The organism is uncultured Jannaschia sp. (assembly GCF_947503795.1).
Lineage (GTDB): Bacteria > Pseudomonadota > Alphaproteobacteria > Rhodobacterales > Rhodobacteraceae > Jannaschia.
On record NZ_CANNEZ010000001.1, the window covers coordinates 1,997,326 to 2,051,761 of the forward strand.

A 54,436-nucleotide genomic window follows, 5' to 3' on the forward strand; every position below is an offset into this window, starting at 1 on the left:
CGGCATCCGCGACAGCGCCGGATCGGCCCAGGGCGTATGCGGCAGCGCGGATTGGGTGATCTCCAAAGCGACATTCCCGGCGTCGGTTGCAGGCGCGACGGGCGCGGTCACGCGGCCCGACGCTGCGCAGCATGAAGGACCACTATCGCGACAGTCGCAAGATCGACCCGTCCCGCGGCACGACGCTGGGCGACGGCACCCCCAACGATCAGAACCGGGTCGAGATCGGGCCGACCCCGCTGGCCTTCGCCGAATGGGCGGCGGCGGGGCTCGCGCTGCCGCATCTGCCGACGATGCGGCGCTATCGACTGGATCGTCTGACCGCCGCCTGTGCGGCGCGGGGCTATGGCGGCCTTCTGCTCTTCGATCCGCTCAACATCCGCTACGCGACCGACTCGACCAACATGCAGCTCTGGAACGCGCATAATCCGTTCCGCGCGGTGCTGGTCCGGGCCGACGGTCACATGGTCATCTGGGACTACCGCCCGGCGATGTTCCTGTCGGAGTTCAACCCGCTCGTGGCCGAGCAGCGGACCGGCGCGGATCTCTTCTATTTCGACCGGGGCGACGGGCTGCCCCGCGCCGCCGCGACCTTCGCCGCCGAAGTGCGGGACCTTCTGACCGAAGGCGGCGCGCCACTTCGGATCGGGGCGGACAAGCCGATGATCCATGCGCTCCGCGCGCTGGAGGCCGCCGAGATCGAGGTCCATCCCGGCGAGGAGGCGACCGAGAAAGCCCGCAGCGTGAAGGGCCCCGACGAGATCGCAGCCATGCGCTGCGCCCTCCATGCCTGCGAGGCCGCGATGGCCGAGATGGAGGCCTTCGCCCGCGCGGAGGTGCCCCGCGGCGGCGTCACCGAGGCCGATATCTGGGCCGAGATGCACGCCGCAAACATCCGGCGTGGCGGCGAATGGATCGAGACGCGGCTCCTGACATCCGGGCCGCGCACCAACCCGTGGTTCCAGGAATGCGGCGGCCGCGTCGTGTCCGAGGGCGAGATCCTCGCCTTCGACACCGATCTCGTGGGGCCCTACGGGATGTGCGCCGATCTCAGCCGGACGTGGTGGCTGGGCGACATGTCGGCCCGCGGCGACATGATCGACGCGATGCGCCACGCGCTGGATCATATCCGCGAGAACGAGGCGATGCTGGGCCCCGGCGTGCCGCTGCGCGACCTGACCTTCGGGACCCATGTCCTCAGGCCCGCGTTCCAGGCGCAAAAATACGGCTGCCTGATCCACGGCGTCGGGCTTTGCGACGAGTGGCCGCTGATCGTCTATCCCGACCACCATGTCGACGGCGCCTTCGACGCCTACGCGCTGGAGCCGGGGATGACGCTCTGCGTGGAGGCGCTGGTCTCGCCCGAGGGCGGCGATTTCTCGATCAAGCTCGAGGACCAGGTGCTGATCACCGAAGACGGGGTCGAGAACCTGACGCGCTACCCGTTCGATCCGCGCCTGATGTGAGGCCGGGCCGGGGGACGCCCCCCGGACCCCCAATCTCGACGCCTATTCCTCGGGGGCCGCGTGGGTCAGCAGGTCGTCCTCGACCGCGCGCCGCTCCTGATGGACCATCTTCTCTATGCTGCGATCGACGGACACGTCCTCGGGGGTGGGCGGCGGCGCGGGCGCGTCGGGTTCGGCCTCGGAGACCACGATCTCGCCGCCCCGGCCCTTCTGGTCGGGAAGGTCCAGCACTGGCAGTCCGCCGCCGGTGAGATTGAGGCGGTAGGTCGGCTCGGGCAGACCGATATCGGCTTGGGTCAGCGCGGCCATGACAAGGCGCAGCGCCTCTCCGCGGGCGACATTGAAGTTCGATTGCGCCTGGTCGATCCAGCCGTAGAATTCCATCGTGATCGTGCTGTCACCGGACTCCGCGATCCAGACCTGCGGCGGCGGGTCGGCCAGCACGAAGTCCAGCCCGCCCAACGTCTCCATCCCGATCCGCTTGGCCTCGGCCAGGTCGTCGTTCGGGTCGATCCCCAGCGCAAAGCCGAAGCGCCGTTCGGCGTTGCGGGTGTAGTTGATGATCTTGGCCTTGAAGACAAACGAGTTCGGAAGCCGCAGGTGGTTGCCATCCGGGTCGAGCAGAATGGTGGCGCGGCTGGTCAGGCGGATGACCGACCCCAGCGAGCCCTCGATATCGACCACGTCGTTGGGCCGGAACGGCTGGCGAAGGGACAGCATGACCGAGGCGATGAAGTTCTCGACCGTGTCGCGGACCGCGAAGCCGACAGCGAGGCCGACGATGCCCGCCGCACCCAGAAGGCCCGTCAACACGGCCGTCGCGTTCAGGATGTCGAGTGCGACTACCACGCCCGCCAGCACGAAGGCGAGCCGCAGGATCAGGCGGTAGATGTCCCCGATGAAGGCATTGGGCGCAAGCCGCCGCCAGGGTGCGTCCCAGCGGGCCAGCGCGAAGCCCAGCGCGATGACAATCAGCCCCGCCGTGATCGCCACGAGGAGGAGCGGCAGGTAGGCCACGAACTGCGCGATCCGGTCGCCGAAGCGGTCGAGCACGGGATCGAGCCGGGTGGCGACCTCGGTGTTCTCGGTCACCTCGTTCTCGATCGCGACGACGCCGTCGACCCGCGCAGCCAACTCGTCCAGCCGGTCGATGGAGTCCGCGTCGAGCACCTCGCCAGAGAAGGTCACGATGCCCTCGCTTACCGTTACGGTGACGTCGCCGAAGCCGTCGAGCTCGGCGATGATGCCCTCGATGCGGCGGTCGATCGCCGCGTCCGAGGCCCCGTCCTGCGCAGTGGAGATCGTGCCGGACGGCTGCGCGGGAGCCTCCTGCGCGGCGGCGGGACCGCCGTGGAGGAGTGCGGCGGTGAGGATCAGCGCGCGGAGCACGGGCGCTTCAGAACGTTTGATCGTAGTCGCCGACATTCGGCTCCTCGCGGATGATGGCGTCGAGATCGGCGAAGATGGCCCGCAGCTCGACCTCGCTGTCGGGGCTTTCGCAGACCACGACGAGGTTCGGTGTGTTCGACGAGGCGCGCACGAGGCCCCAGGCCCCGTTCTCCAGCATCACCCGCGCGCCGTTCACCGTCACAACATCGACGATCCGGCGTCCGCCCAACGTCCCCTCGCCCGTCATCGGAACGATCCGGTCCACGATCCGCTGCAGCGTGTCGTATTTCTCGGTATCGGGGCAATGGGGCGAGAGCGTCGGCGTGTTCCAGACCTTCGGAAGCGCCTTTCGCAGATCGGACATGGCCTGGTCGGGGTTACGGTCCAGAAGCTTGCAGATCTCGACCGCGACGCGCGCCCCGCAGTCGTAGCCCCGCCCGATCGGTTCGGCGAGGAAGTAGTGCCCCGACTTCTCGAACCCGGCCAGCGCGCCGATCTCGTGGACGCGGCGTTTCATGTGGCTGTGCCCGGTCTTCCAGTAATCGGCCTTGGCGCCGTTGGCCTGAAGCACCGGGTCGGAGGCGAAGAGGCCCGTGGACTTCACATCCGCCACGAAGGTCGCGTTCGGGTGCAGACCGCTCAGGTCGCGCGCCATGATGACACCGACGATATCGGCGAAGATCTCCTCGCCTTCGTCGTCGACCACGCCGCAGCGGTCGCCGTCGCCATCGAACCCGAGCGCAAGATCCGCGCCCGACGCCTTCACCGACGCCGCCATGTCGTGCAGCATCTCCATTGCCTCGGGGTTGGGGTTGTAGTGCGGGAAGGTGTAGTCGAGCTCGTTGTGGTTGGGCACGACCTCGACCCCGATCCGCCGCAGCACCTCGGGCGCGAAGGCCGAGGCCGTGCCGTTGCCCGTCGCACAGACCACCTTGAGTGCGCGCGACATGCGAAAATCGCCCACGAGGTCGTCGATATAGGCCTCCATCACGCCGTCCACCCGTTCCCAGCGGCCGCCGTCGCGGGCCTCGCCCCGACCCTCCAGCACGATGCCCTTCAGCTCGTCCATCTCGTCTGGGCCATGGGTCAGTGGGCGCTCGAACCCCATCTTCACGCCGGTCCAGCCGTTCGGGTTGTGGCTCGCCGTCACCATGGCGACAGCGGGCGCGTCGAGGTGGAATTGCGCGAAATAGGCCATCGGAGACACGGCGGGGCCGATATCCTGCACGTGGATGCCGGCCTGCGTCAGCCCGAGGATCAGCGCCTGCTTGATGGCCAGCGAGTAGTCCCGGTAGTCGTTCGCCACGGCGATCCGCGGCTCGATCCCGCGGGCGTGCATCTGGGTGCCCAGCCCGAGGCCCAGCGCGGTCACGCCGGGCAGGTTGATCTCCTCGGGGTATTTCCAGCGCGCGTCGTATTCGCGAAAGCCCGTGGGCGCGATCATCGGGTCGCGCAGGAAGGCCCAGGTGTTCGGAGTGACGGTGGTATGGGGTTTCATCGGGACCTCGGCGTGCTTGTCCCGGCAGACCTAGCGGTGCGGCGGCGGGTTGCAAACAGGGCCGGGACCTTTGCGCGCCAAATGGCCCGGAGGCTGCGCGAGGGGGCCCGCCCCCTCGCCCAGACCAGAGCCGTGCGGCCGCGTGCGGCCGCGCCGCCGGATCAGCCGGTGACCTGCTCGCGCAGGATGGCGGCGGTCAGCGTCATCATCAGGTAGATGCCCGAGAAGATCAGGAACGCGAGGATCGTGCTCTCGAAGGCGCGGGGATAGGTCGGCTCGTCGGGCTGGACGGGCGGCACGGGCGTCGAAAGATAGCGCACCTGCCGGTTGGCGGCGATGCGGCTGACCTCGAGCTGCTGGGCGGCCTGCTGCAGGAGAAGCTGCCGCGTCACCAGATCCTGCTGCGCCACGGCCAGCTCGGCCGTTACCCGTGCCAAGCTGACGTCATCGGCGGCGCCATCGGTCAGGCTGGACCGTAGCGTATCCAGTTCCTGCTGAAGGCGCGCGATATTGGCCGTGGCCACCTGAACGCGCGTCGCATTGGGCCGCGCATTGGCATTGAGCTGGTCGAGGCGCAGGCGTTCGGCCCGAAGCTCGGTCTCGATCACGCCGATCTGGCTGTAGCTGTTGGAAACCTCGGCCTCGGCCGAGACGACGCCCAGCTGTTCCTGCAGGTCGACGACGCGGGTCTGCGCCTCGAGCATCCGGCCCTCGGCCGAGGCGAAGCTCTGCTCGGCGCCGGCCATCTGGTCGTCGCGCAGCCGCGAGGTGAGGTTGTCGACCTGCTCCTCGGCATAGCCGATCAGGGCGCGGCTGAAGGCGGCCGAGACGTCAGGATCGGCGGCAATCACTTCCATCTTCAGGACGCCCTCGGTCGGATCGTATCCGATCTCGACCATCCGTTCGTAAAGCTTGTAGGCATCCTCGGAGCTTGCATCCGGCTCCAGCCGCTGAAGCGCGTCGATCTCGGGTTGTGCGAAATGCGCCCGGAAGCCGAGATCGCGGTCGAGCCGCTGGAACGCGTCGCGCGACAGAAGGTAGCCCTGCACCGAGATGCTGTCCTGCTGCGTGGCCAGCCCTGTCCCCGAGAAGAGCCCGCCCAGCCCAGAGGCGCCCGCGGATGCGGTATCGGCCTGCTGGATGATGAATTCGGACTTGGTCGCGTACATCGGCGTCGCGAGGACGTAGTAGTAGAACCCCGCGATGAAGGTCGGCAGGGCCACGAAGAAGCCCAGCCGCGTCAGCAGAAGCGCCAGCTTCCGGCGGCGGCGGCGCATGATGTCGCGCTGGATCTCCATAATCTCGCCTGCGCGGGCGCGGTCGTCGAGAACCTGGGCCGACGGCTCGGCCGGCAGCGGCGCGGGCCGCGCGATGGCCGGGACGGCAGCGTCGCCCGAGGTCTCGCCCGGCACAAGTTCCAGCATGTTGGACCGCTCGAACGGGTCGATTCCGCGCGCACGCAGTGCTGCGACGGCCTCGTGGTCCGAGGCGACCTTGATGCCGTGCTTTTGCGCGATACGTCGCGCCATCCGGAGCTGGCGGCCCGTCGGCTCGGCACCCTCGGCGGGATTGGCGTCATTGGCGGCCGGTGCGATCACGGTCATGCCCGTCTCGGGCAAGCCGCCCTCGGGCACCTTGACGCCAGGGCGATTGAAGCCCGCGTCGGGGCGAATGCGGAATTTGCGGGCCTTAGGCATCGTATTCGTACAGCCTCCGCGCCTCGTCCAGCGTGTCGAACTGGTGCAGCTTGCCGTCGCGCAGGACGGCGGCCGAACTCGCGAACCGCTCCAGCACCTTGGGCTGGTGGCTGACGATCACGACCGTCGCCTTCTGCAGCCGGTCCTTCAGGATCGACCCGGCCTTGCGGTTGAACTCGGCATCGGTGGTCGCGGGCATCCCCTCGTCGATGAGGTAGATGTCGAAATCGAGCGCCAGCAGCAGCGCGAAGCTGAACCGCGCGCGCATCCCCTGGCTATAGGTGCCGACGGGCATGTCGAAATATTCCTCCAGCCCGCAGACATAGCGGCAGAAGGCTTCGACGTAATCCGCGTCCAGCCCGTAGAGCTGCGCGATGTAGCGCGCGTTCTCGGTCGCGGTGTTTCGGTTGACGATGCCGCCCATGAAGCCCAGCGGAAAGGACACGCGGGCGCGGCGGCGCACTTCGCCCTCGTCCGGCTTCTCAAGGCCCGCCATCATGTTGATGATCGTCGTCTTGCCGGTGCCGTTGGGCGCGAGGATGCCCACCGACCGTCCCATATCCACGCGGAACGACGCGCGATCGAGGATCACCTTGCGCTGTTCGCCGGTCCAGAAGGACTTGGATACGTTGTCGAATTCGATCATCGGGATCCCGAATCATTCATTAACACGACGTCCCCGGCACGGGTCCGCCCTGACCCATGTGGTAACCATGCTTTCCGTCAACAATGCGATAACACCGTGCGAAACGTGATCGCCGGGCGCAGAAAGCGGGGCGTTTCCGGGGCGGTCCCGCGGGCCCGCCCCGCCCGTTTGATCACCCGTGCTGCTTTTGGACCTTCGTCAGCTTGCCGACAACGATGCTGATCGCCGCGGCCGCGAAGCTGAGGAGCGCGCCCATCTTGGCCGCATCCTGCACCGGCCCCGGATCGAAGGCCACCGAGGCCACGAAGAGCGAGACGGTAAAGCCGATCGCCGCCACGCAGCCGATGACGAAGAGATCGACCGTCCGCATTCCCTGCGGCAGCCCGAACTTGAGCGTATGCGCCCCGATATACCCGAAGAGCAGCACGCCGAACGGCTTGCCGATGATCAGACCCGCCAGCACGAGCCATGTCGGCGCCGAGATGGCGGAGAACTCGACGCCCGCATTCATCAGACCGAAGAGGAAGAGCACGATCTCGACCGGGTGCTTGAGGAGGTGCTCGGTGTGGTTGAGAAGGTCGGTCAGGTACTGCTCGGCCTCGGCGAAGATGCCGAAGGCGCGGTCCGCATGGGGCAGCGTCGGCACGATCGGCAGAAGACCCAGCGCCGGGTGCAGACCGGCCTGCGCGAAGCCGAACCAGCTCAGCGCGCCCGCGATCAGGTAGGGCCACCATGACAGCTTCTGGCGCACCCAGGTCGATCGGGGGCGCAGTTGGTCGCCGCGATCCAGCCGCCGCGGCAGCCGGTTGAAGAGGTAGAACACGCCCAGCGCCGAGACGAGCGACAGGAGCAACCAGATCGGCGCCAGCTCGCCCTCGGGGTAGAAGATCGCGAGGATGATGAGCCCCGCCGCGTCGTCCGCGATCGCCAGCAGAAGCAGGAACCGCACCGCCGGATGGCCCGCGCCGAACACGATCCGGCCCACGAGATATGAGAAGGCGATGTCGGTCGCCGTCGGGATCGCCCAGCCGTTCGCCACAGCGTCGAAGGTGGTCGAGCCGAGGATCGCGGCCAGTCCAAGATAGACCGCGATGGGGCCGATCATGCCGCCGAGCGTCGCGAAGAGCGGGGTCGCCGCCTTCTTGCCGCGCAAGGAGCCATTGTCGAGGATCACGGCCTCCCAGACCTCCTTGCCCGCGATGGCGAAGAAGAAGGCCATGAGGATGTCGTTGACGAGGTAGTGGACCGTCAGGACCTTCGCCGTCTCGGCATGGCCGAACAACTCGGCATCCTCGCCCATGGCGACTTCCCAATGGTGCAGGTCGTAGCCGATCAGGTCGTTGAACCACAGCGGCCACTCGACCATCAGGTGATACGAATGGGCGTCGGTATTGGCCCAGACCAGAGCGATCAGCGCGCCGAAGATCAGCAGCAGCGAATAGTTCGTCAGGAAGTTCCAGACCCGGTACATGAGCGCCCCTCTCGTGTCGTTGCGGAGCGTGGTAGCGAGTGGCGCCCTGAGCGGCAAGCGCGGCGCCGGTATCGGGGGCAAATAGGGGAGCGGCGGCCACGCCGCCGGGCACGGTCCGGCCGCGCGCTATTCGCTGGCCCCGGTCGACAGGAAAATCGGCCCGAGATTGGTGTTGCGCAGCCGGTCACGATGCAGAAGTTCGCCATCCGCGATGTAGAGACGGTCGAGCAAGTAGTCGCGTGGGCCGTCCTCTGTCTCGAGCCGGAGCGCGTCGCCGTCTCCGGTCGCGACGATGGCGGCCGTTGGGTCGTTGGCCGCGACGCTCTCGAGGATGCCGCGCACATCGGCCGGATCGGTAATCCGCTCGACCTGGAAGAAGCACACCGCCTCGTAGGCGCTGCCGCCCACCAGCGCCGTCCCTCCCACCACGAGCGTCGCGGGGGCCATCAGGATCGAACCTATCGTGCCCAATGTGCCGCCAGCCCCGGCCACGATACCGGCGGCGGTCGACGCGCCAGCGGTCGCCGCGCCGATCATCGTCAGGCCCGAGCCCTCGTGGACCAGCGTGTAGTAGCTCGCCGTCGTCCGCGCGGCCTCGACCCCCGCCGCGGCCCCGCCTGCGATGGCGCCCGCCGCGATCGCGCCGAGACGCGACGGCTTGTAGTCGCAGGCGGCGGCCTGCGCGGCCTGCCCCGTCAGCGCGACCAGCATCGCGGCGGCGCAAATCTGCATGGATCGGGGCATCGCATCCCTCCCTCGGGCTCGGGTCGTCCCCGAGAGATGGGGTCCACCCCCGGACAGAAAAAGGGCGCCCCGAAGGACGCCCTTTTCCGTTCCGTTCGCGGAGGCTTACATCATGCCGCCCATGCCACCCATGTCGGGCATGCCGCCACCGCCGCCCGCGCCGCCGTCCTTCGACGGCTTGTCGGCGACCATGGCTTCCGTCGTGATCAGCAGACCGGCGACCGAGGCCGCGTCCTGCAGCGCGTGACGCACCACCTTGGCCGGGTCGATAACGCCGAACTTGAACATGTCGCCATATTCCTCGGTCTGCGCATTGAAGCCGAACTTCGGATCGGTGCTCTCGCGGACCTTGCCGGCCACGACCGAGCCGTCGACGCCCGAGTTCTCGGCGATCTGGCGAAGCGGGGCTTCCAGCGCCTTGCGGACGATGGTGATGCCGACGTTCTGGTCGGAGTTGTCACCGGTCAGGCCTTCGAGGACCTTGCCCGCCTGCACGAGGGCCACGCCGCCACCGACGACGATACCTTCCTGGACGGCCGCACGGGTCGCGTTGAGCGCGTCATCGACGCGGTCCTTGCGCTCCTTGACCTCGACCTCGGTCATGCCGCCGACGCGGATGACGGCGACGCCACCGGCCAGCTTGGCCACGCGCTCCTGCAGCTTCTCACGGTCGTAGTCCGAGGTGGTCTCCTCGATCTGGCCGCGGATCTGGGCGACGCGCGCCTCGATCTCGGCCTTGTCGCCCGCACCGTCCACGAGGGTCGTGTTGTCCTTCGTGATCGAGACGCGCTTGGCAGAGCCCAGCATGTCCATCGTGACGTTCTCGAGCTTCATGCCGAGATCGTCCGAGATCACCTGGCCACCCGTCAGGATCGCGATGTCCTGCAGCATGGCCTTGCGGCGGTCGCCGAAGCCCGGTGCCTTGACGGCGGCGATCTTGAGGCCACCGCGCAGCTTGTTGACGACGAGCGTGGCCAGGGCCTCGCCCTCGACATCCTCGGCGATGATCAGGAGCGGCTTCTGCGACTGGATGACCTGCTCGAGGAGCGGGACCATCGGCTGCAGCGACGAGAGCTTCTTCTCGTGCAGCAGGACGATCACGTCCTCCAGCTCGGTGGTCATCTTGTCGGGGTTGGTCACGAAGTAGGGGCTCAGGTAGCCGCGGTCGAACTGCATGCCCTCGACCACGTCGGTCTCGGTCTCGAGGCCCTTGTTCTCCTCGACGGTGATGACACCCTCGTTGCCGACCTTCTGCATCGCGTCGGCGATCTGGCGACCGATTTCCGCTTCGCCGTTTGCCGAAATGGTGCCGACCTGCGCGACTTCGTCGCTGTCGGTGACGTCGCGGGCCATGGCACGGATCTGCTCGACGACCTTCGAGGTCGCGAGGTCGATGCCGCGCTTGAGGTCCATCGGGTTCATGCCGGCGGCGACCGACTTCATGCCTTCGACCACGATGGCCTGGGCCAGCACGGTCGCGGTGGTGGTGCCGTCACCGGCCTCGTCGTTGGTGCGGGAAGCGACTTCCTTCACCATCTGCGCGCCCATGTTCTCGAACTTGTCCTCGAGTTCGATCTCCTTGGCGACGGAAACGCCGTCCTTGGTGATGCGCGGGGCGCCGAACGACTTGTCGAGGACCACGTTGCGGCCCTTGGGGCCCAGCGTCACCTTGACGGCGTTGGCGAGGGTGTTGACGCCCTTGAGCATGCGGTTGCGGGCGTCGGTATCGAATTTCACGTCCTTGGCGGCCATGAGAATCTCCTAGAATTGAATGGGGGGATCGGTCTTCGGCTGGTGCAACGGGCGCGGCGGCCCGGTCGCTCACATGATGCCGAGGATGTCCGATTCCTTCATGATCAGCAGCTCTTCGCCATCGAGGGTGACCTCGGTGCCGGACCACTTGCCGAAGAGGATCTTGTCGCCGGCCTTGACCGACGGCGCGATCAGCTCGCCGCTATCCTTGCGGGCGCCTTCGCCGACGGAGACGATCTCACCCTCGGCGGGCTTCTCCTTGGCGGTGTCGGGGATGATCAGACCGCCCTTGGTCTTCTCGTCGGATTCGACGCGGCGGACCAGAACGCGGTCGTGCAGCGGTTTGAAAGCCATGTGAGCCTCGTAAGCTTGATGTTTCTCCCGTTGTCACTCACCCGGGGGGAGTGCCAACGAGCGGTAGGTATGAAGCGTCGAGGGCGGAGTCAACCGAGGCGTGCGACTATTCGCTCAGGCCACGCCGCCGTCGTTGGGCGGCGGTCCCGCGGGCCCGTCCGGCGCATATTCCAGAAGGTCGCCGGGCTGGCAATCCAGTTCCCGGCAGATCGCGTCCAGCGTCCCGAAGCGCACCCCCCGCGCCCGCCCGGAGCGCAGCACCGAAAGGTTCTGCTCCGAGAGACCGATCCGCGCCGCGAGATCGCGCGACGTCATCTTGCGCCTCGCCAGCGCCACGTCGAGCCGCACCACGATCCCCATCAGATCATGCCCCGGTTGTCGCGCCAGAGATCCGCCCCGAGCGAGAACGCCCGCGCCATGAATGCCGCGAGCAGGGCCGCCAGCGCCGTCGACACCTGCGACGATCCGAGGCTGATCCCCAGCATCCGCTCGCCTTCGGGGTAGTGCCACGTCGCGATCCCGGTGGCGGCCATATGCGCCAGCACCCCGACGATGAGCACCGACCAGAGCCAGCGCGCCGCCCGCCGCGCCGCCAGCGACGCTCCCGCGGGGTCCAGCCAGCCCAGCGCCGCGAAGGTCTGCCGCATCGCGCCCGCAGCCCCCAGCCAGAGCCCGAGCTGGCCCGCGACCAACAGCGCGAGCGCCATCGCCTGCCAGGTTGCCATGCCTTCCGGATTCGCCCCCGCGAGGCCCGCAAGCCAATGACCCAGCACCATCGGCGTGTTGGCCGCCGCGGCCACCAGCACGAAGATGCCGGCCACAAGGAACGCCTGAACCCCCGTCAGGACAAGGGTCAGCGTCCGCGCCGAACGCTGCAAACCGGTCGTGTCGATCATATTCCGTCTCCCAAATCGAATATGAATGTTTTACATTCAATATCCAATGATTCGCAATGTATGATCGGATGATATCATGAAGACAATCCTGCCGCTCCTGTTTCTGGCCGCCCTCGGGGGGTGCGACGCGCTCACGCCGTCGGGCCTCGTGGCAGCCGCCCGGCTCGATCCGCTGACCACCTCGCCCGACCAGGTCGCGCTGGCCGTGACGGTCCCTGACACGGTCCGCCTCCGATCCGGCGACGCGGTCCTGTCGCTCGCCTTCCGGGCGGACGGCGCGGACATGCCCGCCGTTTCCGAAACCGTGCCCCTGATGATCGCGCCCGCAACCACCGCGTCCCCCGGCACCCGCCGCTACGTCGCCCGCATCGCCCCCGCCGACGCACCCCGGCTGGCCGCAGCGCAGAGCGCCATCCGGGCGCTTCGTGCCTCCGGTACCGAGGGTGCGGGCAGCCTCGGCGTCTCGGTCGAACGCGGCTGCACCACTGCCCCCTTGGGCGACACGCTTCCGATCTCGACCGCGATCCGCACCGATCCCGATGCGCCCTTCGTGCCGCTCACGCGGTCCGTGGATGCCTTCGAGCGTCTCCCGCCTGCCGAGGCCGCGGCCCTGCGCGCCCGCTTCGCCCCCTGCGACGCGCTCTGAGCCTGCGACGCGCGGGGCACCAGTCCGCGCGCCGAACTCCGCCAGCGGCCGCGCCCCCTTGGCCCGCCGCCGCTCGCACCTACCTGCCCCGGATGCCCGTCACCGACGACATCGCCGCCTGCCGCCACTGCGCCGACCGCTTCGCCGCGACCGCCAGTGGACACCGTCCCCGGCCGGTCGTCTGGTTCCGCCCCGGCGCGCGCATCCTGATCGCAAGCCAGGCCCCCGGCATGCGGGCGCATCTTTCGGGAAAGCCCTTCGACGACCCTTCGGGCGTGCGCCTGCGCGATTGGATGGGCGTCGATGGCGACACCTTCTGGGACCGCGACAACGTGGCCGTCGTGCCGATGGGCTTCTGCTTTCCGGGCTACGACGCCAAGGGCGGCGACATCCCGCCCCCGAAAGTCTGCGCGGCGAAATGGCGGATAGCGGCGCTCGATCACGCGGGCGACCCGCCCGTGACGCTGCTGATCGGCGGCTATGCGCAGGACTGGCACCTGGGTCGCGGGCGCGTCACCGACCGGGTGCGCGACTGGCGCGCCCTCGCCCCGCGCACATGGTGCCTGCCCCATCCGTCCTGGCGGAACACCGCATGGCTGAAGAAGCACCCCTGGTTCGAGGCCGAGACCCTGCCCGCGCTCCGCGCCGCCATCGCCGACACGCTCGCGTGACGCCGCGCGAACGATCCGCTAGGGGGCGGGACCGACCAGAGCCGACGGATCCCGCATGACCGACCCCACGCCCCTCGACCGCGCCCACCTCCAGGCCGAGGCGACCGGCGCCGATACCGACCGGCTCGCCTTCTGGAACGCGCTGGCCGAGGCCGAGCTGCATCTCCTGCTCGACGCGGCCACGGACGACGCCGTCACCCCGCGCCTCGTCGAGATCGAAGGCGCGCGCTATGCCCTTGCGTTCGACCTGCCCGAGCGGCTCGAGGCCTTCGCCGGCGCCGCGCCCACCGCCACGCTCTCGGGCCGCCGCCTCGCCGCGATGCTGGCCGCCGAGGCGCTGGGCCTCGCGCTCAATCTCGACGACGCGCCCTCGGCCCAGCTTCTCCCGCCCGATGCCATCGGCTGGCTTGCCGACACGCTCGCCCAGGCCCCCGAGGAAGCCGAGCGCCGTATCGCCGAAGTCGCCCCCCCCGGCGGCCTGCCCGATGCGCTTCTGACGGCGCTCGACGGCAAGCTGACCCTCGCCGCGGGCCTCGCGCGTATGGCCTATCTTGCGGGTGTGACCTACGAGGATGGCGCACGCGGCCACATCCTCGGGATCGTCGACCCCGTCCCCGGTGCCGAGCCCGACCTTGCCCGCGCCGTCTCGGAGGCGCTCGTCTTCTCGGGCCTCGACGCGGGCCAGATCGACGTGACGTTCCTGCGCGCCGCCCAGCCCCTGGCCGCCAGCCTCGCCCGTCACGGCCTCCGTATCGACCTGCCCCGCCCCGAGCCCACCGGCCCCGCACGCGACGCCGGCGCTCCGCCACGCCTGCGCTAGCCCGCCGCGCCGTCGGGGTCGCCCGGGCCTGCACCGATCGGCCAAATCGCCGCCCCGCGACCTGAGCCGCGACCGCGGTCCATCTCCCCTCGGTGCAAACCGCCGCCCCATCGATGTTCCAGAAATATGCTGCCGCCCCCACGACCGGTTCTGCGCCATCCGTGCGGGGGTCATGGGTTCGGCGGCGAGAAGGCATCGCGGACAGCGGGCGATCTGCCCCCAGCGAAGCGCGGCACCACATCCATAACCGCGGCGTGACACCGACCCGAGGCGCGGCGGAATTTTCTTCCGGAAGAAAATTCGCCCCGCGGCGCCGTTACGCGTATCGGCCGGGCATCGGCGCGAGCGTCACGCCCTCGGCCTCCAGCGCCGCGCGTACCGCCCGCGCGATCGCGACGGCCTCCGGCCCGTCGCCATGCAGGCAGATCGAGTCGCATGCGGCCGGGATCGTCCGGCCCGATGCGGCGCGGATCGCACCGTCGCGGACGAAGCGCACCATCCGTGCGGCCGCGACCTCGGGGTCGTGGATCATCGCGCCGGGCATGCCCCGGGCGATCAGCGTGGCGTCGTCCGCGTAGCCCCTGTCGGCGAAGATCTCGCCCGCCCAGAGGCCGCCCATCTCGCGCGCGACCCGTTCCTGCGCGGTTCCCGCCAGCACCAGAAGGATCACTTCCGGGTCGATCCGTCGGGCCGCGCCGTAGGCCGCACGGGACAGATCAGCGTCCTCGGACGCCATGTTCGCCAGCGCCCCGTGCAGCTTGAAATGCCGGACGTCCGCACCAACCGTCGCCGCAACACCCCGCGCGGCCCCGAACTGCCAGGCCACGAGATTGGCCACGCTCTCGGGCGGCATCGCGACACGCCTTCGCCCGAAGCCCTGCAGGTCTGCAAATCCCGGATGCGCGCCGATGCCGACGCCCCGCTCGGCGGCGCGCGCCATCGTCGCGGCCATCACGTCCCAATCGCCCGCATGGGCGCCGCAGGCGATGTTGGCCGAGGTCACGATATCGAGGAGCGCCGCATCGTCGCCCATCGTCCAATCGCCGTAACCTTCGCCCATATCGGCGTTGAGATCGACCTGCATGCCCCGGCTCCCGTTCCGCGAACCGGGGGCCAGCCCCCGGACCCCCGAGGTATTTCCGGCCAGAGGAGGACGGGTCAAGCGTCCCGTGCCGAGACCACGCCCCCGATCAACTGCTGTCCGTTGAGGTCGAGCGCGCGTGGGTCGCGGACCAGCGGCCCGGTCTTGGGGCGGTCCCAGCGGGCGGCGCGCGCGGCCTCGCGCGTCACGAAGCGCAGCGTCAGAGGCGCGCCGAGCGGCGCCTGCAGCGCGCGCGGCAGGTCGGCGGCAATGACCGTGCCGATACGGGGATAGCCACCGGTCGTCTGGCATTCCGGCCCGAGAATGTAGGGCACGCCGTCGCCGGTCATCTGCACGTCGCCGGGGCGGATGAAATCCGACAGGAGGCCGAGCTGTCCCGCGGTTTCAAACCCCGCGCCCACCATGGCAAGCCGGACCCCCTGCCGGTTGCCGCGGGGGTCGCGTGTGAAGGCGGTGGTGGTAAACCGCTCCCGCACCTCGGGCGGAAAAAGCGCGGTCTGCGGGCCGGGCACAATCCGCAGGACGCCCCCGCCCAGCCGGTCCATGGCCGCGACCCGGCGCGCCGACCCGTTGCTTGGCTCAAAGGGCAGGACGTCGCCGGGGATGAGCGGCCGACCGATCCGCGCGATCAGATGCGCCGCGCGGCTGCCCAGCACCGGCGCGGTCGCGAACCCGCCCGCGACGTGGAGATAGGAATAGACGCCCGCCCCCGTGGGTTTGAGCTCGAGCCGCGTCCCCGCCGGCAGCGTCGTCACGCTGTTCCATTCGAGCGGGGTGCCATCGGCGACGGCCTGCATCGGCGCACCGGTCAGCGCCACATGCGCCGACGCCCCCAGCCGGACCGCGAGCGGCGCGCCCGGCGTCTCGATCCCGGCCCCCGCATCCCCCAGCAGCGCATCCGCCTCGTCGAGCGCCGCCCGGTCCGCCGCGCCACCCTGCGCCAATCCCTGCGACAGCCAGCCCGGACGACCGCGATCCTGCACCGTCACGAGCGGTCCGCAGGCGATGATCTCGAGCCCGGTCACGGCGCGCCCTGTCGGGACGTCCGGCGCGAGGATATGACCCCGCCGCCGTTCAGGTCTGCCATCCGCGCGGTCTGCACGACTGCGTTGGTTCGGGCCGGTCCCGGAGACGGCCATCCGGCACGACCGCGATTCGGCACCGCGACGGGCGGTCCGCCGGGGACGACGGCGCGCGAGGTCATGGCGCATCGCGCCCGGCCAAGGCGCGTGCGAACCCGAAGCGCCTGTGCCCGCGACGTGATCGCCGCGCGATCCGCTTGGCCAGTCGCATGCGGCAAACGCCAGGGTGGCTGCGCGTCCGGCCCGCCGCACCGCTCCTCTGGATCCCGCCTCCGACCCGATCCGATCCCCATTCGGACCAAGCTGCACCGGCGCGCGCAGGTCAAGACAATCGCTCCCATGTCGCGCCGCCATGGCGATCGGGATCTGCGGCGGCCCGGTCCTCCAGCTCGGCGGGCGAGACCGCCGGGAACGTCATCTCGTCGCCCGGCGCCAGCGCGATGGGGCGCGCACGACCCGGCTCGAAACAGGGGAATGCCGTGCGCCCGACCTGTCGCCAGCCGGTCGGGGCCTCCGTCCCGAAGAGCACCAGTTGCCGGACGGCGACGACCAGCGCGCCCTCGGGCACCTTCGGGGTCAAATCGGTCTGGCGTGGCAGGTCCCATTGCGGCGGCAAGATCCCGAGATAGGGCATCCCCGGCGCGAAACCGAGCGCCAGCACCCGGAGCCGCGCCCCCGACAGCGCCGCGACCGCCGCGTCCTTGTCCAGCCCCGCCATCGCCGACGCCTCGGCCAGCTGCGGCCCGTCGGCGCCCCCATAGGCGCAAGGCACCCGCCAGAGGCGGCGCGGCGGTGGCGACACGGCGGCCCAGTCCTGGGCGGCCAGACGTGCCCCCAGATCGGCTTCGAGCCCGTCGCCGCCCCCTCGGACCAGAACCGACCCGAGCGAGGAGGCCGTCTCCTCCACCCCCTCCGGAGGGTCGGCGTCGAGCGCCGCGCGGAACGCCACGGCGGCCCGGTTCGCCTCGTCGTTCAGAACGTCCGTAAATCGAACGAGCAGCGCGTCTTCGCCGAGGGGGTCGATGCGGGGAAAGCGGTCGGCCATGGCCCAGCCGTGACGCGCCCACCCGTGCCGGTCAAGCCCGGCCCTTGCGCCCCCGCGTCCGCCCTGCGATCCCTCGCCCCATGCGGCTCGCCTACACCATGACCGACGGCAAACGCGCCCTCGACCCGCTTCTGCACGGGGCGGCGCGGCGCGCGATCGCGGCCGGTCTCCGGGTCGCGGGGGTGGTGCAGGTGAACCACGACCGCCCGGGCGGCGAGCGCTGCGACATGGACGCGATCGTGCTGCCGGATGGGCCGACCGTTCGGATCAGCCAGTCACTCGGCCCCGCGGCGCGCGGCTGCCGGCTCGACCCCGAGGCGCTCGAAACCGCCGTCGCCGCCGCCGAGGCGGCGCTGGCGCGGGGCGCGGACCTCCTCGTCGTCAACAAGTTCGGCAAGCACGAAGCCGCGGGCCGCGGCTTCCGCCCTGTAATCGCGCGGGCGCTCGAGGCCGGGACGGACGTGCTGGTCGGGGTGAACCCGATGAACCGTGCCGCGCTCGACGCCTTCACGGACGGCGCCGCCGAGGCCGTGGCCCCCGAAGACGCCGCCCTCGACGCCTGGATCGCCGCCCACCGCCCGGACCGTCCGCGCCGCGCGCCACGCTGACGCACAGGGCGCACGAGTTGTCCGCCGCGCGCGGCTCGGAGCGACGATCGGCGCTCCGTGGGTCGCGGAGGTCCGCATTCTCCACGGCAACGCCCACGTAACGCGGATGGCCGGTCGCGCTATCGTCGACTTGTCGCCGGCTCAAGACCGAATGCCACCTTCACCGGCCAAATCGACGCGCATCTTCGAGCAGCCGAGGACCGCGACCTGACGCTCGCCCCTAGCCGGGCATCATCCCGCCGCGCCCACGTCGGTAAAGCATCCTAGCTGCGCACCCTATCTGTCGGCTCTGACGACATGGTCGAGGCACCGGCGAGCGCGGCCCAATCGGGCCTCGCTTCGATCGCCGCGAACAGCATCGTCTCCCCTCCGGGCCTTGGCTCTCCACCGCCAAGCACCGGCACCGGGTGCATCACGTCACCCGCCAGTCCCACGCCATCACCCCTGCCTTCTCATCCGTGAGCCCACGCCACGCCTCCCTCTCCCAAGCCGGTGATCGCCTCTCACGAAACAACCTCTCGCTGGCGTCCAGCCTCCATCGCCCGCCAATACCGAAGGCCGCCGGTTTGACCGTCGCGGCAACCGCCACCCACCGCGGATGGTCGCCACCATTCGCAGTGAGCCGCCACCCCTTGCACCCAGCGAGCCGGCCGCCCATCCGCACCGACACCGGTCTGCCGTCGGGGGCGATGCGCTCTCCGCCACGTCTGGGTCCGGTTGCGCCGGCATTGCAACCGCCCTGCACAGGGGCCAAGGAAGGCGCGTGACCGATCCCCCCACCCCCGATCCGGTCCCGGCCTGGCAAGTCTGGATCTGGCCCATCGCGCTCGTCGCGATCGGCGGCGTGCTGTGGCTGCTACCTTGGCGCGACCAAGTGCCGGATCTCAAGGCCTGGGTCGAGGCGCGCGGGGCGCCCGCGTGGCTGGCCTTCCTGATCGTCTATATCGTCGTGGTGATCCTCCCCCTTCCGGCGGCGGCGATGTCTGTGGTGGGCGGGCTGGTATTCGGCTGGTGGGGCTATCCGCTTTCGATGGCCGGGAGCCTCTTGGGCTGCCTGCCGCCCTACCTGATCGGCCGTCACTGGCTGCGCGGTCCGGTGATGCGGCGCTTCGACGGGCCGCGGGTCGCGGCGGCCGACCGCGCGGTGGCACGCCGTCCGCTTGTCTTCGTGGCGCTGCTGCGGCTGACCCCGATTCTGCCCTTCACGCTCCAGAACTGGCTTCTGGGGCTGACCTCCGTGCGGACGATGCCCTATGTCGTCGCGACTGTGCTGGGGCTCGCGCCGGGGACGCTCGGCATGGTCTGGCTCGGCGTGCTCGGCGGGCTCGCCGTGGCGCGGACCGACCCCGCGTCGCTTGCCGTCGGGGCGGTGGCGCTGGCGGCGTTCGGGGCCGTGATCCTCTGGCTCGGGCGCATCGCGACCGACGCACTGCGGGCCGAGGGCTTCCAGATCGGCACGCCGCGCCGCTAAGTCGTGGGGAACCTTCCGGCCCCGAGCGGATTGGGGCCAGTAACAGGCCCCGAACATCCTGCACGACATGAATTGCATGACACAGATCACGCCCCTGCCCGACCGCGCCCCCCGGCGCGCGAGCGCGCGTGCGTGACCGACCGACCGGAGACGACACCATGGACCTCGACATCAAGGGCCGCACCGCGGTCATCTCCGGCGCGGCGGGCGATATGGCGCTCGAGACCGCGAAAATCCTCCAGGGTGACGGCGCGAACCTCGTCCTGACGGATATCGACGAGGACGAACTGGCCGAAGCCGCCTCCAAGCTGGGCGACGGCGTGGTGACCGTGGTCGCGGACCTGACCTCGCAGGACGGCGCGGATGCGGTGGCCAAGGCCGTGGCCGACGCGGGCTGGCAGGCCGACATCCTCGTCCATGCCGCGGGGGTGACGGGTGCCAAGGGCGACCCGTTGGCCGACATCACGGAAGAGGACTGGGAACACGCCTGGAACACCGATTTCATGACCGCCGTACGCATGTCGAAGGCGTTCATTCCCGGCATGAACGAGCGTGGTTGGGGCCGCGTCGTCTTCGTGACCTCCGAGAACGTGGCCCAGCCCTATCCCGACGAGGTCGTCTACAACGCGTCGAAGGCCGCCGTCCTCAGCTTCGCCAAGGGCATGAGCCAGGTCTACGCGCAAAAGGGCACGCTGATTAACTGCGTCGCACCCGCCTTCATCGAAACCGACATGACCGACGGGATGATGGAGAAGCGCGCCGAAGAGAAGGGCGTGTCCTTCGAGGAGGCGATTGACAGCTTTCTCGAGGAGGAACGCCCGCATCTCGTTCTGAAGCGGCGCGGCAAACCCGAGGAGGTGGCCTTCGTCATCGCCTGCCTCTGCTCGAACCGCGCCTCCTTCGTGAACGGCTCGAACTGGCGCGTGGATGGTGGAGCCGTCCAGGCGATCAACGTCTGATGCCGTTCGAGGCCCCCGTCACCCGCGAGCGCCTGCTCCGCCGCATCCGCGCCTATCCATTGGGCGACACGCCCGAGGAAATGCGCCGGGCCTTCCACGATCTCGTCGTCGGACCCGAGACGGGGCGGATGCGGCGTCAGGTCTCGGTCTCCGAGGATCCCGGCGGGCTGACCGTCCGGTCGGTCGACGCAAGCGGCTTCACCGCGATGCCCCGGATCGTCTGGTTCCACGGCGGCGGCTATGTCTTCGGATCGCCCGAGACCCATATCCGCCCCGCGATCCGTCTGGCCGAACATCACCGCTTCACGGTACGCCTGCCCCGCTACCGGCTGGCGCCCGAGCATCCCTGGCCCGCCCAGCGCGACGATGCCGTGGCCGAGGCCGAGGCAGCACCCGCGCCCGTCATTCTTGCGGGCGATAGCGCGGGCGGCCATCTGGCTCTGGTGACCGCGCTGCGCATGGCGAAGGCCGGGAACGCGCCGCTGGCCCTCCTCCTCTTCTCGCCCAACACCGATCGCAGCGGGCTCAACACCGAGCGCGCCCGGATGGACGCGCTCGACCCGATGGTCGACGACGAAGGCGACAGGCGGCTGGCGCGCATGTGCTTCGGCGACATGGCCGACGATCACCCGGAGGTCTCGCCCGTGCTCGACGACCTGTCGCTCCTGCCGCCGACCTGGATCGAGGTCGGCACGCCCGAGGTGCTGCATGGCGATGCGGTTGCGCTGCACAGGCGCGCGACCGAACAGGGCGCCGAGGTCCATTTGCAAGAGACACCGGGCCTTCTGCATATGGGCCAGCTCTGGCAGCCGTGGTGGGACGAGGCGACCGCCTCGATCGACCGAGCCGCCGCCTTCGCTCTCACCAAGGCCGCCGAACGGCGCAACGCCTCCGCCGCCTGACGTCGGAGCGGCGGGACCTGTCCATTCGGTGGGCGTGGTCTCGGTAACCCGGACACGATCGTCCGTCCGGCATGGGTCGGGCTGGCGAAACTGCCGCAACAAATCTGATCTGCGCGGATTGCGATGCGTAGCCGCGACCGCAGGCACGGCATCTCGATGTAATGCCTCCGGACCTACGCCGGCACCGCATTTGGGCATGGCGCGCGCGGCGGCACCGACATCGCCTCGGTCCAATTCTCGGAAAACCGCATGGCGAGCGTCTAGCGCCGCATCCGACGGGCCATCTTGGCCACCCGGTCGACCTGACGAATATTACGCGCGGCCTTGCCGCCCAGCAGCTTTGCGATCCCGCTGAACAGGACCAGACGGAGGATCTGCTTCATCATGGCCGGTCTCCTCGATGGCGTGCCACCGGGCCAACGCACGCGGCGCCGTGCGGGTTCAGTCGTCGTCCGGCGGCGGCGGCGTGAAGAGCTCGTCCTGCCCGTCCTCCTCGGGGAGATCGGGGTCGCCGCCGGGCGGCGGCGCGCTGTCCAGCAGGCCCGCCGCGCGAAGCTCCTTCAGACCCGGCAGATCGCGCGGGCTTTCCAGTCCGAACTGGTCGAGGAAGTTGCGCGTCACCACGAAGGTCACCGGGCGGCCCGGCGTGTCGCGCCGCCGCCCCAGCTTGATCCAGTCCAATTCCAGGAGCTGTTCGACCGTGCCGCGCGACACCGATACGCCCCGGATCTCCTCGATCTCGGCGCGCGTGACGGGCTGGTGATAGGCGACGATGGCCAGCGTCTCGATCGCCGCGCGGCTGAGCTTGCGGGTCTCGACCGTCTCTCGGGTCATCAGGAAGGCGAGGTCCGGCGCGGTGCGGATCGCATAGGCATCCCCGACCCGCACCAGTCGCACGCCCCGCCCCTCGTAGCGGCGGCGCAGCAGGTCGAGTGCCGCGGGCGCATCGCATCCGTGGGGCAATCGTGCGTGCAAGTCGGCCACGGTCACGGGGGCCGCGGTCGCGAAGAGGATGGCCTCGACCATCCGCTCCTGCTCGGCCAGCGGCGGCGCCTCGAAGAGCGGATCGGTCTGCGCGTCGCTCATGCCCGCCCCCTGACGCGGATCGGGCCGAACATCGCCTCCTGCCGAAGCTCGATCCGGCCGTCCTTGGCCAGCTCCAGCGTCGCCGCGAAGGTCGAGGCGGTGGCCGAGCGGCGGCGGGCGGGATCGCCGTCCCAGCCCTCGGGCAGAAAGGATAGAAGATCGGTCCATTCGACGGCGTGCCCGATCAGCGGGCGCATCCGGTCCAGCGCCTCCTCCATCGTCCAGACGCCGTCGCGATCCATCGTGAAGGGACGGAAATCGTCGCGGGTCCGCAGCCGGGCATAGCCCTGCATCAGGTCGAGCAGCGTCGCAGTATAGGTGACCCGCCGCGAGCGCGCCACTTCCTGCGGCTCACCGCGTGGAAAGACGTCGCGGCCCAGCCGGTCGCGGGCCATCAGCCGGGCGGCGGCCTTGCGCATCGCCTCGAGCCGTTCAAGCTGGAAGGCCAGATGCGCGGCCAGATCCTCGGCCGAAACCTCCTCGCCCGGCTCTGGCGGCAGGAGGAGCTTCGATTTCAGGAAGGCCAGCCACGCCGCCATCACGAGGTAGTCGGCGGCCAGTTCGATCCGCAACTCGCGCGCCTTCTCGACGAAGGCCAGGTATTGCCGGGCGAGATGCAGCACCGAGATCGTGCGCAGGTCCACCTTCTGCGTCCGCGCCAGCGTCAAGAGCAGGTCGAGCGGTCCCTCGAACCCGTCGACATCCACGATCAGCGCCTCGGCGGCGCGGCGGGCGTCGACATCGGTCGCGTCGCGGGGTGGTCCTTCGGTGAAGGGCAGGTCGGTCAATCGGCCCCCGTGGGATGCGGCTCAGGCGGTCAGTGCGCCAAGTTCCGCATGGGCCGCCTCGATGTCAAGTTCGACCGGCAGCGCGCGGTCGGCCAACGCGCGATCCGCGCGCTCCAGCGCGGGGCCAGCAAGCGCGGGACAGATCGCGGCCACCTCCTGCATCTCGTCCCAAAGGCCGTTGCAGTGGAGGATCACGTCGCAGCCCGCGGCGAGGCTGGCGGTGCACCGTTCGGACACCGTGCCGCCCAGCGCGCCCATTCCGATATCGTCCGTCATCAGCAGGCCGTCGAAGCCGATGCCGTCCCGGATCTCCTCGATGACGGGGGCGGAGACGGTGCCGGGCGCGTCGTCAATCGCCTCGTAGACGACATGGGCCGACATGCCCATCGGCAGGTCGGCGAGGCGTCGGAAGACCTCGAAATCGGTCCTGCGCAGGACCTCCAGCGGCGTGTCGACATGGGGCAGCCGGTGATGGCTGTCGGCCGGGGCACGGCCATGGCCGGGGATGTGCTTCATCACCGGCAGCACGCCGCCCTGCAGGCAGCCGTCGGCATTGGCACGGGCGCGGGCGGCGACCGTCTCGACGTTATCGCCGTAAAGGCGCGACAGCAGGAAGGGATGCGTGTCCTCGCCCGCGATATCGGCGGTCGGCGTGCAGTTCACGTCGATACCGACGTCCCGCAACTCGCGCGCGATCAGCGTGGCGCGCAGGAACATCGCGCGGACCGGATCGGCGGCGCGGCTCATCTGCGTTAGCGGGCGCGGCCAGCGGGTCCAGAAGGGCGGACCAAGCCTCTGCACGCGCCCGCCCTCCTGGTCGATCAGGACGGGCGCGTTGCGGCCGACGGCCTCGCGCAGAGCCGCCGTCAGGGCGCGCAGCCGGTCGGGCGTCTCGACGTTGCGGGCGAACAGGATGAAGCCCCAGGGATCCGCCTCGCGGAAGAAGGCCGTCTCGCGCGGGGTCAGGTCGGGGCCTTCGCACCCGGCGATGAAGGCCCCGGCCATGTCAGCGGACCGTGACCGGGATGCAGGCGGCATCCTTGGCCAGAAGCGCCGAGCAGAAGCGGCGCGCGTCGGCACCGTCTTCGAAGCCGACGACGCGCAGGCGCCAGAAGTCGCGCCCGCCGGAGGTGGCCTTCTGGATCATGCGGCTCTTGCCCGCGAGATAGTCGCCGAAGCGGCCATCGAGACGATCCCATTCCGAGCGGGCGACGGCCTCGCTGTCGAAGGCGCCAAGCTGGACGACGCGGGTGCCCGGCGCGATCGTTGCGGGGTCGATGTCACGGCTGGCCGAGGCAACCTGCGTGCCCGAGGCGGCAGCAGGTGCGTCGGTCGGTACGGCAGCCAGCGCGGCCGAGACGGCCGATGCGACCGGGTCGGCGGAGGCTGCGGCGGCAGCGGCGCGGCGCGCGGGCCGGGCGGAGGGCCGGGCCGAGCGCGCAACGCCCGCGACCACCGGTGCGGCGGGGGCGGCGGCGACCTCGGGCTCGGACGGGGTCAGCACGGCGAGGTTCGAGGCGACGATCTCGGCGGCGGGCGCCGAGGCGTTGATGGCCTCGGCCACGTCATCATCCCGAAGGACGGCGGCGACCGCGACCGGCGCCGCCGGAAGGAGCTTGGCGGCAAGGTCGGTCTCGGGCAGCGCGACCGGCGCGGCGGCGGTTATGGCAGCGGGCTCGGGCGCAGCGAGCGCCTCGGCAACCGGATCGACCCCGGCGGCGGCCAGCCGCGCGCCCAGCGCAGGCGCGTCGAGCGCGAGCGGCGCGGGTGCGAGGACGATCTGGTCGGGCGCGGGCGCCGCGGCCCCGCCCGAGGTGATGTCCGACAGCGCCATGCCCTGGAAGGGCGCGACCGTGCCGCCGGGATTGTCCGGCTTGACCCGCATCGGACCTTCGAGGGCCGCGATCACCGGCACACCCGACACGTCGCGGAAGGTCAGGTCCACGGCCCAGGTCGCCATCGCGGCGGTCAGACCCAGCGAGGTCAGCGCCCCGGCCCAGTTGACCCAGCCGAAATTGCGCGCCGCATCCGCAAGACGCGACGGCGCCTCGGCCCCATAGTCCGCACCGAAATAATCCAGATCCGCCATGTGCCTGCCCTCCACCGATCAGGGCGGCGTTGCCCCGTCGGTTGCCCGTATCACTGCCCAAGGACGCCCCGTTCCGGGTGTCGTCCGCCGTTTGCCTCGTCCCGTCTGACGCGTGTGCCCCTCAGGGGGTCTTCAACGCATCTCGTCAGCGGGTGCGACGCCAAGGATACCCAAACCGGCCGCGATTACAATGGATACGGCGCGCGGCAGGGCGATCTTGGCGGGGGAGTGTGACTTGTCGTCCTGCAGGAACCGAAGCTGCGTCTCGCTGTTGCCGAGGTTCCAGAGGCCGTGGAGCCCCGCCGCCAGCTCGTAGAGGTAGAACGCGATCCGGTGCGGCTCGTGGGTGCGGGCCGCGATCTCGACCAGCCGGGGCCATTCGGCGAGCTTGGCGGCCAGCGCCTGCTCGGCGGGATGGTCGAGGCCTGAAAGGTCCGCGCGCGCCAGCGCCGCGTCCGAGGCGTCGATCCCCTGCTCGGCCGCGCGCCGCAGCACGGATTGCACGCGGGCATGGGCGTATTGCACGTAATAAACCGGGTTGTCCTTCGACTGCTCGAGCACCTTCGAGACATCGAAATCGAGCGGCGCGTCGTTCTTCCGGGTCAGCATCACGAAGCGGGTCACGTCCGCGCCGACCATCTCGATCACGTCGGCCAGCGTGACGAAGGTGCCGGCCCGCTTGGACATCTTCAGGGGCTCGCCATCGCGGGTCAGCCGGACGAGCTGCGTCAGCTTGATGTCGAGCGGCACGCGGTCGTCGGTCAGTGCTGCGACGGCCGCCTTCATGCGCTTGACATAGCCGCCGTGATCGGCGCCGAAGACGTTGATCAGCGCGTCGAAGCCGCGCTCCACCTTGTCGAAGTGATAGGCGATGTCGGGCGCGAAATAGGTCCACGCCCCGTCGGATTTCTGGATCGGGCGGTCGACATCGTCGCCATAGGCGGTCGAGCGGAACAGCGTCTGCTCCCGCGCCTCCCAATCCTCGGGGAGCTTGCCCTTGGGCGGCGCCAGCGTGCCGCGATAGATCAGGCCCTTGGCGTCGAGCGCCGCGATCGCCGCCTCGATCCGGCCGGTGCCGTAGAGCGACTTCTCGCTGAAGAACACGTCCATCTCGACGCCAAGCCGCTTCAGGTCGGCGCGGATCAGGTCCATCATCGCGTCCGTGGCGAAATCGCGGATCGGGTCGAGCCAGACCTCCTCGGGCTGGTCGAGATAGGCGTCGCCGACCTTGTCCTTCAGGGACGCGCCCACGGGCACGAGATAGTCGCCGGGATAGACGCCCTCGGGAAAGGACACGTCGCGGCCATGCGCCTCGAGGTAGCGCAGGTAGACCGACCGCGCGAGCGTGTCGATCTGCGCGCCACCGTCGTTGATGACGTATTCGCGCGTCACGTCGTGACCGGCATATTCCAAGAGAGCGGCCAGCGCGTCGCCGAAGACCGCGCCACGCGTGTGTCCGACATGGAGCGGCCCGGTCGGGTTGGCCGAGACGTATTCGACGTTGACCTTGGTCCCCGCCCCCATCTGCGAGCGGCCGAATGCGGGCCCCTCCGCCAGCACGGCGGCCACAGTGTCGCGCCAGACCTGCGGGGCCAGCCGGATGTTGAGAAAGCCGGGACCGGCCACCTCGGCCGAAGCGATGCGCGCATCGGCCTCGAGCCGGGGAGCCAGCGCCTCGGCGATATCGCGGGGCTTCATCCCGGCGGGCTTGGCCAGCACCATCGCCGCATTGGTCGCCATGTCGCCATGTGCCGCGTCGCGCGGCGGCTCGACCGTGACATTGCTTGTCTCCAGCCCCTCGGGCAGCGCGCCGTCCGCCGCCATGGCGGTCAGCGCGTCGATGACGAGGGCGCGGATATCGGCAAAGAGGTGCATGGGGCGCGGGTCCGTGGCTTGGGGTCAGGCCGCGCATCTACCCGCGGCGCGGCGCGGGTTCAATCCACCGCGCCCGCGCGGCATCGGCCCCTCGCCCGCGTCAGCAAGTCCCGCAAAACGAGCTGGCCCGCGCGCCCGTCGCCTCATCCGGCATATTCCATCGTCATCTCGATCGCCAGCGTGCATCCCGCCATGCCGGGCATCACCTCGCCCTCGGCCTTCATGAGCGCTTCGATATCCATGAAGACGCGACTTTCGACGAGGACCGGCGACAGGGCGGCCATCGTCACCTCGAAGGCGCCAGCAGGCATGCCCGGCACGGCGGCGACCCAGCTGCCGTCGGGCTGGCGCGTCCAGTCGAGGCTGTCGCTGTCATCCTTGGCGATCGACATCAAGTTCGGATCGAAGCGGCCGTTCCACGCGAGCTCCATCGGCTGGTCGGCGTCGAAGCCCGCGGCCATCATCTCGGCCATGCCCGCGGCGAAGGGCGGACAGGTCGGCGCAAGCTCGGTCTCGCGCGATTTCGGCTGCCAGGTGCCGTCGCGGGGCACGATCTCGGACAGGGCGGGCGTCGCGGCGAGGATCAGGAGGATGGGGGCGAAGCGGATCATCGGGGTCTCCGGGGTTGGGTCGCCGCAAACCTCACTGATCGGGGCGCGCGGGCCAAGTCCGGAAAACCCGGCCTCGGGCGCGTCCGGGCCTAGGGGGCGGGCGGCACGAACTGCGCGTGGCATTGCAGCGCGAAGCGGTCGGTCATCCCCGCGATGTAGTCCGACACAATGCGCGCGCGGTCGGTCTCGGTCTCGGCGGCGGCGACATCCGGCTGCCACCGGGCGGGCAGGTCCTGCGGATGGGCCATGAAATGCGGGAACAGGTCGTCGACCACGCGGGTGACCTCCTCGCGCATCTCGACCACCGAGGGCGCGCGATACATCCGGTCGAAGAGGAAGGCGCGGATCACCTTGAGATCGGCCCAGAGCGCGGGCGAGAACCGGGCCATCATGCGCCCGGCCTGCCGTACGTCGTCGGCCGAGGCGGGGCCCAGCCGCGCGAGGTTCGTCTCGGTGGTGCGGATCACGTCCTCGACCAGCACGCCGAAGAAGCGGCGGAGCGCCTCATGGCGGCGGCGATACGGGGCGAGATCGGGCCAGGCCGCATCGACCTCGGCGAAGCAGTCGCGGAGGATCGGCAGGTCGACGACTTCGGCGGCGGTGAACAGCCCGGCGCGCAGCCCGTCCATCAGGTCGTGGTTGTTGTAGGCGATGTCGTCGGCGATCGCGGCCACCTGCGCCTCGGCCCCCGCATGGGTGTGGAGTTCGAGGTCGTGGACAGCGTCGTATTCCGCCAGCGCATCAGGAATGTCCCCGGTGACCGGGCCATTATGCTTGGCGATGCCCTCCAGCGTCTCCCAGGTCAGGTTCAGCCCGTCCCAGTCGGCATAGTGCCGCTCCAACCGCGTAACGATGCGGATCGCCTGCGCGTTGTGGTCGAAGCCGCCATGGGGCGCCATCAGCCGGTCGAGCGCCTCCTCGCCGGTATGGCCGAACGGCGTGTGCCCGAGGTCGTGGGCCAGCGCCACGGCCTCGGTCAGATCAAGATTCAGGCCCAGATGCCCCGCGATGGTGCGCGCGACCTGCGCCACCTCGATCGAATGGGTCAGGCGGGTGCGGAAGTAGTCGCCCTCATGCTCGACGAAGACCTGCGTCTTGTGCTTGAGCCGCCGAAACGCGCTGGCATGGATGATCCGGTCGCGGTCACGCTGGAAGGGCGAGCGGAAGGCGCTCTCCTCCTCGGGGAAGAGTCGGCCCCGCGTGGCATCCGGGTCGCAGGCATAGGGGGCGGTCACGGCGGGCGGCTCACTTGTGCAGGGGCACGTCCCGCCCATATATCGGAGGGACCGGCAATTCCCACCCCCGGAGCCTGCTGCCATGGATCTCGCCCTGCCCCCCCGCGTCACCCCCCGCGCCTTCGAGCGTCTCTCCGAGATCGGCGCCGCCGATCAGGGCAAGGCGCTGCGCGTGGCGGTCGAGGGCGGCGGATGTTCAGGGTTCCAGTACCAGATCGAGCTGGGCGAGCCTGAAGCGGGCGACCTGAAGCTCGAAGGCGCGGGCGAGACGGTGGTCGTGGACGAGGTGTCCCTGCCCTTCCTGTCGAACGCGGTGATCGACTTCACCGAGGAGTTGGTGGGCGCGCGCTTCACCATCGACAATCCGAACGCGGCCTCGAGCTGCGGCTGCGGGGTCTCCTTCTCGATGTGATCGGGCGGGCCAAGGCTTTTCGGCGAAAAGCCTTTCTCAAATCCTTGGGGAAGGATTTGACGCGCTCCGGATCGGCTCAGGCCGCCGCCAGCCCGACGTCCCGCGTCATCCGCGCGAAGCGCACACCCAGCATCGCGCTGACCGCCGCCAGCCCGACGACGAGGCCCAGCCAGATGCCCGACGGTCCGAGCCCGAGCGGGAAGCCCAAGACGTAGCTCGCCGGGATGCCCAGCGCCCAGTAGGAGCCGATCGCGTAGATCATCGGGCGGCGCGTGTCCTGCATCCCGCGCAGATACCCCAGGAGCATGACCTGCGCGGCATCGACGCTCTGGAAGAGCGCCGCGAGCAGGAGAAGGTGGACGCCAAGTTCCAGGATCGCCGGTGCCTGCGGGTCGGTGCCGTCGAGGAACGCGCCGATCAGGAGGGGGCCCAGCCCCAGATACATCGCCGTCGCCGCCGCCACCGCCGCCGCCGACAGAACGGCCGCCGCCAGGGCGGCGCGACGGATGCCGGCCCGGTCGCCGCGCGACCACGCCTGCCCCACCCGCACCGTCGCCGCCGATGACAGGCCAAGATGCACCATGAAGGTGAGCGCCGCGATCTGGATCGCGATGCCATGGGCGGCCAGCGGGATCGTCCCGAGCCATCCCATCATCAGCGCCGAGGCGGCGAAGAGCCCGCTTTCCGACAGATGCGTCAACCCGATGGGCCAGCCCAGCGTGGCGATCTGGCGGAAGGCGGGCCAGTCTGGGCGGTGTGGATTGCGCCAGATATCGAACCGCGCCATGCCCGGCCCCCGCGCGGCATAGAGCGCCAGCAGCACGGCCGCGACCGCCTGCACCGCGACGGACGCGATGGCCGCGCCGCGCAGGCCCAGTTCGGGCGCGCCGAGATTGCCGAAGATCAAAAGCCAGTTGAGCACGATGTTGACCGCGACCGCCGCCAGCGTCGCCCAGAGGACGATGCGGGTCCGTTCCAGCGCGCTGAGATGGCTGCGGAGCGTCGACATCACGAGAAACGGCAGGATGCCGATCCCTGCAACCCGCAGATACCCTTGGGCATCTGTCGCGATCTGCGGCTGTTGGCCGAGAGCGAGGAGGATCGGTTCGGAGAATACGAAGAGCGGCAGCGAGGCCACCGCGTAGAGGATCGAGAGCCAGAGGCCCATACGCGCGACGCGGCGGGCCTGTTGCTCGTCGCCGGTTTCGACTGCGGCGGCCGACATCGGCATCACCGCGTAGGCGAAGCCCGAGCCGAGGATCGCGATCGAAAAGAAATAGCTCGACGCAAGGGTCACGGCGGCCAGCGCGTCGACCGAATACCAGCCGAGCATGATCGAATCGGTGACGCCGATCAGGACCTGCGCCACCTGGCTCCCCACGAGGGGCAGCCCTAGGACCAGCGTTCTCCGGATGTGATGCGTCAAGGTATCGGCCATGGCCCGGCGCTACGCCCCGGCGCACGACCTGTCCACACCCGTCAGGGGTCGATCCGCTCCTGCGTGCGGTTGGCGAGCGCCACGAGTTCGGCGCGGTGACGGTCGAACATGCCGCGATGTTCCGGATCGGCCCGGCCGGTGTCGGTATAGAGATCGAGGATCGCATTCTCGGCTCGTAGGAGGCGCGTGAACGTCGAATGCCGCAGGCCTGTCAGAGCCGCGCCGATCCCTGCGACCTCGCCGCCGATGCCTGCGCCCGCGGCACTCTCGGGCTCGACCCGGAGACCGACCAGTGCCGCCGAAAGCTCGTCCCGGTGGCCCAGATGCGCCGCGCGCCAATCGTCGACCAGCGCGCCCAGATCGTCACCCGACGCACCGTCGAGCGCGCTCCAGCGGGCCTCGGCCTCCTCGACCGCGTGAAGCAGCGTCTGAAGGCGCTCGGCCGCGCCGGCATCGGGGGTGGCGGGCTCGGCAACGGCATCGCTCGCGGCCTTGGTGTTCGCGGCGAGTTGCGGCGGCGTCGCGGGTTGGTTGTCGTCCATATCCATGTCCGGCCAACCCCCGCCCCGTCAGGACGGTTCCGCCAGCGCGTCGAGACCGGCGGCCATCTCGGCGGCGAGGGCCGGGCCGTCGATATCCGGACGCTCGACCGTGGCGCGCAGCCCGGTGACGTCGGATTGGTGCCGGCGGGCCAGGCGGGCGGGGTCGTGGTGGGGCGCGATCTCGCCTGCCTCCTGCGCTGCGCGGAACAACGCCTCGAACCGCGCTTCCATCGCGGTCAGGGCGGCGGCGGCATGGTCCGAGAGCGGGCCCTCGGGCGCCTCGAGCAGTGTCTTGACCAGCATGCAGGCGCGCGCCGGGGCCGGGTCGGAGGCAAGGGCATGGAGATGTGCCTTGAGCGCCCCGAGCGGGCCGTGCCGCGCGCGAAGATCCTCGAGCCGGGCGGCCCCGTCGGCGGCATATCGGTCGAGCGCCAGCGCGTAGAGCCGGTCCTTCGAGCCGAAGGCCGCGTAGAAGCTGCCCGGCCGCATGTCTAGCGCACGTTCGAGATCCTTCAGCGACGTGCCCGCCCAGCCCTGCCGCCAGAAGAGATCGCGCGCCGTGGCGACGAGCGTTTCGCGGTCGTGACGGGCGGGTCGGGCCATTCGCTTCACCTTAACTTGATCGAACACTCAATAATTAACGTTGAGCGATCGCTCAAACAAGCCCAGATGGGATGCAACCAACCCAACGGAGATAGAACATGACCGATTTCACCGCCCACGACCTCGACACCGCGCCCGATGCCGCCAAGCCGCTTCTGGAGAAATCCAAGGCCGCCTTCGGACGCATCCCCGGCCTCCACGCCGTCATGGCCGAGAGCCCGCAGCTGCTCGAAGGCTACCAGGTGCTGCACCGGCTCTTCACCGAGAGCGATTTCGACGCCGACGAGATGACGGTCGTCTGGCAGGCGATCAATGTCGAGCATGCGTGCCACTACTGCGTGCCCGCCCATACCGGCATCGCCAAGATGATGGGCGTGGACGATGCGATCTCGGACGCCTTGCGCAACGAGACCGTCCTGCCCTCGCCGAAGCTGGAGGCGCTCCGGAATTTCACGCTGGCGATGCTGCGCGGGCGCGGCCATGTGGACGACGCGGAGATGGCAGCGTTCTTCGACGCCGGCTACGACCAGCGCGCCGTGCTGAACGTGATCCTGGCGCTCGCCCAGAAGGTGATGTCGAACTACACCAACCACGTGGCCGAGACGCCGGTGGATCAGGTCATGCAGAAATTCGCGTGGTCCAAGGCCGCCTGAGCGCCGCCATGGACGAAAGAAGGGCGCCCCGCGGGGCGCCCTTCCTGCGTCGGATGGAACGGGATCAGCCGACCAGTTCGAGACCCGAGAAGAAATACGCGATCTCTTCCTTGGCGGTGTCCGGGCCGTCGGAGCCGTGGACCGAATTCTCGCCGATGGACAGGGCGTAATCCTTGCGGATCGTGCCGGGCGCGGCCTCGGCGGGGTTCGTGGCACCCATGACTTCGCGGTTCTTGGCGATGGCGTCCTCGCCCTCGAGGACCTGCACGACGATCGGCTCGGAGGTCATGAATTCGGTCAGCTCGCCGAAGAAGGGGCGGTCCTTGTGGACGCCGTAGAATTCCTGCGCCTGGGCCAGCGTCATCTGGATGCGCTTGGAGGCGACGACGCGCAGGCCGGCCTCCTCGAGCTTGGCGGTGATGGCGCCGGTCAGGTTGCGCTTGGTGGCGTCGGGCTTGATGATCGAGAAGGTGCGTTCGAGGGCCATGGGATGCTCCGTGGGGTTTGCGTTTGGGCGCGCCCTAGCACGGGGTCTTCCGGGGGTGAAGCGGATGTGCGCCCGCCCGCCGCACCGTCGCGCGACGTCGCGCGCACCACCTTGCCGTCCGCGCCGGAATGCGCGAAGGCGACGCCCATGCTGCAGATCACAGACCTCACCTATTCCGTCGCGGGCCGCACGTTGCTGGAAGGCGCCTCCGCCACCATTCCCGATGGCCACAAGGTCGGGCTGGTCGGGCGCAACGGCACCGGGAAGACGACGCTGTTCCGGATCATCCGGGGCGAGATCCCACTGGATGCGGCCGAGATCGCGCTGCCGTCGCGGGCGCGGATCGGGGGCGTGGCACAGGAGGTGCCGTCCTCGGGCGTCAGCGTCATCGAGACGGTGCTCGCCGCCGACGAGGAGCGCGCGGCGCTCATGGCCGATACCAGCCAAGACCCCGCCCGCATTGCCGAGGTGCAGGCGCGGCTCGTCGATATCGACGCGTGGTCGGGCGAGGCGCGGGCCGCGTCGATCCTGAAAGGGCTGGGCTTTGACACCGCGATGCAGCGCCGGCCCTGTTCGGATTATTCGGGCGGTTGGCGTATGCGCGTGGCGCTGGCTGGCGTGCTCTTTGCGCAGCCCGACCTTCTGCTGCTGGACGAGCCGACCAACTATCTCGACCTCGAAGGCGCGCTCTGGCTCGAGAACTATCTCGCCAGGTATCCGCATACGGTCATCATCATTAGCCACGATCGCGGCCTTCTGAACCGGGCCGTGGGCGGCATCCTTCATCTCGAGGACAAGGGGCTGACCTACTACACCGGCCCCTATGATAGCTTCGTCAAGATGCGGGCCGAAAAGCGTGCCGGCCAGGCGGCGGCGGCGGCCAAGCAGGCGGCGCACCGGGCCCACCTGCAAGCCTTCGTGGACCGCTTCAAGGCGAAGGCGTCGAAGGCAAAGCAGGCCCAGAGCCGCGTCAAGATGCTGGAGCGGATGGAGACGATCACCGCACCCGAGGACGCCGCGCGCGTGGTCTTCACCTTCCCGAAGCCCGAGGAGCTGTCGCCGCCGATCATCCGGCTGGAGGGTGCCGCGGTCGGCTACGGAGGCGATCCGGTCCTGAAGCGCCTGAACGTAAGGATCGACCAAGATGACAGGATTGCGCTACTGGGCCGCAATGGAGAAGGCAAATCGACCTTCTCGAAGTTGATATCAGACAAGCTCAAGACCTGCGACGGCACCAAGATCACCTCCTCCAAGTTACGGATCGGGTACTTCGCACAGCATCAGGTGGACGAGCTGCATATCGACGAGACCCCGCTCGAGCATATCCGGCGCGAGCGGCCCGACGAGGCGCCGCCGAAACTGCGCGCGCGACTGGCGGGGTTCGGGTTGGGCGTGGATCAGGCCGACACGGTCGTGGCCAAGCTCTCGGGCGGGCAGAAAGCGCGGCTATCGCTGTTGCTGGCGACGCTGGACGCGCCGCATATCCTGATCCTCGATGAGCCGACCAACCACCTCGACATCCAGAGCCGCGAGGCGCTGGTCGAAGCGCTGACACGCTATTCGGGGGCGGTCGTCCTCGTCAGCCACGACATGCATCTGCTGAGCCTTGTGGCGGACCGGCTGTGGCTGGTCGGTGGCGGCACGGTCGAGCCCTATGACGGCGATCTGGAGCAATACAGAAAAATGCTCCTGCAAGGTGAAGAACGCGCCGCAGGAGGCGGAAAGAAAAAGGAAAAAGCCAAACCCGTGCCCGTCAGCCGCGAGCGGATCAGCGCGCTGCGCAAGGATGCGCGCGCCGCCGAGGAGCGGGTGAAGAAGATCGAGGGGATGCGCGACAAGTTGGCCAAGAAGCTGGCCGACCCCGCCCTCTACGAAGACGGACGGGTGGGCGAGCTGGAGACCTGGAACAAGAAATACGCTGAGGTGATGGAAGCCACTGACCGGGCCGAGGCGCTCTGGATGCAGGCGATGGAAAAACTCGAGGCGGCCGAGGCATGACGACGCTTGAAGCAATCGCGGCCTTCACGGCGCTTTTCGTCATCATCGACCCGATCGGGCTGGCGCCGATCTTCGTCGCGCTGACCCGCGGCATGACGCCCGCACAGCGCCGGATCATCGGGCTGCGCGCCTGCGCTCTGGCGGCCGTCCTTCTGATCGTCTTCGCATTGGTGGGCGAGGCGCTTCTGAACTTCCTCGGGATCTCGATGCCTGCCTTCCGCATCGCGGGCGGCATCCTTCTGTTCCTGACCGCGCTCGAGATGCTGTTCGAGAAGCGCACCCCCCGACGCGAGGGCCAGGCCGAGGCGCATGTCGCCGACCCGTCGGTCTTCCCACTGGCGCTGCCCCTGATCGCGGGGCCGGGGGCGATCACGACGATGATCCTGCTGACCGACGGGGCGGAGCCCTTGGGTGCGGCGCAGGCGATCGGCGTCATGCTGGCGGTGATCGCCGTGGTGCTGGCGCTGTTCCTCGCCGCCTCTCCGATGGAGCGGCTGCTGGGGCCGACCGGCATCAATGTGGTCACGCGGCTTCTGGGGATGCTGTTGGCGGCGCTTTCGGTGCAGTTCGTGCTGGACGGCCTCATGGCGATGCCGTGGTAGGGCTGGCATCGCGGCCCCCCGCGCCTATCTGACAGCCATGACCGGCGACGAGACCGCACGTCTGATCTATCTGGGGCTGTTCGGCGTCGTCATCGCGGGCAGCTACCTGGTGGCGAACCGGTCGCGGATGGGCCAGACGATGCAGATGGCCGCGATCTGGGGCTTCATCTTCGTTGGCGTGGTCCTGGTCTACGGCATCTGGGACGATCTTCAGCGCACCTTGATCCCCAGCCAGGTCGTCGCCGTCGATGGCGATACGGTGATGGTCGACGTGCCGCGATCCGCCGACGGGCATTATCACCTGACGCTGGACGTCAACGGCGAGGCGATCCGCTTCGTGGTCGATACCGGCGCAAGCGACCTCGTCTTGACGCGCGCGGATGCGGCGCGGGCCGGGATCGACGTGGACGCGCTGCGGTTTCTCGGTCGCGCCTTCACGGCGAACGGCACCGTCGAGACGGCGGATATCCGGCTCGACGCCGTGTCGCTGGGCGAGATCGCGGACACGAACGTGCGCGCGGTCGTCAACGGGGGCGAGATGAGCCAGAGCCTGCTCGGCATGTCTTATCTGCAGAGCTTCGGGCGGATCGAGATCGAAGGCGACCGGCTGCGGCTGATCCGCTGAGGGCGGCGTTCAGGCTGCGCGCTGGCAGAGCGGACCGGGTTCGCAGGCGGCGGGACCGGGTATGGCGGGCCCGATGATCGGTAGACCCGGCAGGATCGGCGGCGGGGCCATCGGCGAGGCGAGGGCCGGGCCCGCGGTCAGGATAAGGGCGAGAAGGATGCGCATACGTGGCGCAACCCCTGTGCGCCCCAAAGGGTTCCCGCGTCAGACGTTTTTCGTCGCCTTCTCGTCCCACTTGCCCGATTCCTCGGACCAGTAGCGCGCACCGATGCCTGCGTCGGTCAGGGTCTTCCACTGGACGCGGGCGTGGGCCACGGCCTCTCCGTCGAGCCCGTCGAACAGGACGCAGCACCGCTTGGCGGCCGTCACCTCGGAGGGGTCGAGATCGGCGCCATCCACCGCCATCAGGCAATCGGGCTCGTTGGTCGCTGCACCGGTCGTCAGGAGGATCGGTTGCCGCGCGTCGTGATCTCCGCCGGCGATGCCATGAGGCAGGAAGCTGTCGGACGGACCCTGCCAGAGCGCGGCGTCGAGCCCGTCGAGCCGGGACGGATCGCCGCCCCGGACCGCGACGCGCCAGCCCTGCGCCAGCGACCGGGTCAGGAGCGGGATCAGCGTGTCGGGGACCGAGCGTCGCGTCAGGTGGTAGAAATAGACCTCGCCCAATCAGTCGGCCTCGTAGGTGTCCCGCACCAGCCGGTCGAGCGCGCGCACGCCCCAGCCGGTGGCTCCCGCGGGCGCGAGGTCGGTGCCCGACGACACGCTGGCCACGCCCGCGATGTCGAGATGGATCCAGGGCGTGTCGTCCTTGACGAAGCGCTGCAGGAATTGCGCCGCGGTGATCGACCCCGCGGGCCGTCCGCCGACGTTCTTCATGTCGGCCACGCGCGACTTGATCTGCTTGTCATACGCCTTGCCCAGCGGCATCCGCCACGCACCCTCGCCCTCGGCGGCGGCGGCCTTGAGGAAGGCATTCGCCAGCGTGTCGTCATTGCCGAAGACGCCCGCGTTGTGATGCCCCAGCCCGATGATGATCGCACCCGTCAGGGTCGCCAGATCGACCATGCCCACGGGCACGAAGCGCTCCTGCGCGTACCACATGATGTCGCAAAGCACGAGGCGGCCCTCGGCGTCGGTGTTGATGATCTCGACCGTGTCGCCCTTCATCGAGCGTACCACATCGCCGGGCCGCGCGGCGCGGCCGTCGGGCATGTTCTCGACGAGGCCGACGATGCCGACGACATTGGCGCGGGCCTTGCGGGTGGCGATGGTGTGCATGGCACCGGCGACCGTGCCCGCGCCGCCCATGTCCATCGTCATGTCCTCCATCCCGGCGGCGGGTTTGATCGAGATGCCGCCGGTGTCGAAGACGACGCCCTTGCCGATCAGCGCGAGAGGCTTCTCGTCGCCGCCGCCGTTCCACTGCATGACGACGACCTTGGAGGGGCTTTCGGAGCCCTGCCCCACGGCCAGAAGCGTCCGCATCCCAAGCTTCTCGAGATCGGCCTCCTCGAGCACCTCGACCTCGACGCCGAGATCGCGGAGCGCTTCGAGACGGGTCGCGAACTCGGTCGTGGTCAGGACGTTGGCGGGCTCGTTGACGAGGTCGCGGGTCAGGAACACGCCCTCGGCCTGCGCGCGGAGGTCGGCGAACCCGGCCTCGGACAGGTCGGTATCCTTGACCATTACGGCGATGTCGGCGGCGGGTTCGGCCGCGTCGCCGGTCTTGTGGTCCGCGAAGTCGTAGCCGCGGAGTGCCGCGCCCAGCACGACCTGCGAGAGCATCTTCTGCGATCCGCCCAGCACCGTCAGCGGCCGCGCGCCGCGCATCTTGGCCAAGGCCGCCCCGGCGCGCATGGCGTCCTCGGCGGCGGGCTTCTTGTCGAGCCGCATCAGCGCGACGGCCGAGGCCGCGAGACCGGCGGGGAACCCCAGCTCCATCACGTCGCCCGAGGACAGCTTCTCCCATGCGGGCGATTCGACGGCCCGCTTCACCGCGCCCTTGGTCAGCCGGTTGAGGCGGCGCGCCTCGGCCCCCATCGCGCCGCCTTCGGCGACGAAGCAGGCGATGACGCCCTCGGTGCCGGCGACGGCGTCGAGATCGGTGGCGACGAAGGAAACGGCGGCGGGACGGGTCATCGGGCACTCCGGCAGAGGGGTTGGGTCGGGCCGGACCCTAGTGCGGGGCGCGCGGGGATGCCAGCGGCCCCGATCGGGGGTTCCGACGCATCGCGCGGGCGGCTAGACAGATCGCATCGGGGACCGCCGGGGGACGGCTTGGGACTATTCGACAGATACCTCGCGGGGCAGTTGCTGATCTATTTCGGCTTCTTCAGCCTTGTGCTCGTCGCGGTCTATTGGGTGAACCGCGCGATCGGGCTGTTCGACCGGCTGATCGCGGGCGGCTCGTCGGTGGTGACCTTCCTCGAGTTCACCGCGCTGGCGTTGCCGAACGTGATCTATGCCGTGTTGCCGGTCTCGGCCTTGGTGGCGACGCTCTACGGCATCAACCGGCTCTCGGGCGACAGCGAGATGGTGGTGGCGCAGACCACGGGCCTGTCGCCCTGGCGGCTGGCGCGCCCGGTCCTGATCTTCGGGGCGGCCGCAGCAATCATGATCTCGGTGCTGGGGCACCTTCTGGTGCCCGCCGCTCGCACGGCGCTGTCCGAGCGCGGCGAGGCGCTGAGCCAGGACGTCACCGCGCGGTTCCTGACCGAGGGCGAATTCCTGCACCCCGGCGACGGCGTGACCGTCTACGTCCGCGAGATCACCGAGGCGGGCGAGCTTCTGGGCCTGTTCCTGCAGGACCGACGCAGCCCCGATGCGCGCACGTCCTATACCGCCGAGCGCGCGCTCCTGGTCCGCGCCGACGGGGCGACGCGGCTGGTGATGTTCGACGGCATGGCCCAGACGCTCGAGGTGCCGACGCGCAGCCTCGTCACGACGACCTTCGACGATTTCGCTTATGACCTGGCGGGTCTTGCCGGGGGCGAGGTCGATCGTGTTCTCGATCCGCGCGAGCTGTCGACGGCCGCGCTCCTGCGCGCGGATGCCGAGGCGCAGCGGATCACCGGCGCCGATGTCGCCAAGCTGCGATATGAGGGGCATGCGCGCTTTGCGGATGCGGCCTTCGCGCTGGTGCTGCCGGTGATGGCCCTGGGGTTCCTGATGCTGGGCGGCTATTCGCGGCTGGGACTCTGGCGGCAGATCCTCGGCGCGGTGTTGGCCGCCATCGTGCTGGAGATGCTCGGCAACGTGGCCGAGAACACCGTTCGGCGCGACGCCGACCTCTGGCCGCTGGTCTATCTCCCGGCGCTTCTGACGGCGGCGCTGGCGGCGGCTCTGATCTGGCGGGATACGCGCGGGCCGTATCTGATCGGACGGCCGGCGTGATCCTCGCGACCTATATCGCGCGGCGCTTCGCCTGGCTGGTGCTGATGGTGACGCTGGTCTTCACGGGACTTCTACTGCCCATCGACCTGATGGAGCAGCTCCGCCGGCTCGACGGGCAGGAGGCGGGCTTCGGCGACGGGCTGCGGCTGGCGGCGCTGAACCTGCCGGCGGCGCTCTACCAGATCCTGCCGCTCATCGTGATCCTGTCGACGCTGGCGCTGTTCCTCGCCCTCGCCCGATCGTCGGAACTGGTGGTGATCCGGGCCGCCGGGCGCTCGGCGCTGCGCGCGCTGCTGGCCCCGGTCGCGGCGGCTCTGGTGTTGGGCCTCGCCGCGCTGATCGTGGTGAACCCGATCGTGGCGGCCACCCAGGGCGTCTACGAGCGGGAGATCGCGGGGTTCCGCACCGGTCTCTCGAGCGTGCTGTCGATCAGCGAGGAGGGCGTCTGGCTGCGTCAAGGCGACGCCAGCGGCCAGACGGTGATCCGCGCCGCACGCTCGTCGCTCGACGGCACGATCCTGTTCGAGGCGACCTTCATCGCCTTCGACGCGGGCGGCACGCCGGTCGAGCGGATCGACGCCGCACGGGCCGAACTCTCAGAAGGGCAATGGCTCCTGGAGGACGCCAAGCGCTGGCCGCTGGGCAGTTCGGACAACCCCGAGCGCGACGCGCAGGCCGTGCCCTTCGCCACGGTCCCGTCGAGCCTGACGCGCGAGGGCATCCGCGACAGCTTCGGCGTCCCCTCCTCGATCCCGATCTTCCAGCTTCCCGGCTTCATCCGGCAGCTCGATGCGGCGGGCTTCTCGGGGCGGACGCACCGGGTCTGGCTGCATATGGAACTGGCGAACCCCTTCATGCTGGCCGCGATGGTGCTGATCGGAGCAGCCTTCTCGATGCGACACTCGCGCGCGGGAAAGTCCGGCATCATGGTGCTCTCGGCGCTGCTTTTGGGGTTCGGCGTGTTCTTCCTGCGCAACTTCGCGCAGGTGCTGGGCGAGAACGGACAGCTTCCCGTGATGCTCGCCGCCTGGGCGCCGCCGCTGGCCGCGATCCTTCTGTCGCTGGGCGTCATCCTTCGGCTGGAGGACGGCTGATGCGGCTGGTCCTCGCCCTCGTGCTCGCGCTTCTCGCGGCTCCCGCATCGGCCCAGCAAGGTCCCGCAACGCTGGTGGCCGACAGGATCGATTTCGACGCGACCCGGCTGATCGCCTCGGGCGGGGTCGAGATCTTCTCGGACGGGCGTATCCTGCGGGCCAGCCGCATCACCTATTTGCGGGCCGAGGACCGGCTGGTGGTCGAAGGGCCGCTCGTGCTGCTCGACGGCGAGGGCAGCATCGCCGTGGCCGATTTCGCGTCGCTCTCGGCGGATCTGCGGTCGTCTGTCCTTCAGGGTGCGCGGCTGGTGCTGAACGAACAGCTCCAGATCGCCGCGACCGAGATCGCGACCGGGGCCGAGGGGCGTTACACCCAACTCTACCAAGCCGTCGCCTCGTCCTGCGAGGTCTGTGCCGCGAACCCGGTCCCGCTTTGGCAGATCCGCGCCAAGCGCATCGTCCACGATACCGAGGCGCGGCAACTCTATTTCGAGAATGCCCGCTTCGAGGTGCTGGGCGTGCCGGTCGCGTGGTTGCCGCTCCTGCGGCTGCCGGACCCGTCGCTCGAGCGGTCGCGAGGCGTGCTGGCCCCGCGTTTCTCCTCGGACGATCTGCTGGGCACCGGCGTCACGGTGCCGTATTTTATCCCGCTCGGGCCGTCGCGTGACATCACGCTCCTGCCCTACGTCACCAATACCGAGACGCGAAGCCTGGGCTTTCGCTACCGGCAGGCCTTCGACAACGGCGCGATCGAGATCAACGGCGCGGTCTCGGACGACACGGTCACCAATGACGACCTGCGCGGCTATCTCTTCGCCGAAGGCGCGTTCCTTCTGCGCGGCGACTGGCGGCTGGAATTCGACGTCGAGACCGTCAGCGACGATACCTACCTTCTGAACTACGACATCAGCGAGAAGGATCGCCTCGACAGCCGCATCGCGGTCACCCGGATCGACCGCGACGACCGGGTGCTGGCCGAGGCCATCGTGTTCGACAGCCTCAGGGCAGGCGACGACAACCGGTTCCTTCCGACGCGCGTCGTCACCGTCGAGAGCCAGCGCCGGGTGCCGCGCAGCGTGCTCGGCGGACAGGCGATCTGGACGCTCCAGGCCCATGCGCGCGAACGGACGGCAAGCGAGGTGCCGCTCGGCTTTCCGACCAATTCCGCGCGCGACGTGGCCCGCGCCTCGGCGGCGTTCGACTGGCGGCGGACCGAGATCCTCGGCAACGGGCTGGTGCTGACCGGGATCGCCGGGCTGCATCTCGATGCCTACAGTGTGCAGCAGGATCCGACCTTCGCCGACACGACCTTCGCGCGGGCGGTGCCCTATGGCGGGTTCGAGGCGCGGCTGCCGCTGGCGCGGGCGGGCGCGGGCGGTGTGCGCCACCTGATCGAGCCGGTCGTGCAGGTGATCTTCTCGCCCGACAACCGCGCCCGTACGCCCAACGAGGACAGCCTGACGCCGGAGTTCGACGAGGGAAATCTCTTCTCCGAGCAGCGCTTCGCCGGTCGCGACACGCGCGAGCTGGGCAACCGGGTCAATATCGGCATCGGCTACAGCCGGTTCTCGCCCACGGGCTGGACGCTGGGCGCGACGGTGGGCCGTGTGCTGCGCGATGACGACCTGGGGCAGTTCCGGCCGGGCACCGGGCTCGACGGGCGAAGCTCGGACTGGCTCGTCTCGGCCAGCGCGGAATATCGCGACCGCTTCCACCTGATGCAGCGGTCGATCTTCGACGACCAGTTCGACTTCGCCCGCTCCGAGACGATCCTGCGCTGGACCGGCCCGCGCCATTCGCTCCAGACGCGCTACACCTGGCTCGAGGCCGATGTCGCGGCGGGGCGTCCGATCGACACGTCGGAATGGGCGCTGGACGCATCGCGCGACCTTGGCGGCGACTGGACGGGGCGGGTGAACTGGCGATATGACTTCGTCACGAACGATGCCAGCCGCGCGGGCGCGGGCCTGACCTACCGGTCGGATTGCGTGACGGTGGATTTCGACGTGGAGCGGCGCTTCACCTCGAACACCACGCTGCGCCCCTCGACCCGGTTCGGGCTGGGGGTGGAGCTGGCGGGCTTCGGAGCGGACGACAGGCGCACGCGAAAGAGGCGCTGCGGAATATGAGGGGCTGGGGCATGACGAGATTTCTAGGCGCGCTGATGATCGCCGCGATGGTGCTCTGGGCACCCGCGGGGGCGATGGCGCAGAACCTCTTCGCCGCCGCCGCGCGCGTGAACGGGGCCGCCATCACCGAATACCAGGTGCAGCAGCGAGCCCTCTTCCTGTCGCTCCTGCGCGCGCCCGACGCCACCTACGAGGGGGCCCGCGAGAAGCTGATCGAGGAGACGCTGCAGGTCGAGGCGGCGCGCGCCGCAGGTCTGCAACTCACCGCCGAGGAGCTGGACGCGGGCATGGTCGAGTTCGCCTCGCGTGCCAACCTGAGCCCCGACGAGTTCATCGCCGCGCTCGAGGGCGCGGGTGTCGCCGGCGAGACGTTCCGCGACTTCGTGCGCAACGGCCTCTACTGGCGGCAACTCGTGCAGCAGCGCTTCGGGCCGCAGTCGCGCCCCTCCGAGGCCGAGATCGAACGGACGCTGGCACGAGGCGGCGGGGCCGCGGTTCGCGTCCTCCTGTCCGAGATCGCGCTGCCGCTGACCCCCGAGACGCAGGACGAGGTGACGGCCCTGGCCCAGCGCCTGTCGGACACCGTCGTGGGCGAAGCCGCGTTCCAGCGCGCCGCCCGCGCCTACAGCCGTTCGCCCTCGCGGGCGCGGGGCGGCCGGGTCGACTGGGTTCCACTGGCGAACCTCGCCCCGCCCATCGCCGCCGCCGTCCTGACGCTGGCGCCGGGCGAAACCTCGGACCCGGTCAATCTCGGGTCCTTCATCGGCCTCTTCCAGCTTCGCGATCTCGACGAGACCGGAACCGCGACCGAGCCCACGACCGTTGATTACGCCGAATATCTCATTCCCGGCGGGCGCACCCCCGAGGCGCTGGGCGCGGCCGCGCGGCTCGCCGACCAGGTCGACACCTGCGACGATCTCTACGGTGTGGCGAAGGGCCAGTCGCCCGAGCGCCTGATCCGCGAGACCCGGCCCCTGGCCGAGCTGCCCAACGACCTGCGCCAGGAGCTGGCCAAGCTCGATGACGGCGAGGTCTCGACCCTGCTGACCCGGGGGGCGAACCTGCGCTTCGTGATGATGTGCGGCCGCGTCGTCGAACCCGAGGAGGGCGCCTTCGAGACGCTGGGCCAGCAGCTTCTGAATCAGCGCCTGACGAGCTATGCGCAGGGCTTCCTCGACGAGCTGCGCGCAGATGCCATCATCGAGATCCCCTGACGCCGCACCCGTCGCGGTCACCTGCGGCGAGCCTGCGGGGATCGGCCCCGAGGTCGTCGCCAAGGCGCGCATGGCCGCGCCCGACCTGCCGTTCTTCGTCATCGGCAACCCGGACCATTTCGCGGGCCACGGCACCCCGGTCGACGTGATCGATAACCCGTCCGGCGCGCGGACGGACGCCCTCTCGGTCCTGCCCCACGACATCCCCGGCCCCGCGCGGCCGGGCCATCCCGACGGCGCGCAGGCGGCGGGCGTGATCTCGGCCATCGCGCGGGCGGTCGACCTGACGCAATCGGGCGCCGCCTCTGCGGTCTGCACCGCGCCGATTCACAAGAAGGCGCTGAAGGACGGGGCCGGTTTCGCCTATCCCGGCCATACCGAGTACCTCGCGGCGCTGGGCGGAAATGTCGACGTGGTGATGATGCTCGCCTGCCCCGAGCTTCGCGTCGTACCCGCGACGATCCACATCGCGCTTGAGGCCGTGCCCGCCGCGCTGACGCCCGAGGGGCTGGAATCGACGCTGCGGATCACCCATGCGGGCCTGCGCCGGGATTTCGGGATCGACGCGCCCCGCATTGCCGTGGCGGGCCTCAACCCCCATGCGGGCGAGGGCGGCACCATGGGCCGCGCCGAAGTCGAATGGATCGCGCCCCTCGTCGCGCGGCTCGGCCCCGAGCTCGGCTGCTTCGGTCCCCTGCCCGCCGACACGATGTTCCACGCGGGCGCGCGCGCGGGCTATGACGCGGCGGTTGCGATGTATCACGATCAGGCGCTGATCCCGATCAAGACCATCGACTTCGCGGGCGGCGTCAATGTCACGCTGGGCCTGCCCTTCGTGCGCACCTCGCCCGACCACGGGACGGCCTTCGACATCGCGGGGACCGGGCGGGCCGATCCCACCTCGATGGTCGCCGCGCTCCGGCTCGCGTGGGAGATGGCGGGGCGCCGCGCCGCCTAGGCCGGCTGCGCCGCGCGGCGCGCCCGCAGCCACGAAAGCCGCGCCGCCATCGCGCAGACCCCGATCGAGCCGGTCGCGAGCACGAGGAGGAGCCACGGGACGACCCGCATCCCCTCGGCGCGCGCGGCGGGCACCAGCGCGGTCAGCGCGACGGCGATGGCGAGCAGGAGGTCGATCCAGATCTGAACCCCCCATGCGTTGCGCGTATGTTCGACCCAGAACCCGAAGGGCCCGCCGCGGGTGATGGCGAGGAGCGACCAGAGCGTGAGCCCCGCCGCGCCCAGCGCGGGGAGGATCCACCCCGGCGCGGCATTGCGGGAGACGAGGAAGGCGAGATAGGCCAGCAGGAGGCCGGCGGCGAGGAGGGCTGGAACGATCATGGCAATCTCCGAATGTAGCAGGTGCTACAATCTAGCGAATTGTAGCGCTTGCTACAAGGCCCGTTCGTGAGCCGTCGCGACGCGCTCCTGCCGCTCCTGGCAGAGCAAATGCTGACCCACGGGCTCGACATGCCGCTGCGTCCGCTCGCCGATGCGGTGGGGACCAGCGACCGGATGCTGCTTTACTATTTCGAGACGCGCGAGGAGCTGGTGGCCGCCGTGCTGGGCCATCTGGGCCAGGCCTTCACGCAACGCCTCGCCACGGCGCATCCCGGCGGCCCGGCGCCGTCGCTTCACGCGCTGTCGGGCCTGATCCTCGACGTCGCGCGCGATCCCGCGCTCACCCGCACCGTGCGCGTGTGGTTCAGCCTCCTGTCCGATCCCGCACGCCGCCCACTCGCCGCCGGGATCATCGCGGGCTATCACGAATGGCTGGCCACGGCCTTGCCCGACGGTGCAGATCCGGACGCGGCCGACGCGCTCCTGGCCTTCGTCGAGGGCGCAATCGTGCTCGACGCGGCCGGCCAGTCGGACCGCGTCGACCGCGCGCGGGCCGTGCTGTTCCCGCCGCCCGATGCGGGTTAGACGCCGCCCATGAGCCAGATCGACGACCTGCCCCCCTTGCGCGACGTGATCGCCGCCCATGACCTGCGTGCGAAGAAGTCGATGGGGCAGAACTTCCTTCTCGACCTGAACCTGACGGCGCGGATCGCGCGGGTGTCGGGGAAACTCGATGGCGCGCGCGTCCTGGAGGTCGGGCCGGGGCCCGGCGGCTTGACGCGGGCCCTTCTGGCCGAGGGCGCCGGGCGCGTCGTCGCCATCGAGAAGGACGCCCGCTGCCTGCCCGCGCTGGCCGAGATCGCGGCGCGCTATCCGGGTCGGCTGGAGGTCGTGTCGGGTGACGCGCTCGAGGTCGAGGTGCCGCTCGAGGCGCCGTGGCGGGTGGTGGCGAACCTGCCCTACAATGTGGGCACCGAGCTTCTGGTGCGCTGGCTGACGCCCGCCGCCTGGCCACCCCCGTGGGAGAGCCTGACGCTGATGTTCCAGCGCGAGGTGGCCGAGCGGATCGTGGCGGCGCCGGGATCGAAAGCCTATGGGCGGCTGGCGATCCTCGCGCAGTGGCGCTGCGACGCGCGGATCGCGATGACCCTGCCGCCCGAAGCCTTCGCGCCGCCGCCCAAGGTGTCGTCGGCGGTGGTCCACCTGACCGCCCTGCCCGCGCCGCGCTTCGAGGCGGATGCGCAGGTGTTGAGCCGGGTCGTGGCGACGGGCTTCAATCAGCGGCGCAAGATGCTGCGTGCCGCGTTGAAGGGCCTCGGACCTGATATCGAGGACCGGCTGCGCGCGGCCGGCATCGCGCCGACGCAACGGGCCGAAGAGGTCACGCTGGAACAGTGGTGCGCGCTGGCGCGGGCGGTGGCGGCCGCCTGACCCGAGGGGTCAGTCCTGCGGCGTCGCCTCGCTCTCGGGGGCCGGGGCCTTCTTGCGCACACGGGATCGCTTGGGCTTGTCCTCGGGCGCGGCCTCGGGGCCGCCCTGTGCGGGCACGGCGGCCTCGGTCGCGACGGGTTCGGCGCGCGGCGCTTCGGTCGTCTCGGGCGCGCTGCGCTCGTGGGTGTCGCCGGCCTGATCGCCGACACCGTCGCGGTCGTTGCCGCCCCGATCGTCACGCCGGTCATCCGAATTGCGATCGTCGCGGTCCCGCCGGTTGCGGCTGCGGCGCTTGGGGCCACCCTCGTTCGGCGGGCCGTCCTGCCCGCCCTGGTTGTTCTGCTGCGGTTGGCCGCCATTCTGCTGGCCGACCTGCTGGCCGCCACCGTTCTGGTTGCCGTTGCCGCCGCCCTGGCCGTTCTGCTGACCGCCCTGCTGGCCGTTCTGGCCGCCCTGGTTCTGCTGGTTCTGCTGCTGGCGCGCGTCCATTTCCTTCTGCGCGGCGGCAAGGATGCGGGTGTAGTGCTCGGCGTGCTGCTGGAAGTTCTCGACGGCGACCCGGTCACCGGAGAGCTGCGCATCGCGGGCGAGCTGATTGTATTTCTCGATGATCTGCGCAGGCGTGCCGCGCACCTTCCCCTCGGGGCCCGAGCTGTCGAAAACGCGGTTGACGATATTACCGCCCTGGGGACGGTTGTTCCGGTTCTTGTTCCGCGAACGGGACTTGCTGCTTCTCATGCGTGGGGTGTTTCCGCTGATCTTGGCCGTTCGTGCTGGCCGGGGACCGATGGCCCCGGCGGGGCTCGAGAGGTCCGGATTGGTCGGGCAGGCACCCCGGATGCGCCTGCGGCGCGTCAGCATGGATGCTGGGGTGGTTATGGGTGGCATGCCTGCGACTTACAAGAGGATTCGTTGCAGTCTGCCCGTATTCGCGATGCCTCAGCGGGGATTTCCGCCGATGACGACGCGGTCGCGCCCGTCGAGATCGGATCGGATCTCCACGTCGCCGAGGCCTGCGGCCCGCCAGAGCGCCGCGACGGCCGCGCCTTGGGTCGGTCCGATCTCGACCATCAGGCGACCGAAGGGGGCGAGGCGCGCGGGCGCATCGCAGGCGATGATGCGGTAGGGGTCGAGCCCGTCGCCGCCGGGGGTCAGCGCGATCCGCGGCTCGCGCAGGACCTCGGGCGAGAGGTCGGCCATCTCGGCCTCGGCGATATAGGGCGGATTCGAGACGATGAGGTCGAAGGGGCCGTCGATCCCGTCGAGCCAGTCGGCGCGGCGGAGCGTCACCCGATCCGTCACGCCCAGGCGTTCGGCATTGTCGCGGGCCACCCCGAGGGCCGCCTCGGAGATGTCCGTGCCCGTGCCGGTCGCGTCCGGCCGCGCGGCCAGGAGCGACAGGAGGATGCAGCCCGAGCCGGTGCCGAGATCGAGCACGCGGTCGAAGGGTCCGGCGAGCGCGGCCTCGACCAGCGTTTCGGTGTCGGGGCGCGGGTCGAGCACGTCGGGGGTGACGCGGAACTCGTGGTCCCAGAAGGCGCGCCGCCCGGTGATGTGGCTGACCGGTTCGCGCGCGGCCCGGCGCTCGATGGCGGCGGCGAAGTGGCCAAGCGTGCCGGGTGGCAGGTCCGCGGGTGGACGGGCGCCGTTCGCGGCATGGGTCAGAAGGCGCGTTGCGTCGCCCTGCGGATCGGGGATGCCGGCGGCGGCGAGACGGGCCGTGGCCGCGCGCAGGGCCGCGGCGACCGGGTCGCTCACGCCCCCATCTCGGCCAGTTGCCGGGCTTGCAGATCGGCGGTCAGTGCGTCGATCACCTCGTCGAGATCGCCCTGCATCACCTGGTCGAGCTTGTAGAGCGTCAGGTTGATGCGGTGGTCGGTCATGCGGCCCTGCGGGAAATTATACGTGCGGATGCGCTCGGAGCGGTCGCCGGACCCGACCTGCGCGCGGCGATCCGAGGCGCGTTCGGCATCCGCCGCCGCGCGCTCGGCATCGTAGAGGCGGGCGCGCAGCACGTTCATCGCGATCTCGCGGTTGCGATGCTGGGACTTTTCGGCCGAGGTCACCATGATCCCCGTCGGCAGATGGGTGATGCGGACGGCGCTGTCGGTCGTGTTGACGTGCTGGCCCCCGGCGCCGCTGGCCCGCATCGTGTCGATGCGGATGTCAGTCGCTGGGATGTCGATCTCGACGGCCTCGGCCTCGGGCAGGACCGCGACGGTCGCGGCGCTCGTGTGAATACGCCCGCCGCTTTCGGTCGCGGGCACACGCTGGACACGGTGGACGCCGCTTTCGAACTTGAGGCGGGCGAAGACGTTCTCGCCCTCGACCCGGACGACCAGCTCCTTGATGCCGCCGAGATCGGTTTCCTGCCGCTCGACCACCTCCATGCGCCAGCCGCGCGCTTCGGCGTAGCGGCGATACATCGCCTCGAGATCGCCCGCGAAGAGCGCCGCCTCCTCGCCGCCGGTGCCGGGCCGGATCTCGAGGATCGCGGGCCGCGCGTCGGCGGCGTCTTTCGGCAGGAGCGCGATCTGCAACTCGGCTTCGAGCGCCGCGCGGCGGTTGGCGAGTTCGGGCAGTTCCGCGCGGGCCAGTTCCGCCATTTCGGGATCGTCCAGCATCGCCTGAGCCTCGGCCTCGGCCACCTCCAGCGCGCGCCAGTCGCGGGCCAGTTCGGCCACGGGCTTCACCTCGGCATATTCGCGTGTGAGGTCGGCGATTTCGGACGCGTCCGGCCCGGCATTCAGCCGCGCCTCAAGATATTCGAACCGTGAAAGGATCTGGTCGAGGCGGTCGCTGGGCATCATCTCGCGGGCTTGGCCGCTGCGCGTTCCTTGGTCAAGGGCCGCGCCCATGCTAAATGGAAGGCACAGGAGGACCGCTCATGTTGAGAACGATCGCCATCGCAATCTTCGCGACCCTGCCCGCCGTCGGCGCCTATGCGCAGGCCACGAAATCCATTCCCTGCGAATGCCGCGACACGACCGGCAACCTGCACGAGGTCGGTGCCAAGACCTGCCTGACGGTCGATGGGCGCACGTTCATGGCGCTGTGCGACATGTCGCTGAACGTCACGATCTGGCGCGATACGGGCGAAATCTGCCCGATGGGCTAGGCCCGCCGGTACGTCGTGACCGCACCGTAATCCTTGCGGGGCCCGCGCACGCGCCAGCGAACGGACCAGTCGGGCCAGCGCGTGAAGTCGTAGGTCAGCCGGTAATCGTCCGGGGGGCAGTCATGCGCCGCAGTCGGACGGTCGCCGCCCGTGATGCGATGAAACGGGCGGCCATCGCCGAACTGCACCGCGATGCCGTCCGGCGCGACTGTCCAGAGCGTCCGGCGCGTGGCCTCGAAGCGGCTGCCGTCGGGTCGCGTCATGGTTCCGGTCTCGACGCAGTCGAATCCGTCCGCGCCAGGCGTCCAGCGCGCGACGCCCGCGACCCGCGTCGTGCCGCCCGCTGCCTCGACGATGCGACGCCGGAGGTGCCACGCCCCTTCCAGCGCCGCCAATCGGGCCTCTGGTGTCACGCCAATGCCGACCCCAGCGCCCAGAGCGCGTGTCCGACGAATACAAGAAGGACGCAGCCGACCGCGAAACTGCCGAGGTCCTTTGCGTGCTTGGCGAATTCGCTGATCTCGGGCGAAACGCGATCGACCAGAAGCTCGATCGCCGTGTTGAGCGCCTCGGTCGCGAGGCCTGCGAGAAAGAGCGCGGCCATCACGCCCCATTGCACCGGACCCACCCCGACGACGAGGAACAGAAGCGCCGTGACCACCCCCATCACGAGCTGGATCTGCGCCGCGCGCTGGCGCATCAGGAACCGCCCGCCCGCAAGCGAATAACCGGTCGCGGCGACCGGGTGCATCCAGATGGGCTTGGCGTCTTTCTGCGGAGGGGTCGTCACTGGCGGAAGGCCCCTTCGGTCGCGTTCCCCCGGTCGTCCACGAAGCGGATGCGAGAGCCGTCGCCGGAAACCATGACGTCAAAGCAGGACCAGCTTTCGACGGGCGGCCAGACCGAGCAATAGCGCCCGGCGCTTTCCGTCCAGCGGCCGACCGAGGGCTCACCGGCCTCGTAACGCGTGCTGCCGTTCGAGCGGAACGCCTGCGTCGCCGACGGATACTCCACGGTCCGGCCCGAAAGCGTGCCGTAGACATCCGCGACGGGCCGCCAATCCTGCGCGGACACAGGCAGGGCCACGATGCAGAGCATGGCAGCGAGGCGGACGGTCGGACGCATCCCTGGGTCTCCTTCCCTTTCGGCGGCCCCCAGCGTAGGACGCCCGCGACCGACAGGAAAGGCCAGAGCCCATGATCCCCCGCTATTCCCGCCCCGACATGGTAAAGATCTGGTCGCCGGAGACGAAGTTCCGCATCTGGTTCGAGATCGAGGCCCATGCCTGCGACGCGATGGCCGATCTGGGTGTGATCCCGCGCGAGAACGCCGAGGCCGTCTGGACGGCGAAGGATGTCGAGTTCGACGTCGCCCGCATCGACGAGATCGAGGCCGTGACCAAACACGACGTCATCGCCTTCCTGACGCATCTGGCCGAGCATGTTGGCGCCGACGAGGCGCGGTTCGTGCATCAGGGCATGACGTCGTCGGACGTGCTCGACACTTGTCTCAACGTGCAGCTGACCCGGGCAGCGGACCTATTGATTGCGGATGTGGAGGCGCTTCTGGCGGCGCTGAAGCGACGCGCGCTGGAGCACAAGGACACGATCCGCGTCGGCCGCAGCCACGGCATCCATGCCGAGCCGACGACGATGGGCCTGACCTTCGCGCGCTTCTACGCCGAGATGGACCGCAACCTGCGGCGTCTGCTCACTGCGCGAGAGGAGGTGGCGACGGGCGCGATCTCCGGCGCGGTGGGCACGTTCGCCAATATCGACCCGGCGGTCGAGGCGCATGTTTGCGCGAAGATGGGCCTCGAGCCCGAGCCGATCTCGACCCAGGTGATCCCCCGCGACCGGCATGCGGCGTTCTTCGCGGCGCTGGGCGTCGTCGCCAGCAGCGTCGAGAACATCGCGACCGAGATCCGGCACATGCAGCGGACCGAGGTCCTTGAGGGGGCCGAGTTCTTCTCGATGGGCCAGAAAGGCTCGTCGGCGATGCCGCACAAGAAGAACCCGGTCCTGACTGAGAACCTGACCGGCCTTGCCCGGCTGGTGCGGGGGATGGTGATCCCGGCGATGGAGAACGTCGCCCTCTGGCACGAACGGGACATCTCGCATTCGAGCGTCGAGCGGATGATCGGGCCGGATGCGACGATCACGCTGGACTTCGCGCTGGCCCGGCTGACCGGTGTGATCGACAAGATGCTGATCTTCCCCGACAACATGCGCGCCAACATGGACAGGTTCCCCGGCCTCGTGATGTCGCAGCGCGTGCTTCTGGCGCTGACGCAGGCGGGCGTGTCGCGCGAGGATGCCTACGCGATGGTGCAGCGCAACGCCCTGAAGGTCTGGGAAACGCGAAGCGATTTCCGCGAGGAATTGCTGGCCGATCCAGAGGTGGTCGCGGCCCTCGGGGCGAACGGGATCGAGGCGAAGTTCGACGAGGCCTACCACACCAAGCATGTCGACACGATCTTCGCGCGGGTCTTCGGGGATTGACGGATCGGCCCGCCGCCCTTGGGGCGGCAGGCCGGATAACTCAGTTGCCGGAGGCGGCGCCTTCGACCGCTTCGGCGGCCCCTTCGACGGCAGCGGCCGCGCCCTCGGCGGCATCGGCTGCGCCTTCGTTGATGACCACGGTCGCGTCACCGCCGCCACCATCGGCGACATCGCCGCCGCTGGAGATGAACCAGAAGATCGCGAGCGCGGCGATCACGGCGCCGAGGATCAGCCAGAGCGCCGATCCGCCGGAGCCGGAGCGCGTTTCGACGACGTTGACGGTCGTCTTGGGTTCGGAGTGGGGGTCATTCGGGGTGGCCATGTCGGCTCCTATCGGTTGTGCAGGCATGCCCACAAAACGTGCAGCTGCACGGAAAGGTTGCAGCACCCACCCCGGGAATCGCGGCGGTCATTTGCGATCGCGCCCGGATGCGCTACCCTTACGTCACCCAGAACCCGAAGGAGCCGATCGATGAAGACCGTGAAACTCGTCCTCGCCGCCGCCATCCTGACCGGCGCGCCTGGCCTCGCCTTGGCGCAGGGGTGCAGCTACGGCAAGCAGCAGTCCGCCCAGATGTCCTGCGCGCCGGGCACCACGCTGAACGCCGAAACCGGCACCTGCGTCCCCGTCACCGGGTAACGACGCCTGCGCCGGGCCACCCGAGCCTGCGTAAGGTCGAAATAATGCGTTGAAAGACCCCGCTGGCCGGCGGGGCCTTCGCTTTGTATTGCCTATCCCGCATTTCGACAGATCCGCGGAGTCGCGGGACATCGGCCCTCGGATTTCGGACCCGGTCCCCCTGGACCCATGCGGCCAACGGTGGCTCAGCCCGTCGGCTCTCCTGCGATGTAGGTCTCGGCGATGGCGCGGTCGCCGCCCATCATGATGGTCGGGAAGACCGCCTCCCAGAGCGTATCGGCGCGCGCATGACGCTGGGCGATCACGGGGGTGGAGGCGAGGTCGAGGATGACGAGATCGGCGGCGCTTCCTTCGGCCAGCGTCCCGATCTCGTCCACGGCATGGAGCGCGCGGGCCGACCCTTCGGTCGCCAGCCAGAGAAGCTGCGCGGGGTGGAGGGCGCGGCCGTGCAGCTGCGCCACCTCGTAGGCCGCCGCCATCGTCCGCAGCATCGAGAAGTTCGAGCCGCCGCCGGTATCGGTCGCAAGGCCGACGCGGTGCGTCTCTGCCAGCCCCATATCGAAGAGGCCCGAGCCGATGAAGGTGTTGGAGGTCGGGCAATGCACGAGTGCCGCGCCCGTCTCGCGCAGGCGGGCGATCTCGCGCGGTTCCAGATGGATGGCATGGCCGTAGAGCCCGCGTTCGCCCAGCAGGCCATGCGCCTCGTAGGTGTCGAGATAGTCGCGCGCGTCGGGAAACAGATCGCGGACCCACGCGATCTCGTCGGTCTGCTCGGAGAGGTGGGTCTGCATCAGGCAATCGGGATGCTCGGCCCAGAGCGCGCCCAGAGCAGATAGCTGGTCGGGCGTCGACGTGGGCGAGAAGCGCGGCGTGATCGCGTAGCGCGCGCGCCCCGTGCCGTGCCAGCGGCCGAGAAGCGCGCGGCTGTCGTCATAGGCCGATTGCGCCGTGTCGCGCAGGTCGTCGGGTGCGTTGCGGTCCATGCAGGTCTTGCCCGCCCAGACCGCCATGCCGCGCGCCGCCGCCGCCTCGAAGATCGCGTCGACGCTGGCCGGGTGGATCGTGCAGTAGCTGGCCAGCGACGTGGTGCCATGGGCGCGGGCGAGGTCCAGCGTGCGATCGGCAATGCGCCGGGCATAGGCGGGGTCGCCGAAGCGCGCCTCCTCGGGGAAGGTATAGCTGTTCAGCCAGTCGATCAGGCGCTTGCCCCAGGATGCGATGATCGCCGTCTGCGGGTAATGCATATGCGCGTCGACGAAGCCCGGCAGGATCAGCGCGTCGCCATGGTCGCGGAGGGTCGCGTCCGGGAAGCGCG

Annotated in this window: 60 protein-coding genes (2 of these 60 running past the window's edge); 23 read left to right on the forward strand and 37 right to left on the reverse strand. The window is 69.7% G+C overall.

Translation table 11 applies throughout. From position 1 onward, the window contains the following. A protein-coding gene (locus Q0833_RS10430) for a DUF3445 domain-containing protein (protein ID WP_298433715.1) crosses the window boundary here: on the reverse strand, positions 1-111 show its 5' portion. The gene continues 696 nt to the left of window position 1, outside the view; 111 of the gene's 807 nt are visible here — the first part of the coding sequence; the start codon lies at positions 109-111; its stop codon lies beyond the left edge, outside the window. A 20-nt stretch (positions 112-131) separates the two neighbouring features. Here Q0833_RS10430 and dddP point away from each other — a divergent pair, with 20 nt between their 5' ends. Then, complete coding sequence (dddP, locus tag Q0833_RS10435; protein WP_298433718.1) at positions 132-1,466, forward strand: dimethylsulfonioproprionate lyase DddP; 1,335 nt, start codon at positions 132-134, stop codon at positions 1,464-1,466. 42 nt (positions 1,467-1,508) lie between these two features. Here the strand turns inward: dddP and Q0833_RS10440 are convergent, their stop codons facing one another. The 10 genes from Q0833_RS10440 to Q0833_RS10485 all read right to left on the reverse strand — a co-directional run bounded on the left by Q0833_RS10440 (position 1,509) and on the right by Q0833_RS10485 (position 11,913). Further along, positions 1,509-2,855, reverse strand: a complete 1,347-nt coding sequence (locus tag Q0833_RS10440) for a mechanosensitive ion channel domain-containing protein (protein WP_298433721.1) — start codon at positions 2,853-2,855, stop codon at positions 1,509-1,511. Between the two features lie 7 nt (positions 2,856-2,862). Continuing rightward, positions 2,863-4,353: a phosphomannomutase/phosphoglucomutase gene (locus Q0833_RS10445; RefSeq protein ID WP_298433724.1), complete on the reverse strand. Its 1,491-nt coding sequence runs from the start codon at positions 4,351-4,353 to the stop codon at positions 2,863-2,865. A gap of 161 nt (positions 4,354-4,514) precedes the next feature. Continuing rightward, positions 4,515-6,050, reverse strand: a complete 1,536-nt coding sequence (locus tag Q0833_RS10450; protein WP_298433727.1) for a capsule biosynthesis protein — start codon at positions 6,048-6,050, stop codon at positions 4,515-4,517. Beyond that, complete coding sequence (locus Q0833_RS10455; RefSeq protein ID WP_298433730.1) at positions 6,043-6,696, reverse strand: ABC transporter ATP-binding protein; 654 nt, start codon at positions 6,694-6,696, stop codon at positions 6,043-6,045. Before Q0833_RS10455 ends, Q0833_RS10450 begins: the two co-directional genes overlap by 8 nt. Positions 6,697-6,868: 172 nt before the next feature. Then, positions 6,869-8,167, reverse strand: a complete 1,299-nt coding sequence (locus Q0833_RS10460) for a Na+/H+ antiporter NhaA (RefSeq protein WP_298433733.1) — start codon at positions 8,165-8,167, stop codon at positions 6,869-6,871. Positions 8,168-8,293: 126 nt separating this feature from the next. Continuing rightward, positions 8,294-8,911: a hypothetical protein gene (locus Q0833_RS10465; protein WP_298433736.1), complete on the reverse strand. Its 618-nt coding sequence runs from the start codon at positions 8,909-8,911 to the stop codon at positions 8,294-8,296. A 105-nt stretch (positions 8,912-9,016) separates the two neighbouring features. Continuing rightward, the gene (groL, locus tag Q0833_RS10470; protein WP_298433739.1) at positions 9,017-10,663 is read right to left on the reverse strand and encodes a chaperonin GroEL; all 1,647 of its coding nucleotides are present in this window, start codon (positions 10,661-10,663) and stop codon (positions 9,017-9,019) included. A 69-nt stretch (positions 10,664-10,732) separates the two neighbouring features. Next, positions 10,733-11,017: a co-chaperone GroES gene (locus Q0833_RS10475; protein ID WP_298433745.1), complete on the reverse strand. Its 285-nt coding sequence runs from the start codon at positions 11,015-11,017 to the stop codon at positions 10,733-10,735. A 114-nt stretch (positions 11,018-11,131) separates the two neighbouring features. Continuing rightward, positions 11,132-11,377: a helix-turn-helix transcriptional regulator gene (locus Q0833_RS10480; protein WP_298433748.1), complete on the reverse strand. Its 246-nt coding sequence runs from the start codon at positions 11,375-11,377 to the stop codon at positions 11,132-11,134. Next, positions 11,377-11,913, reverse strand: a complete 537-nt coding sequence (locus Q0833_RS10485) for a hypothetical protein (RefSeq protein ID WP_298433751.1) — start codon at positions 11,911-11,913, stop codon at positions 11,377-11,379. Before Q0833_RS10485 ends, Q0833_RS10480 begins: the two co-directional genes overlap by 1 nt. Before the next feature lie 76 nt (positions 11,914-11,989). Here Q0833_RS10485 and Q0833_RS10490 point away from each other — a divergent pair, with 76 nt between their 5' ends. The 3 genes from Q0833_RS10490 to Q0833_RS10500 all read left to right on the forward strand — a co-directional run bounded on the left by Q0833_RS10490 (position 11,990) and on the right by Q0833_RS10500 (position 14,050). After that, a complete protein-coding gene (locus tag Q0833_RS10490) occupies positions 11,990-12,559 on the forward strand; it encodes a hypothetical protein (RefSeq protein ID WP_298433754.1) in 570 nt (189 codons plus the stop codon). 92 nt (positions 12,560-12,651) lie between these two features. After that, positions 12,652-13,230 carry a uracil-DNA glycosylase family protein gene (locus Q0833_RS10495; protein ID WP_298433757.1) on the forward strand — a complete coding sequence of 193 codons (579 nt, stop codon included), beginning with the start codon at positions 12,652-12,654 and terminating at the stop codon, positions 13,228-13,230. A 55-nt stretch (positions 13,231-13,285) separates the two neighbouring features. Continuing rightward, entirely contained in the window at positions 13,286-14,050 is a 765-nt protein-coding gene (locus Q0833_RS10500; protein ID WP_298433760.1) for an SseB family protein, read from the forward strand. A gap of 316 nt (positions 14,051-14,366) precedes the next feature. On the opposite strand, the gene Q0833_RS10505 is transcribed toward Q0833_RS10500, so the two are convergent. The 3 genes from Q0833_RS10505 to Q0833_RS10515 form a co-directional block, all read right to left on the reverse strand. Next, positions 14,367-15,134 (reverse strand): LamB/YcsF family protein, encoded by a 768-nt coding sequence (locus tag Q0833_RS10505; RefSeq protein WP_298433763.1) that lies wholly within the window; start codon positions 15,132-15,134, stop codon positions 14,367-14,369. Between the two features lie 74 nt (positions 15,135-15,208). Next, complete coding sequence (locus Q0833_RS10510; protein ID WP_298433766.1) at positions 15,209-16,177, reverse strand: urea amidolyase; 969 nt, start codon at positions 16,175-16,177, stop codon at positions 15,209-15,211. A 379-nt stretch (positions 16,178-16,556) separates the two neighbouring features. Beyond that, positions 16,557-17,279, reverse strand: coding sequence for a carboxyltransferase domain-containing protein (locus tag Q0833_RS10515; RefSeq protein WP_298433769.1), 723 nt, complete (start codon positions 17,277-17,279; stop codon positions 16,557-16,559). Between the two features lie 80 nt (positions 17,280-17,359). Between Q0833_RS10515 and Q0833_RS10520 the strand changes: the two genes are divergently transcribed. The 4 genes from Q0833_RS10520 (at position 17,360) to Q0833_RS10535 (ending at position 21,219) form a co-directional block, all read left to right on the forward strand. Beyond that, on the forward strand, positions 17,360-17,887 hold the full coding sequence (locus tag Q0833_RS10520; protein WP_298433772.1) for a DUF2478 domain-containing protein: 528 nt from the start codon (positions 17,360-17,362) through the stop codon (positions 17,885-17,887). Positions 17,888-18,650: 763 nt separating this feature from the next. Further along, positions 18,651-19,358 carry a VTT domain-containing protein gene (locus Q0833_RS10525; protein WP_298433775.1) on the forward strand — a complete coding sequence of 236 codons (708 nt, stop codon included), beginning with the start codon at positions 18,651-18,653 and terminating at the stop codon, positions 19,356-19,358. 158 nt (positions 19,359-19,516) lie between these two features. After that, positions 19,517-20,317: an SDR family oxidoreductase gene (locus Q0833_RS10530; RefSeq protein ID WP_298433778.1), complete on the forward strand. Its 801-nt coding sequence runs from the start codon at positions 19,517-19,519 to the stop codon at positions 20,315-20,317. Further along, positions 20,317-21,219 (forward strand): alpha/beta hydrolase fold domain-containing protein, encoded by a 903-nt coding sequence (locus Q0833_RS10535; RefSeq protein WP_298433783.1) that lies wholly within the window; start codon positions 20,317-20,319, stop codon positions 21,217-21,219. The genes Q0833_RS10530 and Q0833_RS10535 overlap by 1 nt, the downstream gene beginning before the upstream one ends. A 260-nt stretch (positions 21,220-21,479) precedes the next feature. On the opposite strand, the gene Q0833_RS10540 is transcribed toward Q0833_RS10535, so the two are convergent. From Q0833_RS10540 to Q0833_RS10575, 8 genes are all read right to left on the reverse strand, one after another. Beyond that, complete coding sequence (locus Q0833_RS10540) at positions 21,480-21,605, reverse strand: hypothetical protein (RefSeq protein WP_298433786.1); 126 nt, start codon at positions 21,603-21,605, stop codon at positions 21,480-21,482. Positions 21,606-21,660: 55 nt separating this feature from the next. Continuing rightward, on the reverse strand, positions 21,661-22,305 hold the full coding sequence (gene scpB / locus Q0833_RS10545) for an SMC-Scp complex subunit ScpB (protein ID WP_298433789.1): 645 nt from the start codon (positions 22,303-22,305) through the stop codon (positions 21,661-21,663). Then, positions 22,302-23,084: a ScpA family protein gene (locus Q0833_RS10550; protein ID WP_298435094.1), complete on the reverse strand. Its 783-nt coding sequence runs from the start codon at positions 23,082-23,084 to the stop codon at positions 22,302-22,304. The genes scpB and Q0833_RS10550 overlap by 4 nt, the downstream gene beginning before the upstream one ends. 30 nt (positions 23,085-23,114) lie before the next feature. Next, complete coding sequence (locus Q0833_RS10555) at positions 23,115-24,098, reverse strand: glycoside hydrolase family 3 protein (RefSeq protein WP_298433792.1); 984 nt, start codon at positions 24,096-24,098, stop codon at positions 23,115-23,117. Position 24,099: 1 nt separating this feature from the next. Further along, positions 24,100-25,182 carry an SPOR domain-containing protein gene (locus Q0833_RS10560; RefSeq protein ID WP_298433795.1) on the reverse strand — a complete coding sequence of 361 codons (1,083 nt, stop codon included), beginning with the start codon at positions 25,180-25,182 and terminating at the stop codon, positions 24,100-24,102. A gap of 132 nt (positions 25,183-25,314) precedes the next feature. Next, positions 25,315-27,057: an arginine--tRNA ligase gene (gene argS, locus Q0833_RS10565; RefSeq protein WP_298433798.1), complete on the reverse strand. Its 1,743-nt coding sequence runs from the start codon at positions 27,055-27,057 to the stop codon at positions 25,315-25,317. A 143-nt stretch (positions 27,058-27,200) separates the two neighbouring features. Then, positions 27,201-27,668 (reverse strand): hypothetical protein, encoded by a 468-nt coding sequence (locus Q0833_RS10570; protein WP_298433801.1) that lies wholly within the window; start codon positions 27,666-27,668, stop codon positions 27,201-27,203. 89 nt (positions 27,669-27,757) lie between these two features. Continuing rightward, positions 27,758-28,903 (reverse strand): deoxyguanosinetriphosphate triphosphohydrolase, encoded by a 1,146-nt coding sequence (locus Q0833_RS10575; protein ID WP_298433804.1) that lies wholly within the window; start codon positions 28,901-28,903, stop codon positions 27,758-27,760. 82 nt (positions 28,904-28,985) lie between these two features. On the opposite strand from Q0833_RS10575, the gene Q0833_RS10580 reads away from it, so the two are divergent. Continuing rightward, a complete protein-coding gene (locus tag Q0833_RS10580) occupies positions 28,986-29,315 on the forward strand; it encodes an iron-sulfur cluster assembly accessory protein (RefSeq protein ID WP_298433806.1) in 330 nt (109 codons plus the stop codon). Between the two features lie 76 nt (positions 29,316-29,391). Here the strand turns inward: Q0833_RS10580 and Q0833_RS10585 are convergent, their stop codons facing one another. Genes Q0833_RS10585 through Q0833_RS10595 form a run of 3 tightly spaced genes read right to left on the reverse strand, consistent with a single transcriptional unit; the run spans position 29,392 to position 31,898 of the window. Next, positions 29,392-30,753 carry an MATE family efflux transporter gene (locus Q0833_RS10585; protein WP_298433808.1) on the reverse strand — a complete coding sequence of 454 codons (1,362 nt, stop codon included), beginning with the start codon at positions 30,751-30,753 and terminating at the stop codon, positions 29,392-29,394. 41 nt (positions 30,754-30,794) lie between these two features. Beyond that, positions 30,795-31,295, reverse strand: coding sequence for a hypothetical protein (locus Q0833_RS10590; protein WP_298433811.1), 501 nt, complete (start codon positions 31,293-31,295; stop codon positions 30,795-30,797). A gap of 27 nt (positions 31,296-31,322) precedes the next feature. Continuing rightward, complete coding sequence (locus tag Q0833_RS10595) at positions 31,323-31,898, reverse strand: TetR/AcrR family transcriptional regulator (RefSeq protein ID WP_298433816.1); 576 nt, start codon at positions 31,896-31,898, stop codon at positions 31,323-31,325. Positions 31,899-31,996: 98 nt separating this feature from the next. Between Q0833_RS10595 and Q0833_RS10600 the strand changes: the two genes are divergently transcribed. Continuing rightward, positions 31,997-32,551: a carboxymuconolactone decarboxylase family protein gene (locus Q0833_RS10600; protein WP_298433819.1), complete on the forward strand. Its 555-nt coding sequence runs from the start codon at positions 31,997-31,999 to the stop codon at positions 32,549-32,551. Positions 32,552-32,615: 64 nt separating this feature from the next. On the opposite strand, the gene ndk is transcribed toward Q0833_RS10600, so the two are convergent. Further along, positions 32,616-33,038, reverse strand: a complete 423-nt coding sequence (gene ndk / locus Q0833_RS10605; RefSeq protein WP_298433822.1) for a nucleoside-diphosphate kinase — start codon at positions 33,036-33,038, stop codon at positions 32,616-32,618. A gap of 147 nt (positions 33,039-33,185) precedes the next feature. On the opposite strand from ndk, the gene Q0833_RS10610 reads away from it, so the two are divergent. The 3 genes from Q0833_RS10610 to Q0833_RS10620 are packed head-to-tail and all read left to right on the forward strand — an operon-like array spanning position 33,186 to position 36,263. Continuing rightward, on the forward strand, positions 33,186-35,036 hold the full coding sequence (locus tag Q0833_RS10610) for an ABC-F family ATP-binding cassette domain-containing protein (protein WP_298433824.1): 1,851 nt from the start codon (positions 33,186-33,188) through the stop codon (positions 35,034-35,036). Further along, positions 35,033-35,638: a MarC family protein gene (locus Q0833_RS10615; RefSeq protein ID WP_298433827.1), complete on the forward strand. Its 606-nt coding sequence runs from the start codon at positions 35,033-35,035 to the stop codon at positions 35,636-35,638. The genes Q0833_RS10610 and Q0833_RS10615 overlap by 4 nt, the downstream gene beginning before the upstream one ends. 37 nt (positions 35,639-35,675) lie before the next feature. After that, on the forward strand, positions 35,676-36,263 hold the full coding sequence (locus Q0833_RS10620; protein WP_298433832.1) for a TIGR02281 family clan AA aspartic protease: 588 nt from the start codon (positions 35,676-35,678) through the stop codon (positions 36,261-36,263). A gap of 204 nt (positions 36,264-36,467) precedes the next feature. On the opposite strand, the gene Q0833_RS10625 is transcribed toward Q0833_RS10620, so the two are convergent. Then, complete coding sequence (locus tag Q0833_RS10625) at positions 36,468-36,929, reverse strand: DNA polymerase III subunit chi (protein WP_298433837.1); 462 nt, start codon at positions 36,927-36,929, stop codon at positions 36,468-36,470. Next, positions 36,930-38,402: a leucyl aminopeptidase gene (locus Q0833_RS10630; RefSeq protein WP_298433840.1), complete on the reverse strand. Its 1,473-nt coding sequence runs from the start codon at positions 38,400-38,402 to the stop codon at positions 36,930-36,932. It lies immediately after the preceding gene. A gap of 138 nt (positions 38,403-38,540) precedes the next feature. Here Q0833_RS10630 and lptF point away from each other — a divergent pair, with 138 nt between their 5' ends. From lptF to pdxA, 5 genes are read left to right on the forward strand one after another with little or no spacing between them, the layout of a single operon-like run. Next, positions 38,541-39,656 (forward strand): LPS export ABC transporter permease LptF, encoded by a 1,116-nt coding sequence (gene lptF, locus Q0833_RS10635; RefSeq protein WP_298433843.1) that lies wholly within the window; start codon positions 38,541-38,543, stop codon positions 39,654-39,656. Further along, positions 39,653-40,750, forward strand: coding sequence for an LPS export ABC transporter permease LptG (gene lptG, locus Q0833_RS10640; RefSeq protein ID WP_298433846.1), 1,098 nt, complete (start codon positions 39,653-39,655; stop codon positions 40,748-40,750). The genes lptF and lptG overlap by 4 nt, the downstream gene beginning before the upstream one ends. Further along, complete coding sequence (locus Q0833_RS10645) at positions 40,750-42,879, forward strand: LPS assembly protein LptD (RefSeq protein ID WP_298433848.1); 2,130 nt, start codon at positions 40,750-40,752, stop codon at positions 42,877-42,879. The genes lptG and Q0833_RS10645 overlap by 1 nt, the downstream gene beginning before the upstream one ends. 11 nt (positions 42,880-42,890) lie before the next feature. Further along, positions 42,891-44,093, forward strand: coding sequence for a peptidylprolyl isomerase (locus Q0833_RS10650; protein ID WP_298433851.1), 1,203 nt, complete (start codon positions 42,891-42,893; stop codon positions 44,091-44,093). Continuing rightward, positions 44,071-45,051, forward strand: coding sequence for a 4-hydroxythreonine-4-phosphate dehydrogenase PdxA (pdxA, locus tag Q0833_RS10655; RefSeq protein ID WP_298433854.1), 981 nt, complete (start codon positions 44,071-44,073; stop codon positions 45,049-45,051). Before Q0833_RS10650 ends, pdxA begins: the two co-directional genes overlap by 23 nt. Here the strand turns inward: pdxA and Q0833_RS10660 are convergent. Next, entirely contained in the window at positions 45,048-45,431 is a 384-nt protein-coding gene (locus tag Q0833_RS10660; RefSeq protein WP_298433857.1) for a hypothetical protein, read from the reverse strand. The genes pdxA and Q0833_RS10660 overlap by 4 nt on opposite strands. Before the next feature lie 66 nt (positions 45,432-45,497). Between Q0833_RS10660 and Q0833_RS10665 the strand changes: the two genes are divergently transcribed. Beyond that, the gene (locus tag Q0833_RS10665; RefSeq protein ID WP_298433860.1) at positions 45,498-46,016 is read left to right on the forward strand and encodes a TetR/AcrR family transcriptional regulator; all 519 of its coding nucleotides are present in this window, start codon (positions 45,498-45,500) and stop codon (positions 46,014-46,016) included. 9 nt (positions 46,017-46,025) lie between these two features. Next, positions 46,026-46,862, forward strand: a complete 837-nt coding sequence (gene rsmA / locus Q0833_RS10670) for a 16S rRNA (adenine(1518)-N(6)/adenine(1519)-N(6))-dimethyltransferase RsmA (RefSeq protein ID WP_298433863.1) — start codon at positions 46,026-46,028, stop codon at positions 46,860-46,862. 9 nt (positions 46,863-46,871) lie between these two features. On the opposite strand, the gene Q0833_RS10675 is transcribed toward rsmA, so the two are convergent. From Q0833_RS10675 to prfA, 3 genes are all read right to left on the reverse strand, one after another. Then, positions 46,872-47,600: a DUF4167 domain-containing protein gene (locus Q0833_RS10675; protein WP_298433866.1), complete on the reverse strand. Its 729-nt coding sequence runs from the start codon at positions 47,598-47,600 to the stop codon at positions 46,872-46,874. Positions 47,601-47,801: 201 nt separating this feature from the next. Then, positions 47,802-48,620 (reverse strand): peptide chain release factor N(5)-glutamine methyltransferase, encoded by an 819-nt coding sequence (gene prmC, locus Q0833_RS10680; protein WP_298433869.1) that lies wholly within the window; start codon positions 48,618-48,620, stop codon positions 47,802-47,804. Continuing rightward, complete coding sequence (gene prfA / locus Q0833_RS10685) at positions 48,617-49,672, reverse strand: peptide chain release factor 1 (RefSeq protein ID WP_298433872.1); 1,056 nt, start codon at positions 49,670-49,672, stop codon at positions 48,617-48,619. Before prfA ends, prmC begins: the two co-directional genes overlap by 4 nt. Positions 49,673-49,749: 77 nt before the next feature. On the opposite strand from prfA, the gene Q0833_RS10690 reads away from it, so the two are divergent. After that, positions 49,750-49,980, forward strand: coding sequence for a hypothetical protein (locus tag Q0833_RS10690; RefSeq protein WP_298433874.1), 231 nt, complete (start codon positions 49,750-49,752; stop codon positions 49,978-49,980). Here the strand turns inward: Q0833_RS10690 and Q0833_RS10695 are convergent. From Q0833_RS10695 to Q0833_RS10705, 3 genes are read right to left on the reverse strand one after another with little or no spacing between them, the layout of a single operon-like run. Further along, a complete protein-coding gene (locus Q0833_RS10695; RefSeq protein ID WP_298433877.1) occupies positions 49,977-50,393 on the reverse strand; it encodes a DUF6314 family protein in 417 nt (138 codons plus the stop codon). The two genes, Q0833_RS10690 and Q0833_RS10695, sit on opposite strands and share 4 nt — an antisense overlap. Further along, positions 50,390-50,770, reverse strand: coding sequence for a diacylglycerol kinase (locus tag Q0833_RS10700; protein WP_298433880.1), 381 nt, complete (start codon positions 50,768-50,770; stop codon positions 50,390-50,392). The genes Q0833_RS10695 and Q0833_RS10700 overlap by 4 nt, the downstream gene beginning before the upstream one ends. After that, a complete protein-coding gene (locus Q0833_RS10705) occupies positions 50,767-51,105 on the reverse strand; it encodes a hypothetical protein (RefSeq protein ID WP_298433883.1) in 339 nt (112 codons plus the stop codon). The genes Q0833_RS10700 and Q0833_RS10705 overlap by 4 nt, the downstream gene beginning before the upstream one ends. Positions 51,106-51,176: 71 nt before the next feature. Between Q0833_RS10705 and purB the strand changes: the two genes are divergently transcribed. Beyond that, a complete protein-coding gene (gene purB / locus Q0833_RS10710; protein ID WP_298433886.1) occupies positions 51,177-52,481 on the forward strand; it encodes an adenylosuccinate lyase in 1,305 nt (434 codons plus the stop codon). Between the two features lie 40 nt (positions 52,482-52,521). Here purB and Q0833_RS10715 read toward each other — a convergent pair whose 3' ends face one another. Continuing rightward, a complete protein-coding gene (locus Q0833_RS10715) occupies positions 52,522-52,803 on the reverse strand; it encodes a hypothetical protein (RefSeq protein ID WP_298433889.1) in 282 nt (93 codons plus the stop codon). Positions 52,804-52,953: 150 nt separating this feature from the next. On the opposite strand from Q0833_RS10715, the gene Q0833_RS10720 reads away from it, so the two are divergent. Further along, positions 52,954-53,121 (forward strand): hypothetical protein, encoded by a 168-nt coding sequence (locus Q0833_RS10720; RefSeq protein WP_298433892.1) that lies wholly within the window; start codon positions 52,954-52,956, stop codon positions 53,119-53,121. 185 nt (positions 53,122-53,306) lie between these two features. Here Q0833_RS10720 and guaD read toward each other — a convergent pair whose 3' ends face one another. Next, positions 53,307-54,436 carry the 3' portion of a guanine deaminase gene (gene guaD, locus Q0833_RS10725; protein WP_298433895.1) on the reverse strand. 151 nt of this gene lie beyond the right edge of the window, so only the last 1,130 of its 1,281 coding nucleotides appear in the window; its start codon lies off the right edge, out of view; the stop codon is at positions 53,307-53,309.

What these genes read in the sequence shown, in the direction of transcription:
- pdxA (WP_298433854.1), top strand. Translation starts at nt 44,071, where the DNA reads ATGCCATCATCGAGATCCCCTGACGCCGCACCCGTCGCGGTCACCTGC.
- rsmA (WP_298433863.1), top strand. Translation starts at nt 46,026, where the DNA reads ATGAGCCAGATCGACGACCTGCCCCCCTTGCGCGACGTGATCGCCGCC.
- Q0833_RS10450 (WP_298433727.1), bottom strand. Translation starts at nt 6,050, where the DNA reads ATGCCTAAGGCCCGCAAATTCCGCATTCGCCCCGACGCGGGCTTCAAT.
- Q0833_RS10620 (WP_298433832.1), top strand. Translation starts at nt 35,676, where the DNA reads ATGACCGGCGACGAGACCGCACGTCTGATCTATCTGGGGCTGTTCGGC.
- Q0833_RS10570 (WP_298433801.1), bottom strand. Translation starts at nt 27,668, where the DNA reads ATGATCCGCTTCGCCCCCATCCTCCTGATCCTCGCCGCGACGCCCGCC.
- Q0833_RS10690 (WP_298433874.1), top strand. Translation starts at nt 49,750, where the DNA reads ATGTTGAGAACGATCGCCATCGCAATCTTCGCGACCCTGCCCGCCGTC.
- Q0833_RS10490 (WP_298433754.1), top strand. Translation starts at nt 11,990, where the DNA reads ATGAAGACAATCCTGCCGCTCCTGTTTCTGGCCGCCCTCGGGGGGTGC.
- Q0833_RS10535 (WP_298433783.1), top strand. Translation starts at nt 20,317, where the DNA reads ATGCCGTTCGAGGCCCCCGTCACCCGCGAGCGCCTGCTCCGCCGCATC.
- Q0833_RS10495 (WP_298433757.1), top strand. Translation starts at nt 12,652, where the DNA reads ATGCCCGTCACCGACGACATCGCCGCCTGCCGCCACTGCGCCGACCGC.
- Q0833_RS10595 (WP_298433816.1), bottom strand. Translation starts at nt 31,898, where the DNA reads ATGGCCCGACCCGCCCGTCACGACCGCGAAACGCTCGTCGCCACGGCG.
- Q0833_RS10445 (WP_298433724.1), bottom strand. Translation starts at nt 4,353, where the DNA reads ATGAAACCCCATACCACCGTCACTCCGAACACCTGGGCCTTCCTGCGC.
- Q0833_RS10555 (WP_298433792.1), bottom strand. Translation starts at nt 24,098, where the DNA reads ATGGCCGGGGCCTTCATCGCCGGGTGCGAAGGCCCCGACCTGACCCCG.
- Q0833_RS10455 (WP_298433730.1), bottom strand. Translation starts at nt 6,696, where the DNA reads ATGATCGAATTCGACAACGTATCCAAGTCCTTCTGGACCGGCGAACAG.
- groL (WP_298433739.1), bottom strand. Translation starts at nt 10,663, where the DNA reads ATGGCCGCCAAGGACGTGAAATTCGATACCGACGCCCGCAACCGCATG.
- Q0833_RS10675 (WP_298433866.1), bottom strand. Translation starts at nt 47,600, where the DNA reads ATGAGAAGCAGCAAGTCCCGTTCGCGGAACAAGAACCGGAACAACCGT.
- Q0833_RS10500 (WP_298433760.1), top strand. Translation starts at nt 13,286, where the DNA reads ATGACCGACCCCACGCCCCTCGACCGCGCCCACCTCCAGGCCGAGGCG.
- Q0833_RS10485 (WP_298433751.1), bottom strand. Translation starts at nt 11,913, where the DNA reads ATGATCGACACGACCGGTTTGCAGCGTTCGGCGCGGACGCTGACCCTT.
- Q0833_RS10590 (WP_298433811.1), bottom strand. Translation starts at nt 31,295, where the DNA reads ATGGACGACAACCAACCCGCGACGCCGCCGCAACTCGCCGCGAACACC.
- Q0833_RS10630 (WP_298433840.1), bottom strand. Translation starts at nt 38,402, where the DNA reads ATGACCCGTCCCGCCGCCGTTTCCTTCGTCGCCACCGATCTCGACGCC.
- Q0833_RS10600 (WP_298433819.1), top strand. Translation starts at nt 31,997, where the DNA reads ATGACCGATTTCACCGCCCACGACCTCGACACCGCGCCCGATGCCGCC.
- Q0833_RS10480 (WP_298433748.1), bottom strand. Translation starts at nt 11,377, where the DNA reads ATGGGGATCGTGGTGCGGCTCGACGTGGCGCTGGCGAGGCGCAAGATG.
- Q0833_RS10660 (WP_298433857.1), bottom strand. Translation starts at nt 45,431, where the DNA reads ATGATCGTTCCAGCCCTCCTCGCCGCCGGCCTCCTGCTGGCCTATCTC.
- Q0833_RS10530 (WP_298433778.1), top strand. Translation starts at nt 19,517, where the DNA reads ATGGACCTCGACATCAAGGGCCGCACCGCGGTCATCTCCGGCGCGGCG.
- Q0833_RS10580 (WP_298433806.1), top strand. Translation starts at nt 28,986, where the DNA reads ATGGATCTCGCCCTGCCCCCCCGCGTCACCCCCCGCGCCTTCGAGCGT.
- Q0833_RS10505 (WP_298433763.1), bottom strand. Translation starts at nt 15,134, where the DNA reads ATGCAGGTCGATCTCAACGCCGATATGGGCGAAGGTTACGGCGATTGG.
- Q0833_RS10715 (WP_298433889.1), bottom strand. Translation starts at nt 52,803, where the DNA reads ATGGCCACCCCGAATGACCCCCACTCCGAACCCAAGACGACCGTCAAC.
- Q0833_RS10475 (WP_298433745.1), bottom strand. Translation starts at nt 11,017, where the DNA reads ATGGCTTTCAAACCGCTGCACGACCGCGTTCTGGTCCGCCGCGTCGAA.
- argS (WP_298433798.1), bottom strand. Translation starts at nt 27,057, where the DNA reads ATGCACCTCTTTGCCGATATCCGCGCCCTCGTCATCGACGCGCTGACC.
- dddP (WP_298433718.1), top strand. Translation starts at nt 132, where the DNA reads ATGAAGGACCACTATCGCGACAGTCGCAAGATCGACCCGTCCCGCGGC.
- prfA (WP_298433872.1), bottom strand. Translation starts at nt 49,672, where the DNA reads ATGATGCCCAGCGACCGCCTCGACCAGATCCTTTCACGGTTCGAATAT.
- Q0833_RS10645 (WP_298433848.1), top strand. Translation starts at nt 40,750, where the DNA reads ATGCGGCTGGTCCTCGCCCTCGTGCTCGCGCTTCTCGCGGCTCCCGCA.
- Q0833_RS10705 (WP_298433883.1), bottom strand. Translation starts at nt 51,105, where the DNA reads ATGCGTCCGACCGTCCGCCTCGCTGCCATGCTCTGCATCGTGGCCCTG.
- Q0833_RS10540 (WP_298433786.1), bottom strand. Translation starts at nt 21,605, where the DNA reads ATGATGAAGCAGATCCTCCGTCTGGTCCTGTTCAGCGGGATCGCAAAG.
- Q0833_RS10720 (WP_298433892.1), top strand. Translation starts at nt 52,954, where the DNA reads ATGAAGACCGTGAAACTCGTCCTCGCCGCCGCCATCCTGACCGGCGCG.
- Q0833_RS10610 (WP_298433824.1), top strand. Translation starts at nt 33,186, where the DNA reads ATGCTGCAGATCACAGACCTCACCTATTCCGTCGCGGGCCGCACGTTG.
- purB (WP_298433886.1), top strand. Translation starts at nt 51,177, where the DNA reads ATGATCCCCCGCTATTCCCGCCCCGACATGGTAAAGATCTGGTCGCCG.
- Q0833_RS10585 (WP_298433808.1), bottom strand. Translation starts at nt 30,753, where the DNA reads ATGGCCGATACCTTGACGCATCACATCCGGAGAACGCTGGTCCTAGGG.
- Q0833_RS10460 (WP_298433733.1), bottom strand. Translation starts at nt 8,167, where the DNA reads ATGTACCGGGTCTGGAACTTCCTGACGAACTATTCGCTGCTGCTGATC.
- Q0833_RS10560 (WP_298433795.1), bottom strand. Translation starts at nt 25,182, where the DNA reads ATGGCGGATCTGGATTATTTCGGTGCGGACTATGGGGCCGAGGCGCCG.
- Q0833_RS10520 (WP_298433772.1), top strand. Translation starts at nt 17,360, where the DNA reads ATGCGGCTCGCCTACACCATGACCGACGGCAAACGCGCCCTCGACCCG.
- Q0833_RS10515 (WP_298433769.1), bottom strand. Translation starts at nt 17,279, where the DNA reads ATGGCCGACCGCTTTCCCCGCATCGACCCCCTCGGCGAAGACGCGCTG.
- Q0833_RS10650 (WP_298433851.1), top strand. Translation starts at nt 42,891, where the DNA reads ATGACGAGATTTCTAGGCGCGCTGATGATCGCCGCGATGGTGCTCTGG.
- ndk (WP_298433822.1), bottom strand. Translation starts at nt 33,038, where the DNA reads ATGGCCCTCGAACGCACCTTCTCGATCATCAAGCCCGACGCCACCAAG.
- scpB (WP_298433789.1), bottom strand. Translation starts at nt 22,305, where the DNA reads ATGAGCGACGCGCAGACCGATCCGCTCTTCGAGGCGCCGCCGCTGGCC.
- Q0833_RS10465 (WP_298433736.1), bottom strand. Translation starts at nt 8,911, where the DNA reads ATGCCCCGATCCATGCAGATTTGCGCCGCCGCGATGCTGGTCGCGCTG.
- Q0833_RS10615 (WP_298433827.1), top strand. Translation starts at nt 35,033, where the DNA reads ATGACGACGCTTGAAGCAATCGCGGCCTTCACGGCGCTTTTCGTCATC.